Genomic DNA, 57,671 nt, shown 5'->3' on the forward strand with positions numbered 1-57,671 from the left:
TCTTCTTTATATTTGGGAACTAGCTCACAAAAACGATACCTACTAATTGTAGCACTATTTTATGAAATTGGTATAAGAGAAGAAAGTAAGAATAAGATAGGTAATCTTAACTTGATATCAATTAAAAGCAGAAGGGATATTTTGGGATTATGACCGAAAAAATGACTTTTTTGGATGATTAATTCGATTTTTTTCGGTCTTCTACCTTTTACCTTCTGCTTTCACTTATTAAGAATTGAGTTCTCCGGGCCAGCCGCCGTCTAGAGGCAACTCTGGCAGATTTAAAGGCAAAATGCTGCTGCCATCAGTTGCTGCTGATTCGGAATTTTGGCCGCCCAAGGGGTTAACTTGATTCGTTTGGCTGTTTCCTGAGTCAGTCAACAGCGGTTTTATCTCCGAGGATGCGGGCCCTGCTGCTGCTTCCCCAGCCATCGGGCCGAGCCAGGACATCCTGCCGGGTACGGGTTTGCGAGTGGGCTGGAAGCTTTGCAGCATTTCTGATAGCTGGAGTCCTTCGAGAGAGACCAACTTGGACTCGCGCAATTTGTGCCACACCGATCTAGACATTAGCAAACTGTGTTCCACGCGCACTGCTCCAAATTGCTCTAAATAAGCTTCCCGTTCCGGCTGATAGTCAGCGGAAGCCAGTCGCAGGCTTTGAACCGGGAAATCTTGAACGAGCCGCGCCATCTGGGACAGCAGTTCTGGGTACAGCCAAGTGTAGGCGGGGTGTACAGTCAACTGGGCGACGTGCGGTTGCTGGCCGTTGCGCGATAGCTGCACCTGAAAATAGCCGATCGCGGCTTTGCGCTGCGGTTCAAACACGTAACCGCTGACTACCTCGGTTTTGCCCAGCCACTGTCTGACACCTTCGACTAAAGCGCCAAAAAAACTGGTTTTGAAATCTTGAATGTGGCGATCGAATACTTGGCGCACCAGGGGCGGCATAGACGCGGTATCCAGTTGGTAGAGCAACTGAGCGTCTGCGTTGCTAACAGGCAGCAGGTTGGGCAAATCTGGGGTCGAGTTTGCCATTTCTTGCAGGCGTTCTGGGGCGATCGTCCAGTAAGTCATCTGGGCCAAAGGCTGAAACCCGTTTTGCCGATACAAAGCCAAGGAAGTTTTGTCGCCGACATTCACTTCCAGCAGCCACGTCCGCGCCTCCCAGACTGCCTCAAAGCAGTACCGCAGCAGCATGGAACCAATTCCTTTGCTGCGGGCTTCCGGGTCTACTCCTATGCGATCTATCCGCCAAGTGCTGCGGGTGCGGTTGAAAGGAGAAATCTGAATTATGCCCTTAACAGTCCCCTCTTCTTCGGCAACATGGGCACGGAACAGGGACTGACAAGGGTTGGGAAACAAGCTAAAAATCTTTAGCAGTCCGTACCAGCGACGAATCTGCTGCAACTTTCTACCTAGTACCACGTCGCCACTTCCGCCCTTGCGGTTTTCTGGCTCTTCGGCTGTTTCCGCGCACAGTTGTTCCATCACCTCGATGTCGCGATACTGAAACGGGCGAATCACAACCTGGTTTTGGTTTTGGGAGGGAAATGAAGTCATAGCATAAAAGTGGAGAATGGAAATTTAAAAATAAAAATTCAGAAAGGGGAAGAGTTAGATAAGTTTTGAGTTTTGAATGGGTAAATTTTGAGTTCAAAACTTATAACTTTTGATTCTTCTCCCTTTCTTGCTCGATCGAAAATTAAAAATTGCAAATCATCTTTTTGAATTTTTAATTTTCTGTTTTCAACTCAAGATTTTTGTGGCAGAGGTCGAATTACAACGACCGGTGTTCGCTCGTCAGCATTCCCGGCGGGGTTGCTGCGCAAGGCTTCCTCTAAAAATGTTACCGATAAATCGGAGGTCGCTGCTAATATCTTAACTGCTTTCAAGTCATTAGCGTCTACGATCGCCGCCGCAAGTCCGGTTTCTCGTTGAATTTCTTCTACAACTTGCTGGGGATTGTCTGGGCCGAGGACAATAAATTGGTCGAAGGGAGGCAAAGTCCCGGTAACGTCGTCAATCAGCCTGGCTTGTTCCCCTGCTAGTTGGTAAAAGACTCCCGGTTTACCAAATATTTTCGCCACAGCGCCGATCGCAAAAGCTGCTACTACGCGCCAAGGGCCAACTACATCAACCAACGTCTGCATTCCGCAAGCCGTGGCCAAACTCGACGTGGGCAAGAAAAACAAGCACACTCGCTTTGCCGCCCATCCGGGTTTGACTTCGCTGGGATGGCGGTAGCGTCCCTGCATCAAAGCTAGGGGAGTTTCTGCCAAGGCGACAATATCGCCTTTCTGGGCGCGCGGCAGCACGTACCGCTTGACTATTTCGACTGGATTGTCCAATTCGGCCAGTATGTGAGTGCGAATCGGCAAGACTTCTGCAACTCCGACATTTCTGGCGATGGGTACGGTGTCCGAGTTGGGAAATTGCAGCGGGACTACTACGTTACGGATTTTGGGGATGCGCCCGCCCGGGCCGTAGGTGACGAAGTGTACTTGCACCCAAGCCGACTGCAATTTGGTTAAATCTTGCCCTTGAATGTCTACAGAAACTTTAATTTTCGTGGTTTTTTGGGCTTTAACAATATAGCCAAACCAGTAATCGTCTGCTCTGGCTGCTGCCTCTTTGTGGCAAGGAATCACCTTTGTCTGGGAAGTAACGCCATCCAAACTTCCGTCAGACAGCAGTTTCACCTGCGCCCGCACTTCCGGCAACATAATCTCAAAGCGCTGTGTCAGGTTGCGGAACTCCATTTCCCCGACTAAAAGATAACGGTTGGGTTCCGAGATGGCTAAGTGCCATTCTCCGGCTGTTAGTTCTAGTTTATTTGGACTTCCAGTCCGGCGATAGTTCAACTCTAGGCCTAACCCGCCCAATGCTAGCAGCGAACCTGCTGCTGCGACTCCTGTTGCTAAAGTCTCGATCACTCTAATTACCGCCAATAATAATTTCTGTTTACTTTAGTCGATCTCTGTCACTTCGATCGACGATCCGGTAGTAATTGAAGTTTTGGGGGTTGTTGGGGGCGATCGAACTTATGCCCAATTACACGTAAGTGCGATCGCCTCTGGTGGCTACAGCGGTTAAGTTGCTGTTCAAAAAGCTCTCATCGGGAGTTAGATCACTCTAAAATCTGACCTTGCTTAATCAGGGTATGAAAAAAATTAGTTGAAAATCCCGAATCTTTGTGGATACTGGTTTCTCTGACTTGCATATTTAGCCTTTCCTATCCTAAATCAGCAACGTCTACAAAACAAATTACTTAACTCAATAGTAGGAATTTTCTAAAAAAATATATTGTATATTTTTTTAGACGTTAATTTATAAGCAGGTACTCCACATTTTTTTAGAAGATTTATTAATCATTTAATCTGTAAAAAAACTGTATACATGAGTTATTTTTGGCTCGCTAAGCTAAGACTTTTCCAGATGTGCGATCCTCTTCGAGGGCTTCGCTAACGTGCGCCTCCAGCTTCTTCAAGGTCGAATGAACAGCGAGCCGCTAGCGCCGTAGTGGTCAGTACCTTTAAGAATCTACTTCTTAAGTAACAGTCAAAATCTAGTTCTTAGGCAGTACATTTTCGGAGAAGTATATAGTTAGCCTAGTCAATGTAGCAGTAATACCCAAGGATATCTATGACTGATAATAACCAGCCTTTTAACCAGCCTGAAGCCAATCCTGACTTCCAGGAAAAGAATGTTGACAATAGCGAGAACCAGCAGCTTCAGGTTCAGACTAACGAAAATGCAGAATCACAGGAAGATCAATTATCAGGCTCAGGCATTGGTGCGAGGATAGCTGGAGCAGCAGTCGGTGGTATACTAGGTGCTCGCTCTGGAGGCATTATTGGTGCTGTAGCAGGCTCAGTTGCTGGCGCTATTATTGGTAAAGGTACTGCTGATACTGTTAACCGTGCTGTAGATAATTTAGGGGATGCAGCACACACTGTAGCAGACGGTATTAAACACACTGTAGAAGAGCTAGGGACAGTAGCAAGGGAAACTGCTGAGGAAGTTAAACCATCTATCAAAGCTACAGCAGAAGCAGTCAAGGAGACTGTTGAGGAAACTAAGCCTTCGATTAAAGGTATAGCCGAATCTGTCAATGAGACAGTCAGGGAAGCCAAGCCTTCTGTAGTAGATGCAGTCAAGAGCGCATCCGAGGAAGTCAAACCTACGATTAGAGAAGTAAAAGATTCAGTCAAGCAGACAGTCGAAGGTGTCAAGCCATCTATACAAAGTGCAGCGGACTCTATTAAGAGTACGGCTGATGAAGTTAAGCCTTCTGCCAAAGCTGTAGCTCAAGAAATTGAGGGCGCAACTAAGGAGTTTAGATCGACTGTAAAAGATACAGCGAAGGCAGTTGAGCCATCTATAAAAAGTGCAGCCGAATCGCTTCAGTCATCTGGCAAGAGTGCAGCCGAATCAATCAAGTCATCTGCTCAAAGCGCAGCCGAATCTGCTAAAGGTGCAGCGCATAATGTTAAGTCATCTGCCCAAAATGCAGCCGAATCTGCTAAAGATGCAGCGCAGGATGCTAAGCAGGATGTTAAGTCATCTGCCCAAAATGCAGCCCAATCTGCTAAAGGTGCAGCGCATGATTTTAAGCAGGATGTTAAGTCATCTGCCCAAAATGCAACCCCATCTCCTCAAGGTGCAGCGCATGATTTTAAATCATCTGCCCAAAATGCAGCCGAATCTGCTAAACGTGCAGCCCACGATGTTAAGTCATCTGCCCAATATCTAGCCGAATCCGCCGAGGAAAATAAGGATAGTGATCTTCACATCTCCGGCAGTCCTGAACTCAAACACAAAGTGGTCATTAATGACAAGAGAATCATTAAGGACTAGGTAAAGTAAGGGCTTAACTCCAGCTTGTTAAAGCTAGCCCTAAGAGAGTTTAACAGAGAGTGGATCTTAGAAAAGAGTCCACTCTTTTCTGTTTAGGAGGAATGCGATCGCCTAGGGTTTAACGGAGAGTCTATTTATTGAGGAACTCTCCCCCTGAAAAAGGAGAGATTTCGTTCATAGTTCAGAATAGGTTGTAGCCATTTGGCGTAACTGCTCACCGCAACAAAGTTGCGGTGAGCAGTTATACTTTAACTCAGAGTGCGCCGCTTAAGATTTCCTTACATAGTGATAAATTTTTCTACAGACTTACTTAGAGTGAAACTTTATTTGGCGCTAAAACTGTTAAGGCTTTGATTGTTGTGCCTCTTGGGAGCGAAGATACGGAAATATTTGTGTGGGAGGCGAACAATTGCTCGACTACGGGCAGAAGTGGTTAAAACTGCTAAAGTTTTTTGTAGAAAAAGCTGCTTGATAATCGAGAAATAGTTAGGGTCAAGCTGATGTGGCCAGTTCAACCCCTAACTATTTAATATCCAAATTGCAAAGTCACAGAAGCTTCTACCTGCTGTTCCCCTCCCACCACAGGCGTTGTAGCGTCAGCAGCAGCCATGCGAGCACCAGCCACTTGCCGATACATTGGAGGCGGCGCGATCGCACCGTTGACTTGAATGCCCAAAATCTCTCCGCGCTTGAGGTTGAGGGCGCTAAAGACTGCATCCGCTTGCGCTTGAGCGTCTTGAGTTGCTTTGCGGAGTGCTTGTTTTCGAGCAGATTCGATCGCACTATCGGCAGCGACAAAACTCACGCCGTCGATGCGTGTGGCTCCGGCATTCACCGCATCGTCAAGCAAAGTGCCGGCAGATGCAGTATTAATCCGAAAACTGACGGTATTCGTCGCCGTATAGCCCGTCAAGCGCTGTTGGTTGTTGTCGTAGTTATAAATGGGATTGAGGGTAATGCCGGCAGTTTCGAGTTTTTCGACTTGGCGCGATCGCAGCAACTCTACCACAGCGGACGATCGTCTCGCCGCTTCCTGCTGCACCTCGGCCGCCGTTTTCCCCTGCACCTCAACCCCCAGCCTCACTTGTGTTTGGGTGGTAGGAATCGCTTCCACACCCCGCCCAGTAACACTCAGCGTTCTGATCCGCTGTTCTTGAGCGACAGCCGGATCTAATCTCACAAAACTCACGAGAGTTAAGGTTAAACACAACGCTGTTACCAGACTGCGGAAATTAATGCGATCGCGCGATCGTAAAGTTGAATTCATAAATTTGATTCTCCTCACATACAACAGATGCTATACTTTACCTTCCCACTGAAATTGCTAAATATCCGGGTTGTTACATTTTTAGCAACTAAAAAAATAGTCCGTACTTCTGAAGAAATTGTGAGTTATTATAATGTCCGCAGGACGCTCCCCTAAAAAATCGGTGTTCTAGGCAAAATCAGAGGTTTGGCAATTATAAATACAGAAACCCACCCAGTTTATGACACTCCGACGCAACTCTTATTTCATTTTAAATAAAATTTAACAATGATAAAATTATTAAAAGATGCAATCCTTAAAACAAGTTGCCCGCCGACTAAAAAAAGAAACTTACGCTGTTTATTTAGCAAGTACAGATCAGAGAGTACCAAGGTACGCCAGAATTTTAGCAGGCCTTACGGTTGCCTACGCTTTTAGCCCGATCGACTTAATTCCTGACTTCATACCGATTCTCGGCTACTTGGACGATTTGATAATTGTACCTTTGGGAATTTGGCTGGTACTGAAGATGATTCCGCCACAGGTTTTAGCCGAGTGTCGGGAAAAAGCAGCCGCAGAAATAGAACGAGGAAAACCGATAAATCGGGTTGCCGCTGTTGTGATTGTTGCCCTTTGGATTAGCTTGGGAATATTAGCAGCAATGTGGCTGACACGGATATTTAAACGTTAAAAAAAATCACCTATCTAGTTATAGTGTAGGGTGCGCGCCGAGCACCTTACCTTAAACAACTCGCTTGGAAAAAAAATATTTAAAGTTCAAAAAATCACCGTTCTAGTTATAATATAGGGTGCGCTAGGCGCACCTTACCTTAAAAAAAACTCGCGGTATCGCATACCAAGTATTATTTACTCCTTAAAAAATTAAACTAACTTTCTAGCTATGACTCAAACTACTGATTTCCTCAGCCACCTCAACCCATCTCAGCGCCAAGCAGTCGCCCATTATAACGGGCCGCTGTTAGTAGTAGCGGGCGCTGGTTCCGGCAAAACCAGAGCTCTAACTTACCGAGTTGCTAACTTAGTTCGCACGCATCGAGTCGATCCTGAAAATATTCTCGCGGTGACATTTACAAATAAAGCCGCCAGGGAGATGAAAGAAAGAATTGAGAAATTGCTGGCAACTCAGCAAGCTGAAGCGGAATATGGCAAACCTTTGGTAGACTTAGCCCCGGATGTACAAACCAAATTGCGATCGCAAATTTACCAGAGAATTACCAAGCACATTTGGATGGGAACTTTCCACTCTTTGTGCGGCCGTATTCTCCGCTACGATATTGAAAAATACCAAGACGAAAAAGGCCGCAAGTGGCAGAAAAATTTTTCAATTTTTGATGAATCAGATGCTCAAAGTATCGTCAAACAAATCGTCACCAAAACACTGAACCTCGACGACAAGAAATTTGACCCGCGAAAAGTCCGCTATGTCATCAGCAACGCTAAAAATAAAGGCTTGTCACCTCAAGAATACCAAGCAGCAGAACCGGATTACAGAGGTCGCGTGATTGCCGATGTTTACAGTCGCTACCAAGACGCTTTAGCAGCCAACAATGCGCTAGATTTTGACGATTTAATCCTCGTTCCCGTTAAACTGTTGAGCCAAAACGAGCAAGTATTAAATTACTGGCATAAAAAGTTTTGCCATATTTTAGTTGACGAATACCAAGATACTAACCGCACTCAATACGATTTGATTCGGATGCTGGTAACAAATAACGTCGACCCTAAAAAATTCGATAAATGGCAAAACCGCTCGATTTTTGTCGTGGGGGATGTCGATCAATCAATTTACAGTTTTCGCATGGCAGATTATACCATCTTGCTGGAATTTCAACAGGATTTTGGAGATGGTTTATCTGACGAAAAAACTCGAACAATGGTAAAATTAGAGGAAAATTATCGATCGCGCGAAAACATCCTGCAAGTGGCGAATCACTTGATCGAACACAATACCGAACGGATCGAGAAAATTCTGCGCCCGACTCGCGAACCGGGAGCTCCGATTGTTGTCTGGCGCGCCGACAACGAATTAGATGAAGCGGAATTTGTAGCGGGTCAAATTCATTCGTTGAAGCGCCAAAATTCCGAATACGAAAACGGCAGTAACTTTGCGATTCTCTACCGCACAAACGCTCAATCTCGATCCTTTGAAGAAGCGTTAATGCGTTTAGACATTCCTTACAATATTGTCGGCGGTCTGAAGTTTTACGATCGCAAAGAAATCAAAGATATCCTAGCATACCTGCGGGCGCTTGCCAATCCCGACGATAGCGTCAGCCTCAAACGCATTATCAATACTCCCCGTCGCGGCATTGGGGATACCACATTTTCCAAAATCGAAGACGCTGCAACTCAGTTAGGCATACCGTTGTGGGAAATCCTCAGCGATGAGTCTTCTGTCAATACTCTAGCAGGGCGATCGGCAAAAGCTATTATTAAGTTTGCCGAAATGATTGGTCGTTGGCAATCCCAAGTTGAAACTCTGCCGGCTTCGCAAATTGTCCAAGGAATTATCGAAGATTCAGGCTACATTCAAGATTTAAAAAATCAAGGAACCGAGGAAGCAGAAAATCGGATAGAAAACGTCAGAGAATTGTACAATGCTGTCCTGCAATTTGAAGAACAAAACGAAGAACCGACGCTGACATCATTTTTAGCAAAAGCATCTTTAGCATCCGATTTAGATGACTTGCAGGAAGAAGATTCCCGCGTGTCGCTGATGACGCTGCACTCAGCTAAAGGGTTAGAATTTCCCGTAGTATTTCTAGTCGGGATGGAACAGGGTTTATTTCCCAATTTCCGCAGTTTGGACGACCCGAAAGCGATCGAAGAAGAACGCCGTTTGTGCTACGTCGGCATCACTCGCGCCCAGGAATTGCTATTTCTTACCCACACTCGCGAACGCCGCCTCTGGGGAGGTTTCCGGGAACACTGCACCCCTTCGCTATTCTTAGGGGAATTGCCCACACATTTGCTGGCGGGAAGTGCGAAGAAAACTCAAGCGGGGAAAACGGCTGCATCTAAGGGAAAAACTAATAATTCAGCAGCTAATTCCGGGAGTTCTCAAGCGGGAACCAATGGACAATCGACGGATTGGCAAACGGGCGATCGGGTTTTTCATCATGCTTTTGGAGTTGGAGAAATTACCCACGTCTTGGGAGAAGGCGATAAAACTAATCTGGCAATTAAGTTTTCGGGTTTGGGCAGAAAAATCATCGATCCAAGGACGGCTAAGTTGCAGCGAGTGTAATAGACATCGCAAGAATTGCCAGTCTTGAACAGGCAGGATGCCTGTTCCACAAGAGTTATTGGAGATGTTTAATATACATCGCAAGAATTGCCAGTCTTGAACAGGCAGGATGCCTGTTCCACAATAATTGTGCCAGAGGTCTAATATAAAACTAGAAATAAAAACATCAGCTTTTATGCCTTACAGTCAATTTACGACAATCGGCAAGGTTAAAGAAGCCTTCAATCTTAAAGTAGTGGAAGGAATCAGATTTCTGCCGGAAATCGAACCGATCGCACCCGGAACAGCCTTGCAGACCATGCTGGAGACAAATTTGCCTTGGGCGATCGCCACTAGCACCTAAAAAGCCCGTTCTGAAGCTATTATTAACCCTGTATTGCTGGAAGTTCGCAGGATTCTGAACCAACAAATCAGCGTGTTTTCGGGTGAGGAATTTAATGTTGATGTAGCTGTTGGACTTACAGGAGTTTGCGATTTTATCATCAGCCGTTCCCCCGAACAATTAGACATTGAGGCCCCGGTAATTGTGATGGTAGAAGCTAAAAAAGGAGATTTGAAAGTAGGTTTGGGTCAATGTATTGCTGAAATGGTGGCGGCCCAGAGATTTAATGAAGCTAAAGGGCGATCGATTTCCGTCATCTACGGCAGCATTTCCAGCGGCACAGCTTGGCGGTTTCTCAAGCTGGAAGGGCAAATAGTGACGATCGATCTTACCGATTATCCGCTACCTCCAGTAGATAAAATATTGGGATTTTTAGTGTGGATGGTGCGCGAAAATTAGCATTATATCCCCATCGCACCCCGCATTGCCAACAGCGCCACCCCGTAAGCAGCCGCAGTATGAACCGGCGTTTCAACAGGAACTTTTAAATAACGCTTTCTAATCGCACTCCAAACCGAATTTTTTGCCCCGCCGCCAGCAGTATAAACTTTTATCAAAGGAGTTGCACCCAATTCTTGCAATAATTGATATCCCCGCGCTTCAATCCGCGCTATGCTTTCTAGCAAACCGTGCAGAAATTCCACTGAATCAGTGGGACGCGGTTCGAGTCTGGGCGGCAAATTCGGGTCATTAATCGGAAAGCGATCGCCCTTTTTCAACAATGGGTAATAATCCAGTAAACTCTCTTGTTTTGGATCAATTTGTGTGCTATAATTATTCAACTCCACATCAGTAAAAAAGTGTCGCAGCACGGCACCTCCGGTATTAGAAGCACCTCCAACTAACCACAAATCGCCTAATTTGTGACTGTAAATTCCGTATCTAAAATCATCTACGCGGGTATGACTTAACAGTTTGACTGCTAGTGTAGAACCGAGAGAAGTTACTGCTTCCCCTGGTAAAGTGACACCGCTTGCTAAAAATGCGGCAATGCTATCGGTTGTACCAGCACAAATCATACAATCGCGGGGGAAACCGAAGCGATCGCCCACTTGAGATCTCACTTCCCCCACAGGCGTACCCGGTGCGACAACTCGCGGCAATTCAGGCGTTGCAGCGCCCGCAATTCCCTGTGTCAGCCAATTCGGATAGCACAAAGTATCAACATCAAAACCGAGTTTCAAAGCATTGTGATAGTCGCTAATTCCCAATTTCCCGTGCAGCAGAAATGCCAGCCAGTCAGCTTGATGCAGGAAATAAAGCTTCTCAACAACAGGCAAGATGCCTGTTCCACAAAGACTGAATTGTGTTGTGGGGTGGGCTTCTAGCCCGCCCTCCTGCCACCACAGGAGTTTGGCCAGACTGGATGTAGCGCTTAATACTGTGTGGTTATCCGGCGCGATCGCCCGCAACCTCTCTGTCACGGCTGCACCGCGCGCATCATTGTATAAAATCGGCTCGCATACTGGTATACCGTCGGTATTGCACAGCATGACAGTGGAAGATGTGCCGTCAAGGGCGATCGCCCTTACCTGATTGCGGATTGCTGGGGGAATTTGCTCGATCGAATCCCATAGCGCATTTTGCCACACCGAGGGCAATTCAAGCTGTTGTTGCCCGTTGTTGGCAAAAGTATATTCTGTCTCACAATGTATTGTACCCTGGGAGTCGATGATTGTCGATCGAGCGCCAGTCGTGCCGAAATCTATTCCCAAATAAAGATTCATTTGTTACTCCGGCGAATTTTTCTATAGAGAAGTCTCCTTGTGTCTACGAGCAGCTAAGGCTAATTCAAAACCTGCCTTGAGTTGGTCAGCTTGGTCCGAGGCATGGGACGCTTCTCCTCCTTGCCTTGCTTTGAGTTGTAACGGTGCGGTGATCGCAATCCGTTCCTCTTCATAGTGCGTAAGAGCTTTAGCAACACAAGCAGTATCCTGCAAGTTCAGCCCCTTGAGTGCTTTTCTTAAAGCAACAGCATCCTCAAATGCCATAGTAGACCCTAATCCTAAGGACGGTCGCATCGGGTGAGCGGCATCCCCTAATAAGGTGATTCTCTCTCTATCCCCCCATTGGGATACTGGTTCCCGATCGAACACGCCAGTTTCCACAATGGTGGTAGGGTCAGTTGCTCGAATAACCCTTTCAACAAAGGGAGTCCATTGGTCAAAAACTTGGAGAACCATAGCTAAAACATCGCTACTCTTCTCTGAAGTCGGATGGAGTGCAGTCCCTGTCCAAGCCAGTGCCTCGCCTCCTGCATCCATAATCCAAAAATTTTTCTGGTCTCCTACCACCAGTTGAAAACCAGCCCCTTCTGCAAAGGGTTCAGCGAGGGGGGCTAGGATTTGACGGGGCAAGATTCCTCGCCAAGTCATGGTTCCAGTGTACAGAGGCGCACCATCTCCCACGGTAAGAGCGCGAACCGCGGAGTGATAACCATCGGCACCAATTAACAGTTGTGCGCCAACATCGGCCTGATTCTCAAAGTGCAAACGTAAGGGAGGCTTGGACGGATCAGCGACCTTAGTGAAGTTGAGAAACTTATGGTTAAGGTGAAGGGATACGGTAGGTGGCAGTGTTTTGTGCAATGAGGTTTGTAGGTTATACCACGCTAGCCAAGTGAAGGGAGTACCCGCCAAGGGCGATTCATCAGAAAACAGAACCTCGCCATTGGGTCTCATCAGCAGTTGTCGCTGTGGGTTAGCAGAAGCGGCACGAACTTCGGTAGCGAGATCGGCATTGATGAGAGACAATGCGTTATACCCCGCTTCTGCCAACCCTAGAGCAGCGCCGATGGGACGTAAAGCTCTAGCTCGTTCAAACACAGCTACCGAAAAACCTAAATTGGCTAGCCCATGGGCTGCACATAGTGCGCCTGGTCCTGCACCAATAATGGCGATATCGAAAGTTGGGGTTTCAGTCATGAATGGTGTTGATAGATTTCGGACTTGTGTGTACGGGGTAGCCTTAAAAAGGGGGGGGACAGGAGTCCGATCGCGCGTCCCTCTTCTTAAGGATGCGAAGGGGATTGGGACTCGGCGATCGACCAGAGATACAATTGTTTTCAGGAAATTCTTGACACCTATGGGCTGACCCCCGTGTCCCTACTTTCATCCCTTAAACTTTTGCCCCGCACTCAGGACAAAAGTTATTGGTCGAAACATTCTTAGCGCCGCAACTGGGACAATAAACCAACTCCGCAGATTGCAACTTGCTACGTTCGGGCAAACCCACCAAGGGCTGAAATCGCTATAGATTACAGCTTACAGCTCTCGATGCGAGAGAAGAACCATAACGCCACTTCACACCCAAACCCCGGAACCCACCCCACCACCCACACAGTTGCCTAGGGAGGTGGCCCACAGGTGCTTGCAGATTAAAGGTTAAATCATTGTAGCTCAACCAATCTTCCCTCCCCTTTCTCCTCTTTCGCCAACCGACGCGATCGCCGAGCTTCTTTTCAGTATCCCAATCAACTTTGCCGCCCACTTCCAACCAAATGTTTTTCTGGACGCTAAAACCAAAGCGACCCTGACTATATTTTACCCACAACTGGTCGATGGTGCGTAAATCATCGCAAGGAAAATTATCAATTGAGTCCGTATCAAAATAATCTTCCTTCTCCCGTCTCGCAGCTTTCAGCATTACCTTTATTGTTTCCTGATCCGCCTCTTTCCATTCCCCTGTGGCCAATAAATCCCGGAGACGAGTATAGTCAACACCCCACGCTGATTTAAGCGAGTCTGGTGGCGGTGCCGGTGAAGGTGTTTGAGCTGATAATTGAGGTGATTGATTGCCAAGAGCCTGCAAAACTTCAGTAGCAGATTGATAACGTTTCTTAATAGCAGGTTGTATCATTTTATCTAAAATCTGACCCAGTTCCGAAGTGACAGATGTTTTTAAGTGTTCTCGCCACACCCACTCAAACTCGCTATCATCGAATAAATCAATCGGTTCAACCTCAGTTAACAGACACAGACAAGTGACACCCAGACTATAAATATCACTCGCATGAATAGCTTTGCCGTTGGCTTGTTCTGGTGCCGTATATCCAGCCGTCCCGATCCTCGTTCCCGTTACCGCTAGAGCCGTTTGTGTTGCATATTTCGCGGCACCAAAATCAACTAAAACCAGTTGTCCATCTTGCCTAAGAATAATATTTTCTGGCTTGATATCTCGGTGAATAACTTGGCGAGAGTGAATGAACTCGAATACTTGCAATAAATTATTAAGCAAGTCGCGAATCTGCCTTTCGCTAAAATATCCCTTAGATTCTAGTGCTTCGGCTAAATTTTCACCGTCGATGAATTCTTGGACTAAATAATGCCGTCCATCTTGACTAAAATATGCTAATAAGTCGGGAATTTGAGAATGTTTACCCAACTGTTCTAGGCGTACTGCTTCCAGCTCAAATAACTCAGCAGCTTTCTGGATACTAGAAGCGCCTTGAAGTTGGGGGTAGAATTGTTTAATAACACAGGGAGGTTTTGATGGTTTATACTCGTCAACAGCTAGAAAAGTCCGCCCAAATCCCCCTTGTCCAATAATTTTTTGGGCTCCGTAGCGATCGCCCAATAGCAGTTTATTACCGCATTTTTGACAAAATTTTGTAGAGCCAGACGGGTTTTGGAATAGGCAGTCCGGGTTTAGACACTGGCTCATAAAATATGCTTACAGATTACAGATTAAAGCTCTTGATGCGATGCCAGCGGAGATGGTTTTAAATGTGAAACAGCAGATCCGGGTAAGGACATCGCATTGCCTTTCATCGTGTCAACATAACCCGAAAAACCGCTTAACCCGAAAGAGCGGCAGGGGTTTAAACCCCTGCCAAACAAGGCATTTCCCTGTCCCTAATTAAACTTTTGTCCCGCACTCAGGACAAAAGTTATTGGTCGAAACATTCTTAGCGCCGCAACTCGGACAATAAACCAACTCCGCAGATTGCAACTTGCTGCGTTCGGGCAAACCCACCATTTGAGCGTTGCTCTTACCTGGAACAACCATCGGATAGCAGTTTTCGTCCCTCGTCACCTTCACGTTCATCAGCACCGGGCCGTCATGAGCGAGCATTTGAGCGATCGCATCTTTGAGTTCCTCCGGCCGCGAAACCAGCATCCCTCTCACCCCGTAAGCTTCAGCCAGCATCACAAAATCCGGCATTCCTACAGTCATATTCGACGACGAATAACGCTCCCCGTAGAACGCCTGCTGCCACTGCCGCACCATGCCTTGCCAGCCGTTATTTACAATAACAATCTTGACATTAATGCCGTATTGTGCTAGTGTTCCCAACTCTTGAATATTCATTTGCACGCTAGCATCGCCAGCAATACAAATCACTTGCTCATTGGGTAACGCCATTTTCGCGCCCATCGCCGCCGGCACCCCGTAACCCATCGTGCCCAAACCAGCACTAGAAATCCAGCGGCGCGGCCCGTTGTTCAAGAATTGAGCCGACCACATTTGATGTTGACCGACATCCGTTGTGTAGTAAGCATCCGGCGCTTGGGTAGCCAACTCGGAAATCACCTCTTGCGGAGACAAAATGTCTGGGTAATGAGGCACAACTAACGGATAGTCCTGTTTCCACTGATCGATCCTGTGCAGCCATTCCGCAGTCTGTCCGGCCTTCCCCGAAACTCCAGTTTCCCGACAGCGGCGCAGCAAATCGATCAAAACTTGGCGGACATCTCCGACAATCGGCACGTCAGGGCCGCGATTTTTGCCTACTTCCGCCGGGTCGATATCGATGTGAATCACCTTTGCGCGCGCGGCAAACTCGTCTAATTTGCCCGTCACGCGATCGTCAAACCTCGCCCCCACAGCCATCAGCAAATCGCACTCGGTAACGGCAAAATTAGCGTAAGCAGTACCGTGCATCCCCAGCATTTTCACCGACAAAGGATGGTTTTCGTCAAAGGCACCTTTGCCCATCAGCGTTGTCGTGACCGGCAATTGGAAAAGTTCGGCCAGTTCCTTAATTTCTTCGTGGGCCCCCGCCGCGATCGCCCCGCCGCCGACATAAAGCAAAGGACGCTTCGCTTCCTTCAGCAAATGAATTGCTTGATTAATTTGCCGGGGATTTCCCTTCACCGTCGGCCGGTAGCCCGGAATTCTCACCGCCCCAGGTTCCACGGGCAGATAGTCAAATTCTTCTAAACCCACATCCTTGGGCACGTCAACCAAAACAGGCCCCGGCCGCCCTGTACTCGCGATGTGGAAAGCTTCTGCTACAATTCGCGCCATATCTCTCGGGTCGCGCACTACATAGGAATGCTTGACAATTGGCAGGGTAATCCCGTAAATATCAGTTTCCTGAAACGCATCAGTGCCGATCGCCGGACGGGGAACCTGACCGGTAATAATTACCATCGGGATCGAATCCATGTGGGCCGTCGCAATCCCCGTCACTAAATTAGTTGCGCCCGGGCCCGAAGTAGCAAAACAAACCCCAACTTGTCCGGTAGCGCGGGCGTACCCGTCGGCGGCGTGAGCAGCACCTTGCTCGTGGCGCACCAGAATATGTTTGATAGCGCCGGTTTCTTCAGCGCGGTAGAGTTCGTCGTAAAGCGGTAGAATTGCGCCGCCGGGATAACCAAAAATATGCTTGACGCCGTGGCGGATCAAGCTGTCAATCAGAGCAAATCCACCAGTTGCACGCTTGATGGTCACTTTAGTTTTTAGTTGCACAGAATTTCCTTCCTTAAACTAATTATGATTTTTAATGAAAGCTTTTATACTACTTTAATCTCAATTAATGAAACTATGAAAATTTAAGTGGTGAGATTTTACAAAAGATTTCTCGATCGCAGAGGGTTGGCCCGATCGAGACATTGTGAAACAGCAGAGGAAGAAAAGAAAAAGAGGAAATAGCGGCCTGTCTGCCGGTTTACCGCGATATGACGCTTGTATAGCATTCGTCATGTGGCATTCGACCACAAAAATAATCGTTTCAGCAATTAAGAACGTCCTCACTATCAGGGGGATTGCTATGTTAGAGATCGATCGCGAAAATAAAGCCCTCTTCCCTCTTCCTTATCCCTTCTTCTTGACCTCCGTTACATCCGTTACCTCCGTTACATCCCGTACATTGCTCGTTGCCGAACTTCCTTCTTGCCAAAGTTCAGAGAACATCCTGCAAAACTTTGCGGGTATGTCGCCAAGCTGCCATGCCCATCACCGAGACCAAAAAGCCCAAACTCAGCAACACGATCCGCAAGCCGAGGTCATCCGATCGGACGGCTTTGCTGACAGCATCAGTCAGTGGGCCGGTAATCGCTAAAGGCAGGCTCAGAGCAATATTAATCGCATTGTTTTCCAATCCAAAGACTTTGCCCCGCATAGATTCTGGAGTTTTTTCTTGAATCAGAGCCTGCATCGGGCCGTTAATTAACGAAGCACCAAAACCGAACAGAGCACTCAATCCGAATCCCACCCACAACTGTCGAGTAAAGGCAAACATTGCTAATACAAAACCCATCATCAAGAAACCGATTAACGGTAGAGGTTTGTGGTGGAAGCGACCGCCCCAGTGTCCCAAAAAGGCTGCGCCGAAAACCATTCCGACTCCCGCAGCAGCCAGCAAAAAGCCAAATTGAGTTTCTTTGAGACCTATTTTGCCTGAAAGCGCGATCGCCAGCACCTGAAGCGCTGCAAACACTGAATACAAAATTGTCAACTGCACCATCGCGTTGCTGACAAGGTGATTGTGTTTCAAATAGCGCAAACCTTCTTTGAGATCTTGCCAAGGATGGACGTTTTTGCCACTGCTGCCGGCATGACTTTCTTTGATCCGCATGGCATAGATCAAACCTGCCGATATCAGGTACAAGCCGCCCAGCAAAAACTCTTGAGAAGCCGATCCGAAGCTGTGTTTGACCCAACTAAACAGCGGTTCGCCGATCGTCATCCCGACAATAATCCCGCCCATTGTGGACGAGGCGAACAGCGCATTTGCTGACATCAGTCCCTCTCGCCCCACAGCCAGAGGGATTGCCGCCTGCTCTGCCGGAGCAAAAAATTGCGTTACGGTAGAGATCAAAAACGTCATCGTCAGCAAAACCACAAAAGATTTGGGCAAAAACGGCAAAGCTACAATCAACCCGGCTCGAATCACGTTGCAGGCGATCAGCATTTGCTTTTTGGAAAAGCGGTCTACCACGATACCGGCTACGGAACCAAAGACGATTGCCGGCACGGTGTAGGCAATCATCACCGCTGACAGCATAGAATTTTCCGAATGTTGCCAAGAAACCGGCCAGGGTCGGTAGTCGCCGGTTTTCAGCAGAATAATCAGCAATACGTAAAAGATTTTATCCGCCACTTGGGCCAATAACTGGCCCGTCCACAAGGCTAGGAAGGGGCGATTTCTCAGTAGGGCATCAAGCCCGCTGCGGTCAGGGGGAGGGCTGGCTGGGTGCATAAGAATAGTTTAACTGACCGCCTCTGGCAATTATAGTTTTCAGCAATACGTGCAAATCTCACATAGCAAAGCGGAAACTCGGAAAACTCCTGTCTCCTTGGTTCTTTTTCTGTTTTAGCAGATCGGCGGGGGACGGCTGCTGCAGTCTTCTTAACTCTACCGCGATCGGCCGGAGCCGAGAACCCGCTCGCCCGGAAAATCCGAGAAGATTGTTAAAGGTTGGTGTGCATTTCATCGCGAGTACAAGATAGGGTAATATACTTGACAAAATACTTGCTGTTGGCAGTGATATTAAAAGATGTCACGCCGATTAAGTAATATAACGAAGGTACTAACTGTTAGGAGTGAAAAACTTGAAAAAGGTTGAAGCTATTATCCGCCCCTTTAAACTAGACGAAGTGAAAATCGCACTCGTCAATGCTGGTATTGTGGGGATGACTGTTTCTGAAGTTAGAGGTTTTGGCCGTCAGAAGGGCATGACAGAACGCTATCGCGGTTCTGAGTACACCGTGGAGTTCTTGCAAAAGCTCAAGGTCGAGATTGTTGTGGAAAACGATCAGGTTGACATGGTGGTTGATAAAATTATCGCGGCTTCCCGCACGGGCGAGATTGGCGACGGCAAGATTTTCATCTCTCCTGTAGAACAAATTATTCGGATTCGGACTGGGGAAAAGAACTTGGAGGCAATCTAAGATACTGGGGCATTGGGCATTGGGCATTAGGCATTGGTAATTGGTCATCGGTAACTAATCATTGCCAACGAAAAACCTCTTTCCTGTTTAATTTTGATACCTAAGTGTCAATCTCCAATGCCACAGTTACCCCGTGTTTTGGCTTTTTTCCTCATTGTGGGTTGACAATGTTAGTTAGTTGTGGTAAGAGAGCATGGAAGGCTCGGCCGCGGTGAGAGTGCGATCGCTTGATATCCGGTGTCATTTCGGCAAAAGTCTGTTGCTGTGCGGGTACGTAGAAAATGGGATCATATCCGAAACCTCCCGTACCGCGAGGAGTCTCCAGGATTTCGCCCGGACAAATTCCTTCTACTTGCAAGGCAATTGTACCGTCGGGACGGGCGATCGCGATCGCGCAAACAAATTGTGCTTCCCGGTTTTGTTCGCTGCCCAATTCTTTGAGAAGTCGAGATATCCTGTCAGCATCGGTTTTCCCGTAGCGTGCCGAGTAAATGCCCGGTTGGCCGTCGAGTGCATCTACCATTAAACCAGAATCATCGGCGATCGACCATTTGCCGGTTGCTTTTGCCACTTCAGACGCCTTCAAGCAAGCATTAGCAATAAAAGTTTCGCCTGTTTCCTCGATTTCCAACTCTTCCGGTTTTAGTTCCAATTCCCATCCCAAATCCTGAAGATAAACTTGCATTTCCTTAAGTTTACCCGGATTGCCCGTAGCTACAACTAGCAATTTGCGATCGGTCATTATTTCAATTAAAACTTACGGCTTGATATTAACAAAAAAAACGTCGCACGATCGCAAATAAGTTATATTGTTTCTGGTCGGTTGGGAGTCTGTTACTTGTAGGCTGGGAAATAATGGGATTTTTTGACCGCAGATATCGGCGGATGAACACTGATTAACGCTGATAGTATTTGAGCTATTTTTATCTGCGTTTATCTGCGGTTGAAAACTCTGATTAATTATGCGCCCACTTTTTCGCCCAGTTTAAGTTTTGCATAACTTCTTTCAATGTCGCTGCTTCTGAATACAGCCGCAACACTGGTTCGGTTCCGCTAAACCGAATTAACAGCCAGCTTCCGTCAGCCAAACGGAATTTATATCCGTCAACTTTGTTGCAATCTACAACTGCTTTGCCGGCGATTTCTGTTAAGGGTTGATTTTCCAACAGTCCCAGCAAGCGGGAACGTTCGTCCATGTTTGCTAAGTGCAAGTCGATTCTGTCGTAAGCTGAAGTAAAGCTTGTTTCTTGTTGCAGTCGGCTGTAAATTTCGCTTAAGTCTTCCCCGGATTTGACAACTGCTTCTAACAAGTACAGCGCTGATAGTAAAGCATCTCGTTCGGGGATGTGGGTACCGTAGCCAATTCCTCCCGATTCTTCGCCGCCGACTAATACTTGGGTGGTTAACATTCGATCGGCTATATACTTGTAACCGATCGGCGTTTCAAATAATGGCAAGTCGTACAGCTTGGCAATTTTGGGAATTATGTCTGAACCGCTGACTGTTTTGATGACTTCCCCGGTCAAGCCGCGCCGTTTTGCGAAATGTTCGATTAAGATGGGAACTAGGATTTGTGAACTGAGGAAGTTGCCGCTAGAGTCAACGGCTGCAATTCGATCGCTATCTCCGTCAAATACAAATCCGATCGACAAACCAGAGCTTTTTCGCTGGTGAGTACGCATCACCCGAAATAACTGCGACAGGTAGCGTGGCAAAGGTTCCGGTGCACCGCCACCAAAAAGCGGATCTCGATCGCCGTTGACTTCATGTACTGTTTCTTCTAAAATTTGAGCTAATCCTCCGGCGGCGGCACCGTGCATTACATCTACAAATACTGTAATTTTGCCGCTGGCGATCGCTTCTTTAATCGCTTCAATATCGACCATTTCACGCAAGGTTTTGCAGTAAGCCGGCCAAGGATTGAAATTCTCCAATTTCCCAGGAGTGGCTGAAAGTGCCGCCGGATTGTCGAGTTTTACTTCTATCTGTTGAGTAACTTCGGGCGAAACTGAACCGCCAAATCCGCCCTTGACTTTTAACCCTAAATATGCACCGGGATTGTGGCTGGCTGTCAGGACGATCGCACCCAAAGCATTTAATTGTTTGGCAGCTAAACTGAAAGCTGGAGTGGGGGCGTAGGATTCGCTAAGCAGCACGTCAAATCCTGCGTTTTGGATGGCAACAGCCGCTGTTTTGGCAAATTCTTCAGCCAGAAATCGGCGGTCGTGACCGACAATTACGGTACCGCTGTTGCCATCGCTGCCGCCGGTTTGTGCGAGAACTTGTGCCGCTAGGGGAGCGACTAACGCTACGCGATCGAATGTAAAATCGTCAGCAATGATGCCGCGCCAGCCATCTGTACCGAATTTAATGGGATTCATTTAGTCACAAGTCATGAGTCACCCGTCTATTTTATGGGTTTATTAGTCGATCGTCATCTGATTTTAGATTTTAGATTTTAGATTATGGAATTGCGACTGCGGATGAATCAGGGGGCTAGTGACCAAATTACTTGATTGCTAGCCACCAGCCAAAAAGTGATTGGCTGATGACTAATGACTAATGACTAATGATTAATGACTAATGATTAAAAGAATGCTGGTTGGTGGCGGATCAAATTCAGGAATTCTTCGCGAGTTTTCTGTTCTTCTTGGAACACGCCCAACATTGCACTCGTAACCGTCCAAGCACCAGGTTTTTGCACACCCCGCATCGTCATGCACATATGGCTGGCTTCCATTACTACGGCCACTCCCTTCGGTTCCAATATTGTCTGAACTGCTTCGGCAATTTGGCGCGTCAAACGTTCTTGCACCTGCAATCGGCGGCTGTACATCTCGGAAATTCGGGCTAATTTGCTCAATCCCACTACTTTTTGGTTGGGAATGTAAGCAATGTGAACTCGGCCCATAAACGGCAGCATATGGTGTTCGCACATACTGAATACGCTGATGTCTCGCACCAGTACCATTTCGTTGTGGCCTTCGTCAAAGATAGCGCCGTTGAGGAGTTCTTCGAGGGATTGACTGTAACCACTGGTGAGAAACCGCATTGCTTCTGCTACCCGTTTTGGGGTTTTGAGCAATCCTTCACGTTCGGGGTCTTCTCCTACTCCCAGCAGCATTGTACGAACGGCCTCCATCATTTCTTCCATGCCTACTTCTGAAGGTTTGGGCACGCTGGATTCTTGACCGTTCGAGGAATTGCGATCTGGTCGAGTTGGGATGCGCGGGGTGTTGTTATCTGCGGTTTGTAACAGTTTCATGCTGTCAGTCGAAATTGAGTTCGAGCCATTGGAATCGGGGGAAGATGCAATTGTCATAACAATTTGGTGTGAGGGTGAATCGATTTGCGATTTTGGATTGGGGGATATAGCTATAGATTCAAAGATTGTTGAATTCGAGAAAAATCCAGCAGTCTAAAATCTCAAGTTCACAAAACTCCTGCGTTGGACATGAGCGTGATTTCTTCAATTACTGCACTTGCTGGCAACTGAACTGCGTGCAGAATTGATTGGGCGACGATTTCTGGGGTTAACATGGCACTGCGATCGAAGTCGGCTTCCACGGTGTCTGTGTCCCACAGGGGAGTATTGACAGAACCCGGACAGATTGCTGTTACGCGAATTCCGTGAGTCCGTTCTTCGGCGGCTAAGGTTTTAGACAAAGCCATGAGACCGAATTTGCTGACGCAGTAGGCTCCCCAGTTGGGGAAGGCTTGGGTGCCGGCGATCGAGGAAACGTTGATGATGATTCCCGATCTGCGCTCGCGCATGGAGGGCAAAACTCCTAAAATGCACTGCCAAACGCTAGTCAAATTGAGGTCTAGAACGCTCTGCCACTCGGCTAGGGGCGTTTCGGTCAAAGAGCCGGTGTAGCCCATGCCAGCGCTGTTGACCAGGATATCTACGGAACCCAATTGAGATGCGATCGCGCTGATGCTGCTTTGCACTTGCTCAATTTTTGCCAAGTCTAAGGGATAAGCTTCTGCTTTCACTCCGACTTCTCGGGCTGCTGCGGCAACGGCTTCTAACTTTTCCGACTCTCGGCTAACTAATGCCAGATTTATGCCCTCGGCTGCGAACGCTAGAGCCGTCGCTTTGCCAATACCGCTGCTGGCTCCGGTTATCAGAGCCTGCTTTGTTGTTGGATGGTTCATTCAGTGTCCTAATACTTTCGCTCGGCAACTCCCTACAGCGTTGCAGCCTTCTTCGGCAAATTAGACAACTGTCTGCTGCGGGTGATAACAGTTAATTATGAGATGAACATTAAGAACTGTTAAGCCGGTGTCACCTGAGAAATTATAACACTGCTGACTGATCGGCAGAATAATGAGCTGTGAGTTATGAGTTTAAAGTTAAGAATTTTTAACTCATAACTGATAACTCTGAATCGATCGGCTCAAGCAGAAATTTCAGTGAACACACCGATATGGCGAAACTTTTGATATCGAAGCTCGCGTCGCTGCTGAGCCGTAAGCTGTGTGAGTTCTGCTAAGTTTTCCAACAAAGCTTGTTTGAGTATGGAAGCAGCTTTGAGGGGATTCGAGTGAGCGCCGCCGATCGGCTCTGGTACTATTTGATCGAGAATGCCGAGGTTTTTCAAGTCCCAGGAAGTAATTTTCAGGGCTTCTGCGGCCAAGTTAGCTTTGCCAGAGTCTTTCCAGAGAATGGCCGCGCAAGCTTCGGGAGTGGCGACGGTGTAGACGGAATGTTCCAGCATCAACAGCCGCTCGCCGACACCGATACCCAAAGCGCCGCCGGAACCGCCTTCGCCGATGACGGTGCAAATAATGGGAACGTCGAGGCGAAACATTTCTCGGAGGTTGCAGGCGATCGCCTCTCCCTGTCCGAGCTGTTCTGCTTCTAAGCCCGCCCAAGCCCCCGGAGTGTCGATAAAGGTAAAAATTGGCATTCCGAAGCGATCGGCGTGTTCCATCAACCGCAGGGCTTTGCGGTAGCCGCCGGGAGCAGCCATACCGAAGTTGCGGGCGATATTGTCTTTAGTGTCGCGCCCTTTTTGATGGCCGATAATGACTGTGGGACGCCCATCTATGCGGGCAATTCCACCGACGAGGGCCGGGTCGTCTCCGCCGCGCCGATCGCCGTGAAGCTCGATCCACTCGTCGCTAATTGCCTGAATGTAATCGAGCGTGCTGGGGCGGCGCGGGTGACGGGCGAGTTGCAGCCGCTGCATGGGGGACAAGCTGCTGAAGATTTCTTGTCGCAGTTGGGCCGAGCGAGCTTCGAGTTTGCGAATTTCGTCCGTGACATCGACGCTGTTTTCTTCGGCGAGTTCGCGAATCTGGTGAATTCGGGTTTCGAGTTCGGCCAGAGGCTTTTCAAAATCTAAGAGTAAGGGTTTACGGTCTGGGTTTGGCACGCGGATAATTTCTATAAGGTTTTGTCAGGTTTTGTCGATCGACTATTTCCAGATCCTACCCTGTCAGGGGATGCTGAAAAAGAGGGGAAATTTGGAAGTTTTGAATTTTGAATTATGCTTGGCATACTAAGCTTGTTGAAAACCAGAGACTTGAGCCTCGTTTTTTGCTACACTATTTTTGCTTGCTTCTGATTTTTACGCCTCTATTTCCCAGCGTCCCTGGGTTCCCCACCGCCACAAAAGACCTAACCCTGCTGAACAGTTCCCAAGTCCAAAAGCGACACCAGCGCGATCTAACTCACCACTTCGGAAGCTTTAACAGCCCTGTTTATATTACATTTTGTCGCCAACTATCAAATATCCGAAGAATTAAAGACAAACTCTTGCGACCAATCACATCCGCTTGTTCCGAACTACAAACTACTTTTATTATGCTCGTGCGCTGGGAAATAATCTTAATAGTTGACTGTTAACGCTTAACCTTATCAAAAAAGTTACTGGTTATTATCAGAAAAACTTTCCTCAATAACCAATAACTACAACAAATCACATCAAAATGACATTAAAGGCCTGAAACCGTGCTTGACAGAAATATGACCGATTTGCTCCATCTTTTCCACAGTAATTTGATTTCGTCCCCAAGAAAAGTTGGTATACATTTTTTCAAATTCCAGCAGCATTGATTCAGCAAAACAGGCAAACAACTGTCTGCCCGGTACATCCATATTGACAATCTTCATAATTTTCCACTCAATATCGAGGGAATGCTCTACAATGCCACCATTGAGTACGTAAATTTCTGGATGCTGAACCTGAGTTGCCAGATTTTTTGGATAGCCACCGTCAATCAATAAACAGGGTTGCTTCAATGTCTTAGGGTCAATTTCTACTCCCTTGGGCATACTGGCTACCCAGACTACAATATCGGCTTGGGGCAGGGCTTCTTCCAAGTCCATGATTTTGCCTCGCCCCAATTCTGATTGCAAATCTTGCAATCGTTCTTTGTCGCGGGCAATCAGCAACAATTCTGCTACATTTGTTTTAACATTGAGCCAGCGACACACCGCACTGCCAATATCCCCCGTAGCACCGCAAACGGCTACAGTGGCTTTTGAAAGTTCAATTCCCAATTTTGGGGCTGCTTCTTCTACTTGGCGGCAGAGAATGTAAGCCGTGTGAGTGTTACCAGTGGTGAAGCGTTCAAACTCCAACTTGAGATTGCGAATTTGCTTAATTTGCTGCAAGTTGAAAGTCTCAAAAATGATCGAAGAAAAGCCGCCTAAAGCAGTGATGTTAATCCCGTTTTTTTGAGCGTGTGCCATCGCATTAAGGATTTTGCGAGTGGCTGCTTTAATCCGGCGAGTGGCTAGCATTTCTGGCAGAAAACAGGACTCCACATAGCGGCCTTCTATTTTTTGTCCAGTGATGCTTGTTACCGTGATCTGATCAACTATTTGGGGCGGTGCGCTGCACCAAAAATCGAGACCTTGATCGGCATATTCTGGATAGCCCAGCTCGTTAGCTACTGATTGGGCGTGTTCTAAGCTGGTTAAGTGACCGATTAGACCAAACATTAAGTTGTCAAATGAAGGAAGATTGAAAATGGAAGATGGAAGATGAAATATGGAAGATGGGAAGATTAAAAATTTATATTTTAAAATGAGTTATCCCCTTTTTAATTTTTAATTTTTAATTTTTTTCCCATTCCTTATTTCCCAATTAACTAGGCTGCGAGGCCTTGTGCTGACATCCGCATAATATCGCGGTTGTTAAAGCCTATGTTGCCTAGGGCTTCGCCGTAGGCAATCATAAAGTCTTCGATTAAAGCGTCTTTTTCCATTCCCAACACGCGGGCATCGTCTGCGACAGAGTTTAGCAGTCTCCAGATGATGGGCAGGTTTTGGCGGTTGGCGGCTTCTAGTTCGGCTTTGGATTCCTCAAAGTGAGCTTGCAGCCAGACTTCCCCAAAGTTGAGGTGGCTATATTCTTCTTTGACGACGCCTTCGGTGATTTTGCGAGCAAAGTCATCGGCGACGGGGATGTAGATGTTGTAAGCTGCGATCGCAAAACACTCGATAATTAGCGATTGAATCAACAAGCAAGTTACAATCTGACCTTGGGCTGCAGCCGTCTGGAAGTTTTTGTGCAGTTCCGAAAAAAACTGCTTGGCAAATGCCATGTCGGGCGTGACTTTAAGATTCCGGCCACAAGCTTGGAAGCCTTTCATGTGGCGGTTCTCCATCTTGGACAAGCCAACTAACTCTGCTTTTTTGTCAGCCAACAGTTCGGCCAGTGTCAGGTAATTGTCGTGAGCTTCTTGTTCGCCTTCAATCACAATGGCGTTGATGCGACTGTAAGCATCTTTGTAAGTTTCGGTTTGAAAGTCAATTGTTGGGCTGGCCTCAAGCTGGGGCATAGATATGTAGTCTCCTCATATAAGCTTGTGGGATGTCTGCAAACCACTTTAAAATTGGGGGTCAGTGACAGTGCACTTTACCTTTTTTGAACGCACCCCATCTAAATCAGAGATTATAGCTGAGGATTCTTTCGACAAAGAACTTTTCTTTGACGTTCCGGGAAAAACTGGCGTCCTCAGCGTGTTTGCCGGACTTTTGCCGTCGAACACTCCAGAAAGACTATCGCTAGAATGCTATCTATTTACTAATTACTTGAATTAGTCGTTAGTCGATCTTTTGCCCGGAAATAGATGATAGAAATACGGTCTATGTCTCCACCTTGAAGGGTTTTACAGTACCAACTCTACCTCTAACATTATATCCTAATCACCACTTCCTCCCTAGGTACTCCTTCTTTCCCTCTAGGACATATTATGTTGTTGTATGGGAAGCCTCTGGGAGGCGATCGGGTGGGATAACGTCACAGGCTTATTATTTTAGGTTAATTCACAATTTTATGGGTAAATCCTTTGACAGATCTCAAGCGCTGGAACTGCTGAGTTTTATTTTGTTGCTGGCGGGGGCTGCGCTGGTGCTGCTGCCGCTGGCTGCTGTATTTTTGGTCTCTGTATCACCATCTGGTGTCGGTGTCAAGGCCACAGGCCTGACTTTTGCGAACTATCAGGAAGCTTGGCGACGTGGCAATTTTTTGTTGGCATTTGTTAATTCTACTCTAGTGGCGATCACAGTGACGGGTTTTCAGGTTGTAACTTCTGCTTTGGCCGGTTACGCCTTGGCCCGGCTGAAGTTTCGCGGGCGACAGGCGATTGTGTTGGGGGTTTTGGCAACGCTGGTAATTCCGTTTCAGCTTTTGGTGATTCCCATTTTCATGGTTTTGAAGTGGGGTCATCTGCTGAATACCTACGGGGCGCTGATTTTGCCGACGGCGGCTAACGGTTTTGGGATTTTTCTGCTGCGCCAGTATTTTATGACTGTTCCGGTTGAGTTGGAGGAGGCTGCAATGCTGGATGGGGCTAACCGCTGGCAGGTTTTGTGGCAGGTGATGTTACCTTTGGCCCGCCCTGCTTTGGTGACGCTGTTTTTGTTTACCTTTATCGGGGAGTGGAACGATTTGTTTAAGCCGCTGGTGTTTACGACGCGGCCGGAGTTGCGGACTGTGCAGTTGGTTTTGGCTGAGTTTCAGGAACAGTTTACTAGCAGTTGGCAGTTGTTGATGGCGGCGGTGGTAATTGGAACTGTACCAGTGGTGTTGCTGTTTTTGGCCGGTCAACGGCAGTTTATACGGGGGATTGCGGCGACGGGGATTAAGAATTGAGGTGGAGATGCTTGGCAATTAAGTTTGTAGTCAGATTTTGAAGCATTCTCAAGAACAGGCAAGATGCCTGTTCCACAAATACTAAATGTTCTTGTAGAACAGGCATCTTGCCTGTTGCTGACATTGGTTTCAGATGTGAGTTTGTAGTAACTCGGCGATGGAAATCGCTACGATACAAACCACGTCCACTTTCAGCAGACTAACAGATAAAGGGAATATCAAAGCTGTATTATTTGAATCTATGCAAAAGCTCGGTTTATTTTTATTTGTCATATCTTTTCTGCCCTGGTTGGCAATCTTGTTTGTTGTGCCATTCCTGCCACTGGACATTCCCCAAAAAACTACTTTATCTGTCGTTCTAGCTGTTGGGGCAGAAATCTGTTTTTGGATTAGCGTGGTGCTGTTAGGGAAAGAAGTAGTTACCAAATATCGGCGTTATTTGCATCCTCGCTATCTTTGGAAAAAAATCAGAAATTTTAACCGCAGATGAACCCTGTTCGACGCAGATATTCACCCTGGATGTGGGCGTTTATCTGCGGTCAAGATTGAGCTATTCGCTGAAAATTTGCAAGCGAATAGAGCGTTCTCCGTCTCCGAAATCCACTTCAATCTTTTCTCCCGAAAGACTGTCCAAACATCCCAAAAGCAATCGCAAATTGGGTGTGCTTGCTCCTGTATCCACGTACAATCTATCTGCCAAACTGCCTAAACGCTTCCAAATCGTGTAGAGTTTGACTACTGTTTGTTCTAGCTGTGCGGCTTGTTTTACAACGTCGGCGGTGGTTCCCAAACAGCCTACTCGCAAAGATTCTTCTAAGGCCATTTCCATGTCTAAGTGAGACTGATTGAGAGCTTGCACTTGAGCGGCGGCGTCGAGATATTTGGATAAGTTCTTGGCGTCGGATGTTAGCTGTTTGACAGTATCTACGTCGGGATTTTCTGCTACTTCTTTTTGAATTTCGCTTTGGTGAGATGGGGAGAGTTTCTCCATTTCTTTGACTAAAGGAGCGAGGTAGCGGGAAGGTAGAGAACCGGTAGATGCTTTTTCTTTGACTTCTTCGGGCAATAAATCTGAGTTCATTGCCATCCATTCGTCGGATAGTTGTTTGACTTCGCGGCGGGTGATGCGATCGCCACTTGCTGCGGCATCTGTTACCATTTGCTGCACTTCGGGTGATGCTTTGGCGGTTTCTACAAAGGCTCTTTTGCTGAAGTTTCTAATGGAATTTGGGTCTAAATCTCCTTGCTGGATCAGAGTGTCGGCACTATTAGCTAATTCTATCAAAGAATAGGCTTGACTTTTGCCAATTTCTCTTTCTTTGAGCCAGTTCAAAAAGCCTGTACCGCGTCCTTCGCCGCCTTTTTTTTCTCTGTCTCGAACTGTTCGGAGAATGCGTCCCCGCCAAATGTCGGTTTGCAAGTCGAAGCGATCGCACACTTTCCAGGCATTGTCAACCTGATTGTCAAAATCAAAGTCTGGTATTTGTTCGTCTTCGGGGTCTGGCAATTGGAAATTGATATCGGTAAAGCCGTTGAGGGCTTCTGCAAGTTCTGCGGGATTTAGGGGGACTTCAGCCATTAGGAAAAATTTGTGTAGTGCAACAGCCGGTTTAATTGGGAACTTGCACGGGTTGACAGTTGAGACGCTATATGTAGCGGTAAGGTAGGCAAGATTTACCTACTAATAGAGCTTTCATGCAAGTCATATTATTATTGCACGATGGAGGGCGATCGGCGAAAAGATACCCAAAATCACTCCGGGCACGCCCCTGATGGGACTTGAGGGGAGTGCTGGCTGTGGGGGGAGTGAGTTAAAGTTAATTATAAAATTAAAGGAACTAATAAAATGCTGGAAACAACCAAAAGTTACGAGCGCTCTATCCCTTTGTTAGCCTAGAATTGAGAAAATAAGCTAAAGGGAAAGTGCCATGTCAGAACAAGACATCGCTAATATCATTACGATCGAACCGGTAAGCGAGGTGGGAAACCTTGTATTCGAGGTATGAGAATTACGGTTTATGATGTATTGGAATATCTCGCTTCTGGGATGAGTGATGAAGAAATCTCAGAGGATTTTCCCTATCTTACCCAAGAGGATACTTGGGCTTGTTTGAGTTTTTATTAAAGAGTTATCATAGCAGGTTCGGTAATCGCTAATAATGATTGTATACTAAGAGCGTAAGGCTCGCGAGCTAGAAGCTCGAACTGTAGTCGTCATTAATTGACCGGACATAATATTACCTCCCTGCGTGAAATCATGCCCAAAGACTTCTCCGGTAAAAATCTCCGAGGCCGCAATTTCAAAGGTCAAAACCTCACAGGTGCAAAATTCATCGGTGCAGACATCCGAGGCGCAAACTTCACCAATGCCATCCTCAGAGAAGCTGACTTCACCCGTGCCCAAGCTGGACTGCAACGTCGCTGGACAATTTTTCTAGTAACTATCTCGCTATTTCTATCGGTAATATCAGGATTTATGTCAGCTCGTGCTACTTTGTGGATAGCAGTTTTTTTCACTCCAGATAACATCAAACAGTACACCATTCGTCCCGGTGTAGTTGTGTTGATAGTTTTGGCCATCTTCTTTATAGCTACTATCCGCCAAGGTCTAGGGGCAGCGACAGAGGCAGGGGCAGGGGCAGTGGCAGTGGCAGTGGCAGGGGCAGGGGCAGTGGCAGTGGTAGTGACAGTGGCAGGTGCAGGGGCATTGGCAGCGCAAGGTGCAGTGGCAGTGGCAGGGACAGTGCAAGCGGCAGCGGCAGCGGCAGTGGCAGTGGCAGCGGTAGGGGCGGTGACAGGGGTAGGCGCAGGGGCAGCGGCCGTGGCACTGCTAGTGGCATCGGCAGTGGCAGCGGCAGTGGGAGTGGGAGTGCCAGGGGCAGCGGCAGCGACAGTGGCAATGGCAGGACTAGGTATTTACGTTGCTTGGCGTGCCCTGGCTGGGGATGAGAAACACGCCTTGATTCGGACTGTTGCCATTGCCTTTGCCGCTACAGGTGGCACTAGCTTTCGGAATGCGGATCTAACTGATGCCAATTTCACTGAGGCAACTCTCAAAAGTACAGATTTTAGAACAGCCAATCTCACTCGCACTTGCTTCCGAAATACAGAAAAACTCGATCGCGCGCGAGTCGGTAATTCGATACTAGCTGATACCCGCGTCCGAGAATTACTCATCACTGGCAATGGCTACAAAAAATCCTATGTTAGTGCGAATCTTCAAGGAGCCAACTTGACAGGCGTTAATCTTAACGAGGCTAATCTCAAGCAGGCTAATCTCAACGAAGCAAGTTTGCATCAAGCTAATTTGGAATGGGCATACCTCACTGAAACTCAAGCCTTGGCAACAGATTTTACAGCAGCTAGTTTTACAGGTGCTTGTTTGGAAGCTTGGAATATTGACGGTAATACAAAGCTCGATCGCGTTGACTGTCGGTTTGTTTATCTTCTAGAATATCCCAAACCGGGAACTGACGATCGCGAACGCCGCCCTCACCACATCAGTAAATGTTTTGAACCGGGGGATTTCGAGAAACTGTATAAAAAGATTATGGAAACCGTGCAAATCCTGCTCAAAAATGGGATTAACCCAGAAGCTTTTACCGTCGGTTTTCAGAATTTAATGCGGGAATTTCCAGATATTACACGGGATTCAATTCAAGTATTTGAGAAAAAAGGAGATGATGTTTTGCTGACCTTCAATGTTCCAAAAGGAACTGATAAAGGAAAATTTGAGCAAACTTGGGATGAAGGTTATCAAGCAGGGCTGCAAGCTCAAAATCAAGCCGAGAAATTAAAATATAAAGATGAAATTATTGCAATTCACAAAGATAATTATGAAGAATTAATGAAAAGAGTATTTAGTAAAGATTTCGTAAATCCTTCAACCGTGTCTCAGCCATCTAGCCTGATAATTAACAATCACAATCAATCTACAGCAGACAGTAAAGCCGCAAGCGACAACATCGACCAAAGTCGCAAAGCTGAAATTTCAGGCGGAACGGTTCACGCTACAGGTGCCGGATCATTAAGTTTAGGAGATAATGACGGTACAACAGCGAACACGATCGAGGAGTTGCCCGATCCTGCCGTTAGCGCAGCCCTCGAAGAGGATCGCCCTTCCTGACAAAGTGAGTAATGCTATAATTTTAGTCAAACTCTGGTAACAGCGGAAATCCAAGCTATGAGCGTATCAATATGAGTAATAGCAACTTAAATTTCACTGAGGAAAGTTTCGATGATTCTGCATTATTGCAGTTAGATGAAATCAGCAGCAAACTTACCACTAATATTAATCAGTTGCCTCACTCACCTGGACTGTTTCAATTAGTTATAGATCAATTGTTAAAATACTACCAACTTTCAATAAAAGCAGTCGAAGAAAGATATCAAGCCGAACTTAAAGCAAAAGATGCTCAAATAGAGACGTATCGTGAGGAAATAGCTTTTTTGAGAGAACTGACTGTCAAGTTAGCTAAAAATCCGATCGTGATTAATTCCAGCCAAGACAACAAGCCAGAATAAATTTCTTTTTAGTTTATGTCAAATGAGGAAGAACTGGCTCGGCTGAAACAAAAGTGTGAAGCAAAAATTAGAGAATTAAAGCAAAGACACAAATTAGAAATTGCTGTTAAAGACAAAGAAATTCAAGACTGTCGCCAAGCAATCGCTGTTAAAGACAAGGAAATTCAAGACTGTCGCCAAGCAATCGCTGTTAAAGACAGTAAAATCCAAGACTATCGCGAACAAATCGAATATTTAAGAAAACTTAATATGTCTTTCGCAGAAAGAGTAATTTATAATAATATAGAAGTGAACACCACATCAGAGAGTAAAGCTATGAGTGACCAAATCGACCAAAGTCGCAAAATAGAAATTACAGGCGGAACCGTTAACGCTAGCGGTGCTGGAGCGTTAAGTTTAGGTGATATCAGCGGTAGTGTTGCCAATACAATTAATCAATTATCTGATTCTGCTAAACCAGATGAACCGGGAATAAAAGAATTATTGACTGAGTTACAAACAGCGATCGAGGCTGAAACTGATTTATCTGATGATGATAAAGCTGAAGCATTGGAGCAGGTAAAAACTTTGGCAGAAGTAGGGAAAAATCCCCAAGAAAGTACAATGCAAAAGGCGGGGAAAACGGCAATGAAGATTTTGAAAGGGACTATTGCTGGTTTACCTAGTGCGGCGACGTTGGTAGAAGCTTGCAGTAAATTGTTGCCTGCGATCGCAAGTCTCTTACTTCTACCCTGAAATCCAATATCAACGCCCAGTAAGTAATTGTATTTTTAGGGCGGGCGAGACGCCCACCCCACGAAGATTCTTCGCTTCAATCAAAATGACAGCGCAGCTTACCGTCCAGATTTTCTCGGCGGTGTATCATCAGTCGATCGCTTCCGACGGATCAGTACGCTCATCACCTGCTTCGGATTGGCTGCACGTTGTACGGGGCTCCAATCGCCGACTTCGGCAAATCCTAGTCGGTACAAAGTCAGTATGGTTTCCCTGACTCCTTTCGGCGAACCGACAACCGTTAACAGCACAACTTCCTGTTCCGATACTGCTGCTGAGTCGTCATTTGGCCGATCGGAAAAGTTGTCGTCAGGCACGAATTCCTGTGACATATTATGTTCTCCTGGTTTTGGGTTTTCTAGAAAAACCCAAAAACCCAGCCGCCCCGCATTTCAACACATAGCAGGGCGGCTACAGAGGATGTTAAGATACTCCGTTAGCCTCCAGACTGCTAGTCCCAGTTTGGCGGTTATGCTGTCCATTGCTGTTACCAGCAGCTTTGGGCAGTGCAACTAGATTTTTGGGCGACGCGGGCTGCCTCCTCTACAAGCAAGCAACCTCTCACTTCAAAGCGTAGCCGCAGATGGGGGCCGCCGTCAATCGATTTTGGATTTTGGATTTTGGATTTTGGATTGAAGAATTGATCCCCGGACTAATCTGGGGACTTTGGGGGTTTTGATGCGGGATTGGCGGGTTTTGGGCGATCGCACCAATGAGACTCACAAAACGATCGCCTTTTCAACTTACCAACTACAACGGCGATACTTTATCGCGTTCAATCTCCTCGTGGGGAGTCGTTTTCCCATTCAAAATTGTGCCATCATCGGGAAGATTGTCTAGTCGATCGCGCTTCTTAAAGCGATCTCGAGCCGAGACAACCACCACATACAGAACCGGCACTATAAACAAACTCAAGACAGTAGAAACAACCATTCCGCCCGCGATCGCATTCCCTAGCGATCGGCGGCTCGCTGCACCTGCACCTTCGGGGTTAACCAGAGGAGCAATACCTAAAACGAAAGCCAGAGAAGTCATCAAAATCGGTCGTAAACGCTCTTGAGAAGCCTCAACTGCGGCCTTAGCAATTGAATATCCCTGCTCCCGTAACTGGTTAGCAAACTCCACGATTAAAATCGCATTTTTACTAGCCAACCCAATCAACATCACCAAACCAATCTGGCAATAAACATCATTCGCCAAACCCCGCAACGACTGAGCTAAAAGAGCACCCAAAATCGCCAGAGGCACCGATAGCAAAATAATGAAAGGATCGACATAATTTTCGTACTGAGCCGCCAACACCAAAAACACAAAAATCAGCCCCAAACCGAAAATAATCGGTGCTTGACCTCCCGATTCAATTTCTTCTAAAGAACTCCCCGACCATTCATAGCCAAAACCCGATGGCAAAACTTCAGCCGACACCTTTTCCATCGATTTTAGCGCCTGCCCAGAACTCGCTCCCGGAGCCGGAGAGCCAGTAATTTCAATTGACCTATACAAATTGTAGTGGTTAACAGTTTGAGCTCCCACCACCGGAGTGATCTTCACCAAATTGCTCAAAGAAATCATTTCATTCTTTCCAGAACGCACATACAATTTCCCAATATCTTCAGGGTTATCACGAAACTGTTTATCCGCCTGAACATACACCCGATAATTGCGCTGCTGGAGGTTAAAATCATTCACATACTGAGCACCCAGAGCCGTTTGTAACGTACTGAAAACATCATTAATCGGAATATCTAGAGCCTTAGCTCGATTGCGGTCAACCTCCACAATTAACTGAGGCGTATTCGCAGCAAACGTACTAAATACCGCTTGCAATCCCGGTGTCTGATTTGCCTGCTTCAAAATCCCGCCCATAGTCTGGACTAAGCCATCTAAACCGCTGTTACCTTTGCGGTCTTGCAATTGAAATTGGAAACCCCCAAATTGACCTAAACCTTGAATAGCCGGCGGATTCACTGGGAAAATTCTAGCTTCGGGAATCGAGAAAAACTTACCCCGCAACTTACCAATAATCGCTTGTACAGTTTGATCTTCTCCGTGACGTTCTTCCCAGGGTTTCAGTGTAGTAAATATAATGCCTTGATTAGAAGTGCTACCGCTAAAACCAAATCCACCCACTGAAAAAGTCCCGACAACTTCAGGAAGTTTGAGGATTTCTTGTTCTACTTGATCCATTACTTTCTGAGTGTATTGCAGCGAAACACCTTGGGGCCCTTGAATAATTGTCATAAAATAGCCCTGGTCTTCTTCCGGGATAAATGCTGTGGGCACTGATAAATAAAGCCAAGCTGTTACTCCCAGAGAAGCGATGAACACGAGGGTGACAATAGTCTTAATTCCTGTGAGAAATATTAAGGATTTTCGATATTGTCGCTGTACCCAATCCAGAACTCGATTAAAACGGTCAAAAACCCAACCTAGCGGGCCCCCAAACTTCGGCCCTCGACGCAGTAATATAGCTGAAAGTGAAGGCGTCAGAGTAATAGCAATAAAGGTAGAAAGCAGGACGGAAAAAGCAATTGTCAGCGCAAATTGTTTATAAAGCGCTCCCGTAGTTCCGGGAAAAAATGCCACGGGCACGAACACTGCCATCAACACTAAAGAAGTCGCAATTACAGCGCTAAAAAGCTCCCGCATTGACTCAAAAGCCGCTTGGCGGGCATTCATCCCTTGGCGGATCATGCGGTCAATATTTTCTACTACAATGATAGCGTCATCAACCACTAATCCCGTCGCTAATGTCAGACCAAACAGAGATAAACTGTTAATCGTAAACCCGAAAACTTTGATAAAAGCAAACGTCCCAATCAAAGAAATTGGAATTGTGATGATAGGAATAATAGTTGTGCGCCAGTCTTGCAAGAAAACAAAAATCACTATCACCACTAGCAAGACTGATTCAAATAATGTCTTGACTACTTCTGCCATCGACTCTTCTACAAACAAAGTCGTGTCCAGCGCTACTCTATGTATCAACCCCGGAGGGAAAGCAACAGCTAGTTTTTCCATTTCTTTTTTGACGGCATGGGCAACATTCAAAGCATTACTTCCAGGCAGTTGGTAAATCCCTAAACCTACTGCATCATTGCCTCGAAATCGCAGAAATGAGCTGTAATTCTCTGCCCCTAGTTCTGCTCTCCCCACATCTTTTAATTTAACTAGCGTTCCATTTGTCTCTGTTTTGAGGACGATTTCTTCAAATTCTGCTGGTTCTTTGAGGCGACTTTCAGCACGCAAGTCAATTTGATACATTTGTCCCTGCGGAGCAGGTTCTTGACCAACTCTCCCAGCACCAACTTGCAAGTTTTGTTCGTTAAGAGCGCTCGTTACATCTTGCATTGTAAGACTGCGAGCTGCTAATTTATTGGGGTCTATCCATAAACGCATTGCATAGCGGCGTTCCCCAAAAATTCGTACCTCGCCCACACCTTTTACCCGTTTTAAGGCATCTGCCAAATATAGGTCAGCGTAGTTGCTTAAAAATATAGTGTCGTATTCTTTATTTTCTGTAAATAAACCGATCGCTAATAGGAGACTTGTAGATTGTTTTGTAACTGTAACTCCTGTGCGTTGTACGGCATCTGGTAGCTGGGGTTGAGCAACTGCAACTCGATTTTGAACATCGACGCCGGCAATGTCTTTGTTGCGCGAGGAATCAAAGGTCGCTGTAATAGTGCTAGTGCCATCGTTACTACTACTGGAAGTTAGATATTTTAGTCCTTCAACGCCGTTTATTTGCCTTTCTAAGATGTTGGTAACTGCATTTTCGACAATTTCAGCACTCGCCCCGCTATAGTTAGCTGTGACGTTAATTTGGGTAGGGCTGATGTCGGGGAAGCGCTCGATCGGCAATGTGGGAATGCTGATTGCGCCTACCAAAATAATAATTAAGGCGCAGACGCTAGCAAAGACAGGTCGTTTAATAAAGAAATCTGCAAACATTATTTGGGTAATGGGTAGTTGTTAGTTGATAATGGCTAATTCCTAATTGCATGAACTTCAGTCAAAAATTAAAATAGCCCCCTTTTTTAGAGCGGAGCAATCAAGTAGTTTCACGTAAGGTACGTTGTTGCGCTTTAGCACTCTTAATTCCCATATTAAGAGCGCTGAAGCGCAACAACATACCTTATTTTTTGCTTTCTACTGGTAATTTTTGCCCTGCTCTTTCCCCTTCCTCTTGAGCCATAATCGGAACACCGTCTGTCAGGTTAAGGATGCCTGCGGTAACAATTTTTTCCCCGGCTTGCAAACCTTCGATAACTTGATAATTATTACCTTCAATGGTTCCCAATTTCACGGGTTTTTGCCGTGCTATTAAAGGTGGTGTTTCAGGTTTGGGCTGTTCCGGTTTTTGAGCTGTGAAGACAAAAGTTTGCCCACCTAAGCGAGTGACTGCTGTGACTGGAACTAAAATTCCCGGGTTCTGTTTCCAGATGACTTTAGCTTTTACAAACTGGAGATTAAGCAGTTCGCCGCTGGGGTTGGGAAAGGTGGCTTTAGCTAAAATTGTTTGAGAATTGGCGCTGACGTTTGGGGAGATAAAACTGATCTGACCTTGGGCGATCGCCTTACCTTGAGCGTCGAGCATTTGTACTGGCAGCCCTAAGCGTAATTGAGGCATCCGTTCCAAAGGAATTGATAACCGCAAGTCTAGCAATTGGTTCTCTGTCAGGGTGGCGATCGCATCACCTTTTTGCAAGTAATCACCTACTTTCACTGGTATGTCGCCGATGACTCCCGCGAAGGGCGCGATGACAGCAGTTTCTTGTAGTTGTACTTCAAAGCCGCGCACTTGAGCGGCGGCCTCGGCAACTTGCGCTTCAGCTTGATCGATCTGTTCTTGGCGCGTACCGTTGGCTAACTCCGCTAATCTGCTCTTGGCTTGTGCGACTTCTGCTTCGGCTTTGGCTATTTCCTCTGGGCGCGAACCGTTTTGCAATTGCCGCAAAGCTTGCCGCTGCTGTTGCAAGGCCGCTGTCCGGCGCTCGATCTCGGCTTGTCTGTTTTTTTGCCGCTGCTCGAACCGCCTTTGAGCTTCTCGGAGGTTGGCTTGGGCGGTGCCTGCTTTTTGGGTGTATTCCTCGAGGGTGTTGGCGGATTCTGCACCTTCTTTTGCCAATGCCTGATATCTGGCAAGCTGCTGGCTGGCTAATTTTGCTTCGGCTGTGCTTGCCTCTATTTGGGCTCTTGCTTGGGCAATGTCTTCTAAGAGGCTACCTGTTTGGGCGTCGGCGAGGTCGGCTTCAGCTTGGGAAACGCGGGCTTGGGCTTGACCAATTTCTTCTGGTCGAGAGCCCGATCGCAGTTGGGCGAGGTTGGCTTGGGCTTGGGCGACTTGGGCTTGAGCTTGGGCTATTTCTTCAGGCCTGGCTCCTGCTTGCAATTCGGCTAAATGGGATTGAGCGCGAATCAGGTTGGCTTGGGATTCCCTCAAGTCAGCTTGGGCGCTCTCGCTTTTCATGCGGGCGATGGCTTGTCCTTTGTTTATGAAGTCCCCGGATTTGACAAAAATCTCCGTGACTAGCCCTTCTACTTCGGGTTTGATTTCTACCGAACGCTTGGCTTCTAAGCTGCTGACAAATTCCGAGGCATCTTGGACTGAGCTGGTTTGTACGGCTGCGAGCTTGACTGGTATGCCTGGGGGTTGGGCTGCTGCTGCGGGTTGCTGTGCGCGATTATGACCCGATTGCCACGAGTACCAGCCGATACCTGCTGCGCCTGTGGCGATCGCGATCGCGGCAATTAGGGGCCAGCGCGATCGCGGTTTAGCAACAGGTTCGGAGCGATCGGCAACGGCCGCAGAATCCTGCAGTTGCTCGCTGTCTGCATCGGTTGGGTGCAGTTCCGGTGTGAGAGATTTTTGCTCTTGGGCTTCAACGACGGATTCTGGGGATTTAGAATAACTCATGGGCAGCACCACTTAGATTTTTTTAACTTCTGACTTACTGAGACTTTGGCGGAATCTTTGATTCCTCCGGTGCCCCCCTCAAACAGAGGAGGAATAAGGACAAGCGCTTTTAAACAGGATGGAATCTGGAAAGTCCCTTTTTAATGGGGTTGGGGTATGTGCAGGGCTTTAGTCCGATCGCAGTTAGTCAAGCCAGGGGGTGATTATTTTTAGGAAAGCTTTTTGTTATCTCTCAAAAGTTACGATCTCCAGGGAAGATTAGACCTCCTTCTTATGGATTACCTGAGTGGGTGAATTGCAAGGATTTTTCCTTGGATTCAGCGGATTCAGCGGAGGTTGGGGAGTCACGCACTCCTGCGATCGCACTTTTTTCCTTGGCTAGTTGCTCGGTTAACCACTCTATCTCTGATGCCAGCACTGACTTGCAGCGATCGCGAGAGGCGAATTGATAGTCATCGGTTAGTGGATATTCGCTCTTGAGGCTTTCGATGTAGTCTTGTCGGGTGTAACAGGCTCGCAAGCGGTGTTCCAACAATTTCAGCCGTTCTGCGGGTTCTAAGTCGCCAAAAAAGAAAAACTTGATTTGGAACCGGGAACCACTGTTAACCCAGCTTTCTTGAGGGTGTTCGAGCATTTTTTGCCGCCAGAGTTCGCGCCCTTTGGCGGTAATTCCGTAGATTTTGCGCGGACAGCCCGCATCTCCGGCTTCTTCGGCAATTACCGAAATCTCCCCTCGCTCTTCCAAGCGCTTCAGCAGGGGGTAAATCGCTCCGTAGTTGACGCTGATGCAACTGCTCATAAACAGCTCCAGTTGTTGCTTTAGCCGATAGCCGTGCAGGGGTTGCAACTGTAGCAGCCCAAGGGCTGATAATTCAAGCATTTATATCAATTTGATATTATAGTCTGGATTATATCACTATATCGGACTCAACGGCGATCTGGTAAATAGCTAGTTTCACCGACCAAAGACCTTATGCACATTTAATAGTATTTGTCAATACCCTTAATATATATTATTTTAGGGTCAAGAGAGGGCGATCGCTTTGTATTATAAAACACATTTGAGATATAAAAAGAGTGCTGATTTACCTCGATTTCTGCCAGAGAAACGGCAGCATCTAACTTTTGAAACAAGTAAGATGCTGTCTGGTCTTTGATGTCTCCGAAGTGCTTCAATAGACTCTGCTCCATAAGTCTGATTTCTGCCACATATCTCTATATTGGTAAGAAAATCATAACTTTTATTCGTAGGGCTTGTTTGAATTTTTAAACCATGACACATTATAGCATTTATTTATTGAATATTGAGCGCACCCGCTGTTTTTTGGTAGGTGATACTGATATTATTTTTCTCAAGTATTGCTGCGAAAAAAGTGTTAGGTTTGTTGCCAGTCGCCCTGTTTGTAATGTACAGATATGTTAGATTATCGCTCTTTTTTGAGGGACAAAAAAAAGCAACGCAGCCCACGGGTAGTTAAACCCAGATGTTTGTGCCGACCATTAATCATCCTCACAGATGATTTTTAAGGAATCTTTTCCCCGATTATATGCTATTAATATGACACAAAGAGAGGGATTTATCCTGAGCATCACACCAAAGATTAACGCCCTGTAATTACTTGAAATAGCCAGCCAAAAAGCATCACGCTCAAGAAAATCACGCCTCCGACAATTAACATCAAACCCAAAAGCAGCCCCGCCACAAATAGCCAATCGGCTTTTTTCCCAGGTTCAGGGGAACCTAAATGAGCGTCCAGCAATTCTATATTTTTGACATTAGCTTTCCAAGTAACATCCAACAAGTCTCCAGCAACGGGTACAGTACCGGCAAATGTATCAAACACGATGTTAGCAGCCATTTGTACTAAAGTCTCTCGCGGCACTCCCATTTGAGCGGATTTGAAGACAACATAGCCTGCAAAAATTGAACTGATTAAATCGCCGCCTCCCGGTATCAGTCCTAATATTGGATCGAGTCCAATGCGGTATTTTGTGCCGGGAATCGGAATTGCATTGTCTAGTAAATGGCTGATCCGGCGGATTCGGCGCAAGGATGCAATATGAGATGGGCTGGGAGTATTTGGGGAGGAATTTTGTATAGGAGAACGTGACATTTAATTGCTCTCGATTGCGATATTACTGCTAGTTTATGATATTTGTTGAAGCATATTATAGTTTTGTCTCTATGCCTCAAGCAAGATTTTTAGTAATTTTAGTCGATCGGCTTTGGTTTGTTTTTGAACGCACAGAAACCCGGTTTCTGTTCAAAACCGGGTTTCTTGCTTCTAGCTGGGGGCTTTTAATTTAGCCTTTTATTTGTTGCCTTCTGTGAAGTCGGCGTCAATCACGTCGTCGCCGCCGCCAGTGGGACCGCCGTCTCCATAGCCACCAGGGCCGCCAGGGCCATCAGTTGGGCCACCTGCTTGCTGGTACAGGTTGCTGCTGACAGCGTAGAATGCTTGCTGCAACTCTGTTGTTAGGGTTTTGATGCGATCGTCATCTTCACTCTCGATCGCGGCTCGCAAGTCTTTAAGCAACCCTTCAATCTTAGTTTTGTCATCAGCGGGAACTTTATCGCCCAATTCTGCCAACTGCTTCTCGATTTGATAGGCTTGAGAATCAGCTTGGTTTTTGCGATCGATCCTTTCGCGACGTTCCTTGTCAGCAGCCGCATTGGCCTCGGCTTCCTTGACCATTTTCTCGACTTCATTGCTGGGCAAAGTAGAAGCACCAGTAATGCTAATCGATTGCTCCTTGCCAGTACCTTTATCCTTAGCAGCTACATTCAAAATACCGTTAGCATCGATATCGAAAGTAACTTCAATTTGAGGTACGCCACGGGGGGCTGGTGGAACTCCATCTAAGCGGAAGGTTCCCAAATCCTTGTTATCATTCGCCATTTCCCGTTCGCCTTGCAAAACGTGAATTTCCACGTTTGTTTGGCCGTCTACAGCAGTCGAGAAAGTTTCCGACTTTTTGGTAGGAATAGTGGTGTTGCGGGGAATGATTTTGGTCATCACGCCGCCCAAGGTTTCGACGCCCAGAGACAGCGGAGTAACGTCAAGCAACAAGATGTCTTTGACTTCGCCGGAGAGTACGCCTGCTTGAATGGCTGCACCGACTGCAACCACTTCGTCCGGGTTTACCGTTTGGTTGGGGTCTTTGCCGAGGAGCTTTTTGACCAGTTCTTGAACCGCAGGAATCCGCGTAGAACCACCAACTAAGACGACTTCATTAATTGCAGATTTGTCTAATTTGGCGTCGCGGATCGCATTTTCTACGGGAATGCGAGAGCGATCGATCAAATCTGAACAGAGTTCTTCAAACTTGCCCCGCGTCAAAGTCGTGTCCAAGTGTTTTGGCCCGTCTTGAGTCGCGGTAATAAACGGCAGGTTGATTTCTGCTTGGGTAACGCTAGAAAGCTCAATCTTGGCTTTTTCTGCTGCTTCCGTCAGGCGTTGCAGTGCTTGTTTGTCTTTGCGGAGGTCAATGCCTTCGGCTCTTTGGAATTCGTTAGCGATGTAATCGACGATTTTTTTGTCGAAGTCGTCACCGCCGAGGTGAGTGTCTCCAGAAGTTGCTAGCACTTCAAATACGCCGTCGCCTACTTCGAGAATAGATACGTCGAAAGTACCGCCACCTAAGTCAAATACGAGGATGGTTTCGTTGCTCTTTTTATCTAACCCGTAAGCTAAAGCGGCTGCTGTAGGTTCGTTAATAATCCGCAGCACTTCTATACCGGCAATTTTTCCCGCGTCTTTGGTAGCTTGGCGCTGAGAGTCGTTGAAGTAAGCAGGAACAGTAATTACCGCTTGGGTGACAGTTTCGCCGAGGTATTTGCTGGCGTCTTCTACGAGTTTGCGGAGAACTTGTGCAGAAATTTCTTCTGGGGCAAATTGCTTGCCGCGGGCGGGACAGTCTAGTTTGAGGCTGTTGCCGACTTTGAGGACTTTGTAGGAAACTTCAGTGGTTTCATGGGCTACTTCATCAACCCGACGCCCGATAAACCGTTTTACTGAGTAAAAGGTGTTTTCGGCGTTCATCACGGCTTGACGCTTGGCGATTTGTCCGACAAGTTGATCGCCATTTTTAGCATATGCTACTACAGAAGGTGTGGTGCGACCCCCTTCGGCGTTGGCTATGACGGTGGGTTTGCCGCCTTCCATAACTGCGACGCAGGAGTTTGTCGTACCTAAGTCAATTCCAACTACTTTTCCCATAGGGGTGTTCCGGCTCCAATCTCTACAAAATTTTGGTGTTTTATCTGTGCGATAGTCTGGTTATTCAGGACTGCGATTTTACCTCGCGGTTTACGGGTAGTGAGTCCTGCTTTAATACAGTCTTCGATAGGGTGCTGATCTCTATACTGCGGGCGGTAGACCTTGCGATGAAGGGGTATTTACCGAACCTGTTGGGGGACGGTTGCATCCGTGAGGCTTGCACCGCTACAGTTGTTGACTGCTTTTCTTTACTCTTCCCAATGTACGGTGTGCAATCGATTCGGGTATTGTGGCAAACCGTATACGTTGTGTTGTATTTGCCGTCTTTGTTGTATAAATTTTGTTTGGTTGGTATGGGCGATCGGTTTTTTGACTTCAAATCAGGTTTAATATCAATTATGAAAAGGGACACGGCAATGCCCTGTCCCTACCAGTTTACTTCCAAGCTGTGCCTGGGAAAGAATATCTTATTGAGGAAGAGCCTCAAGTCCCCCTCCTGGGAATCTCGGAAAACTCAAGAATTTTCCAGCTTTTAATTGCTATTTTTTACCGATCAGCAGAGCCGCCGGAAAGTAACTCAGAGCTTCACCAATTGCCAACGTACCGTTACTTTCTACCGCCTGATTTGTAATTGCATCTTTCCAAACTGACGGCATTTGCTCGGATAATTTCAAATTAGTATCTTTCCAGACTTGTTTGCCGATCGGCAATTCTTCCGGTTTGACAATTCCCGTGAAAAACCGGGGAGCAATGACAATAACTGTAGTATCTTCAAAGCTTCTGGCAAAGGCAACAACATTATCTTTAAATGTGCCAACTGCTTGCAGGGGCAGATAGTCGCCTGATTGAAAAACTTGCAAGTATTTTTTTCTCGCCGATAGGGCTCTTGCTGTCAAAAACAACTTAATTCTAGCGTCTTCCCGCGTCGCCATCAAATCTTCAACCAGTTGCAAAATATCAGTCTGAGCTCGCTCTTTAATTTCCCGCAAAACCTCGATTCTGCGGTCAAAATCAACGGGACGGCGGTTATCCGGATCGACGTGGCTTAAATCCCAGAATTCCGTCCCTTGATAAATGTCCGGAACGCCCGGAGCCGCGATTTTCAGCAGCGTTTGAGATAAAGAATTGAAAATTCCGTAATTAGCTACTTTTTTGCAGAAAGGTACAAATTTGTTGAGGAACTGATTTTGTTCCGAAGGTTCGAGAACGCTATCGATAAAGGTCATAAAACCAGCTTCATAGTCGTTATCCGGTCTCAGCCAAGCCGTATAAACTTTGGCTTCGCGGACGGCTTTAATGGCATAATCTTTCAGGCGATCGACATAATCAGTGTTTTCAATTCCCTCAAAGGGAAAAGTGCCGAGCATAGTTTGGTACAAGAAGTATTCGTCATTAATATCAGGAACCATTCGATTCACAAAGTTGACTTTCTTAGAAGAGTTTAGCTCTCTCCAAGACTTGACTTGCTGTTCCCATTCATCGGGAATTTCGGACAAAACGTTAATTCGAGCTCGCACATCTTCGCCGCGTTTGGTATCGTGGGTAGCTGTAGCATTCATTTTGTGCGGCCAAGCGACTTGCTGCTGTTTGTTGAACTCGTGAAAATCTACCAACGACACGCCGAACTGGCTGGGGTTTCCTCCCACTTCGTTGAGGGATAAAAGTCGATAGTAGACGTATAAAAGCGTGTCTTCAACGCCTTTGGCCATCAAAGGCCCTGTCAACTGCTGGAGTTTCATTACAAAGTGCCGACGCTGCTCTTTTTGTTCGGTTGTTAGGGTTTCTTCTTCTTCCAGCAACAGCACCGTTTCGATAAATTTAAGTTCCTTGAGGAGTCGCGGTACTTGTTCTTTCGCGTGAGCGATCGCATATTTTACGTAAGTGCGATCGGACTCTCTCAAACCATCTTGATTGATGTAAGTCCGGTAGACTGGAAAAATCGTCAAAACAGCCGCCAATGCTTTTTCCAAACCGGGACGAGTAAAGTCATTTCCCTGTCTCGATTGACCGGAGATATTCTTCAAAAGTTGAGCTAGATTGTCTACATCTCCCGCCAAGTTTTTCTCAACAATCAGCCCTTTTTTATCTAAAAACAACTGTTCGTAGGGAACGGTCAAGCGAGTAAATCTATGATATATTTCGCTAAATTGCTGCTCGCGATCGCACCGACAAAAAACGCCGTTTACGTAATTCAAAAAGTCGTAGCCGCTAGTTCCCTCAATCGGCCAATATGACGGCAAATCTTCTTCGTGTTCCAGAATCTTTTCAACAGTAATGTAAGTGTCTCCGGTTTTCTCCCGGAGCCTTTTCAAATATTCTGTGGGGTCGTACAGTCCGTCGATGTGGTCGATTCTCAATCCGGTAAACTTTCCCTCATCAACCATGTCGAATATCAGAGCATGGTTTTTGTGAAAAACTTTAATCTCTTCAACTTTTACCGAAATAAGTTCGTTGACTGTAAAAAACCTTCGGTAGTTAATTTCTTCTGCCCCGACTTTCCAGAAAGACAGACGGTAAAACTGCTCAGAAAGCAAATCGTCTAGCAGATTAAAGCTTTCGGCATTTCCCTTTTCTCCGTTAAAAACTTTGATATTTTCATCAATGAATTCCTGTACAAGGGGATTTTGATTGTAGAGTTCCCAGAGCAATCCTTTGACAAAAGCTATCTGATCGTATCGGGTTTTACCTTTAGTTTCTGAAGGTGTATTTTTAATCAAATAAAGAATTCCCAAAAACTTGATAAAATCTGGATGGCGTCTGCCTAATTCCCTGGCTAAATGCCCCAAATTATGACTGATAAATTTAGCATAAGATTCAATTCTTACTGGCAATTGTAAGCTATAATAATTTATGGTCAGCCCAATTTCGCTGTATTTGAGTTGAATCTCGCCATTTTCCAGACACTCTCCATAAAAATTGCCCAGCAGCGGAGCCAAAACTCGACCTCTGAGATGTTCGTAAGCATGATTCCATTCAATATCAAAGTAATCAAAATAGTCGGAATCCGGCCCGTGTTCCAATACGTCTAACAGTAGCAAGTTTTGAGTGTCGTAAGCCATGTGGTTTGGGACAATATCTTGCAGCCATCCCATGTTCCGTTTCTTGATTTCGTAGGTGAGGGCTTCAAAATTTTCTGAGGTTCCCAATTCGGGATTGATCTGATTTGAGTCAACGACATCGTATCCGTGAGAGCTGCCTTTTCTTGCTTTAAATATCGGTGAAGCGTAAACGTCGGTAATTCCTAAATCTTCCAGATAGCTAAGGATTTGTTTGGCGGATTCAAAGTTAAAACCTGCATGAAATTGAAGCCGATAAGTGGTTGTGGGAATTCTCACCTTAATTTTACTCCTAATTAATTAGTTGGTTGGGTTTGTTGTTTAAAATTAGAAATAGTTAGGTTGAGTGGAGAACGAACCCTCCGTTTCACTCCGCCCAAGCCCTTCACTTTGAGATTTAAGTGAGATTTGAGATTTTTGCTCCCATCTAAAATCTCAAATCGCCAATCTAAAATCAGTTGTTGGGTTGAGCGAGAGCGAACCCTACGCTTCGCTCCGCTCAACCTACTATTTCTGTATTATTTCGTAAAGTGCGAAACTCTGGGGTTTAACAGTCAATTTTTGCTGTGAAGTTATCTTTTCAGGCAAGCTAGAACCTGAACCCATCCATTTTTCATCAGCAGAGTCTAAAATTTTGTTCCAGTTGCCTTGGGGAAGTGAAGCCGTAAAAGCTACCTCTTGCCTGTTGAAGTTTAGAATGCAGAATATCTGGCTGTCATCTGTCCAGCGACGTAGAAATAAGATTTTTTCCGCTTCAATGCTGGACACTTCTAGACTGTTTTTGTCGAGTTTTTTAAGGGCCGGTATTGTCCGCCGCATTTGAATCAGATGTTGATGCCATTCCCAAAGGATTTTGTGTTTCCCTTCGGTTTGTTTTTCCCAGTTTAACTTACACTTATCGAAAGTCTCAGGACTCTGGGGGTCGTTAAACTCGCCTCGGCCTTCAAAGATTTTAAATTCTTGTTGTTTGTCTTTGCGGACAGCTTCAATTAAGTTTTCGTCCGAGTGGGAAATGAAGTAAAAAAACGGTGCTTCTTCTCCATATTCTTCTCCCATAAAAAAGAAGGGAATGTACGGAGAAATTAAGACGGTGCCGGCTGCAAGTTTCAATCCTTCAAAGTCAACTATTTTGGATAGTCGGTCTCCCAAAATGCGGTTGCCAATTTGGTCGTGGGTTTGGGCAAACACCAGAAATTTATGACCCGGTTCATCCTTAACAGAATTGCCGTGTTTCCGCTTTCTGTGGGGGGCGTACTGGCCGGAGTAAACAAAGCTTTCTTTGAAGGCTTTTTCTAAGTGTTCGCACTTGCCGAAATCTTGGTAGTATCGGTCGTTTTCTCCGGTGAGCAAGGCGTGCAGTGCGTGGTGGAAATCATCGCACCATTGGGCGTCTAATCCGAAGCCACCCAGTTCTTTAGGACGTATAGTGCGAACATCATTTAAGTCACTTTCGGCTATTAAGTAAAGTTGCCGTCCAAGTTCTTGGGAAATCTCGGCTGTGGCATCGGATAGTTCTTGTAAAAAAGGTCTTGCACCAACTTCAAATATTGCTTGAATTGCATCTAATCTTAGGGCATCGATGTGATAGTCTCGAAACCAGTAGAGGGCGTTTTCAATAAAGTAGTTACGCACGCCGTCGCTGTAGGCATCGTCGAAGTTGAGGGGATCTCCCCAAATCGAGCCGTATTTTGATGTAAAGTAGGGGCCGAAATCCCTGAGATAATTTCCTTCGGGGCCGAGGTGGTTGTAAACTACATCGAGAATTACTGAAATGTCGTGTTGGTGGCAGGCGTTGACGAGTGTTTTGAAGCCTTCGGGGCCGCCGTAGGAGTTTTGAACGGCGTAGGGATATACGCCGTCATATCCCCAGTTTCGCTCGCCAGGGAATTGAGCTACTGGCATTATTTCGATAGCGTTGATTCCCAATTCTTTAAGTTGTTTTAGGTGGGGAATTACTGCTTCAAAGGTTCCGGCTTGGGTGAACGTGCCGACGTGCAGTTCGTAAATAATCATTTCGGCTAGCGGCACGCCTTGCCATTTTGTGTCAGTCCAAGTAAAAATATTTTCATCTATTACTTGTGACGGGGCGTGTACGCCTTGGGGTTGATATTTTGAGGCTGGGTCTGGTCGGTCGGTTTTTCCTTCGATTTGGTAGGTGTAAAGGGTTCCTGGTTCGATGTCTGTAGCTGTGGTTTGCCAATAACCGTCTGCTGATTGTTGCAGGGGTATCAGGCGTTTTTTTGAGGAAACAATTTGGACTGCGATTTGTTTGACGGTGGGCGCCCAAACGGTAAATTCACATTGGTTATTGCCGAGGTAATTTGCTCCTATCTTCACTTTGAGCTGTTCTCCTTATAAAATAGGTTGGTAGTTCGATCGCCCGACGCGCCATCAAATGCTTTGCCCTTAACGTTCAGCGCCTGTTTAGACGGTAATATTACTTAATATAACAAACAACTAACTTTAGACAGAGGCATCAAAAGCAAAAGTTGTGTAAAGGGCAAAATTAGCGGTTGGTTGTGTCTAAATTAGAGCAGGAATCGGCACGGGGGCGATCGCCAAATTAACGGTCTGGAAGCGTTAATATTTCTGGTTGATATCATGTCGAAAATCTACCTAAAGGTAGGTCAAAAATCAGCGCGAGTGTGGACTTTATGGTTATGGCTTTTGGACGGGAAATCTGCTGCAATCTCGACTCGGCGGAGTCTCGGGAGTGGTTGGTCACAAACGGGATCGGCGGTTACGCTAGCGGGACGATCGCAAATCTCCTCACCCGCCGCTATCACGGCTTGCTGGTAGCCGCCCTCAAACCTCCGCTGGGACGCACTTTGATGCTCGCCAAGCTGGACGAGACGGCTGTGTATCACGATCGCGCCTATCCGCTTTATACAAACCGCTGGGCCGACGCGACGATGGAACCCCACGGCTACAACTACATCGAAAGCTTTCACCTAGAAGGCACGACGCCTGTTTGGAGGTTTGCTCTCGCCGACGCTATCCTGGAAAAGCGGATTTGGATGCAGCAAGGTGCTAACACAACATATATTCAATACCGCTTGCACCGCGCCTCACAACCGATCGCCCTCGCTGTCAAAGCCCTAGTCAACTACCGCGACTACCACCACACAACTCGCGCCGACGACTGGCAGATGAGCCTAGAAACCTTGGAACGCGGGGTTTGCGTGACTGCATTTCCCAAGGCTGCACCCCTGTACCTGCTGACGGATGCCGAAGCCGAGGCAAAATTTCGAGTTTCTGCGGCTTTATACAATTGGCATTACGGATTGGACTTAGCAGCCGAAAAGCGCCGCGGATTGGATTGCTGCGAGGATCACTTGCACGCGGCGACTTTTCACATGACGATCGCACCGGGAAGTTCTCTCACATTGATAGCCAGCACCGAGAAAAATCCCGAACTCAACGGCGGTAAAGCTTTAGAAGTGCGCCGCACTTATGAGGGAGAACTGCAGCAAAACTGGTCAAAAGTGAGCGAATCTCCCGACTGGATCAATACCTTAGTGCTTGCCGCCGACCAATTTATCGTCAGCCGCCCGCTACCGGAGGAACCCGAAGGCAAAACGATTATCGCCGGATATCCCTGGTTCAGCGACTGGGGGCGCGATACGACGATCGCCCTGCCAGGTCTCACAATCTGTACCGGGCGATGGGAAATTGCGCGATCGATTTTGCGGACATTCGCGCGGTATGTCGATCGGGGAATGCTGCCGAACCGCTTCCCGGATGCGGGCGGCGAACCGGAATACAACACCGCAGACGCCACGCTGTGGTACTTTGAGGCAATCCGCGCTTATATCGAGGCCACGGGCGACGACGAACTTTTGACCGAACTCTGGCCTGTGTTATGTGAGATTGTTGACTGGCACTTGCAGGGTACTCGGTATAACATCCGCGTCGATCCCGATGACGGTTTAGTCTACGCGGGCGAAACCGGCGTGCAACTGACTTGGATGGATGCGAAAATCGGCGATTGGGTGGTGACGCCTCGGATTGGTAAGCCGATCGAACTCAGCGCGCTTTGGTACAATGCTATACAAGCTATGGCAAGTTTTGCTCGAAAACTGGGCAAGCCTCACAATGAATACCAGCAATTGGGCGATCGAACGGCGGCCGGATTCCCTCGCTTCTGGAACGCCTCAATCGGTTACTGTTACGACGTTCTGGACGGCCCCGACGGAGACGATAGTTCGCTGCGGCCCAACCAAATATTCGCCGTTTCCTTGCCCCTAAACTCGATTCCTCCTCACTCCGCCAACTCCTTGTCAGCGGGGATGCGCCAGGAAACCCGCTATACACCGTTACTGACGCCCATCCAGCGTCGCGGCGTGGTGGACGGCTGCGCTCAACAGCTTCTAACTTCTCACGGCCTCCGCAGCCTCTCGCCGCAGCACCCGCAGTATCGCGGCGCATACGGAGGCGACCAATTGCAGCGCGACAGTGCCTACCACCAGGGTACAGCTTGGGGCTGGCTGATTGGCCCGTTTGTCTTGGCGCACTTGCACGTATACAAAGATCCAGCACAAGCGAGCGAATTCCTCGAACCGATGGCACATCATATAAGGGGCGGCGGAGTTGGCAGTCTGGGCGAAATTTTTGAGGGCGACGCCCCCCACTCGCCGCGAGGCTGCACGGCTCAAGCTTGGACTGTGGCTGAGGTGCTGCGGGCTTGGTTGGCAATTAATACTGTGGGTGTTTAAATGGGGAATGTTATGTTGGGTTGAATAGGAGGTTTATGACATTATTATTAGCTGGCGATATTGGCGGAACAAAGACGATTTTGCGCTTGGTGGAAAGGACTGTTAACGGTGAAATGAACGCTCTTTATGAGTTCCGCTATCCGAGCGGAGAGTTCCCTGATTTAGTACCGATGGTGCGGCAGTTTTTGACGGAAGCTGCTATTAAGTTAAATTTTGTACCACAACCTGAAAAAGCTTGTTTTGCGATCGCAGGGCCGGTAGTCAACAACACTGCAAAACTGACTAATTTGCCTTGGATGCTGGAAGCAAAGCGTCTGGAACAAGAATTAGGAATATCCCGCGTCAGTTTAATTAATGATTTTGTTGCGGTTGGCTACGGCGTTTGGGGTTTGGACGATCGAGATTTGCACATTTTGCAAGTAGGAAAACCCCGCGAACACGATCCAATTGCTGTGATTGGTGCGGGTACTGGTTTGGGAAATTGTTTTGGAATTCCCGAAGCAAATGGCATCAGGGTTTTTTCTTCAGAAGGGGGACACGGTGACTTTGCTCCTCGTTCGGAGTTGGAGTTTCAATTGCTGAAATATTTGTTAGCAAAACACGACATTCAAAGAATATCGATCGAGCGTGTAGTTTCGGGACAAGGGATTGTTTCAATTTACCAGTTTTTGCGGGACAGAAAGTTTGCTCCTGAATCGCCGGAGGTAGGGGACATTATCAAAAAATGGGAGTCAGAAATCGGTAAAAGCGAGAAGAGTGTCGATCCGGGGGCGACAATTGCACAGGCGGCACTCAAAAAGTGCGATCGGCTTTCCGAACAAACAATGCAAATGTTTGTAGAAGCTTACGGTGCTGTAGCGGGCAATATGGCTGTGTCACTTTTACCTTACGGCGGTTTGTACATAGCTGGCGGCATCGCTGCTAAGATTTTGCCGCTGATTCTAGAAGGGGGTTTTATGCGAGCTTTTACACACAAAGGCCGAATGGATTCGCTGTTAGAAATGATGCCGGTGAGATTGGTTTTGAATGATAATGTAGGGTTAATTGGAGCGGCAGTTTGTGCGGCCGGTCTTTAGTTAATAATTGTATGGTGCGTCAGCTTTAAACTTATAAATTTTTGAAAAATAATGCTCTGCTGACGCACCCTACTTAGCTATAGTTATGTCATCTTCAAAATCTTCTCAGCAGCACCTTCAGATACAGGCATTACCGATAACCGATTACCTTTCCTTACCACCCAAATCTCATCCGCACTAAACTTTTGTTTAAGTTCATCCAAAGATATTAATTTAGCAAACTCCTCAACAAACTCCACTTTCACAGTTTGCCAGCGAGGAGCATTAAGCTGCGATTTAGCATCATAATATTCGCTATTTATATCGAACTGACTCGGGTCAGCAATCCCAGTCTCAACGACGCGCACCACCCCGACAATTCCCGGTATTTTAGTATTAGAATGGTAAAAAAATACTAAATCTCCCCGACTCATTTCTCGCAGAAAATTGCGAGCTTGATAGTTGCGAACGCCGTCCCAAGTACAAGTGCGATCGCCCTTCAAGTCCGCAATACTGTAAACATCCGGTTCCGACTTCATCAGCCAATAATTCATAGAATATCTTTCCGCTTCTGCAACCACAGAGTCAACATCAAATAAACAAAAATATGCACGCACAAAATACCCCAGTTCAAACCCAAATTTTGCCATGTTGGATCGTAAACCGGAGTAGGCTCAAACGGCTGAGGAAGCGTACTCCCGTCCGGTAATGTAGTAGGCGCGGGAACCATCCCATTCACATTAACTAAAGAGCCGTAAGCACCCACAGACCAGCGGCTTAACATCAGCCAAGAAAACTTGCTCGCCGCACCTTCCATCTTAAACAAAACTCCAGAAAAAATAATCTGAGGTAGCAATAATAGAGGCAAAGCGCTATTAGCTTGAGAGCTATTTTTAACAATCGCGGAAACGACTAATCCGAGACTTATGCAGCTCATTAAAGTTAAAAAGGTGGTAATAGTTGCCCCCATCGCCCAGGAAATCAAACTCGGTTCGGGGGATTTAAAAGCAATCAGAATAACTCCTACCATTAACAGTGTTTGCAATACTGCCAAAGCAGAAAGTATAAAAATTTTTGAACCTAAATAAGCAAACAATCCTAAATTGACCAAACGTTCTCGCAGATAAATAGCAGATTCTTTGACAATTTCTTGCAGAGAAGTTGCCAGTCCTACCCAAATAGCCGCGCAGGTAAATACAAATAAAACTCTGAGCGCTAAAGGTGCTAAAGTTGCCTCCGGTGCGCCAATTAATGGGTCTTTATCTCTGACGGCTAGCCGCAGCAAACTAATGCCGATCGGTGCTGTCAAAAGAGCTAAGCTTAAGTTAACTAAGTCACGGGAAACGAGTTGAAAATAGCGCTGGGCAAGCAAAACGAGTTGTTTTACAAAAGATTTAGATTTTGGTACAGAAGGTGCAGAAGGTATTTTTGCATTAGCGTTGCCTCTGCTGAAGTGGTTGACAATATAGCGCTGATAGTAGGGAGATTTATTAAACTTTTCTGCCCAGCTTAGAACGTTGGTTTCTCCTGTTTCTAATTCGTTGTAAATGTCAGCAAAGTCGCCCGTTTTGACATCAAAAAAATCGAGCGCTTCCCTAGGCGGGCCGAAGTAACAAAGGCGTCCGCCGCGACCCATAAAAACAATACGATCGCACATCGTGATATTTGCCGTCGCGTGAGTCACCAGAATCACCGTCCGGCCTTGATTTGCCAACTTTCGCAGCAGTTGCATCATCTTCTTATCCAAACCCGGATCGAGTCCTGAAGTCGGTTCGTCTAAAAAGAAAAGTTTCGGATCTGCTAACAGTTCAACTCCGATACTGACCCGTTTCCGCTGTCCGCCGCTAAGCTGTTTTACTAAAGCCTTGTGGCGGTGAGTCATTTCAATATCTTCTAAAGTTTTTGCGACTACCTGCTTGACATCTGTATCAGGAGGTAAGCGCAATTTAGCTGCATAACTCAAAACTTCTTCTACTGTCAAATCTGCGTGTACAATGTCATCTTGAGGCACGTAACCAATTTGATTGCGGTAAATATTGAAGTTTTGGCGCAGGTTGTCGCCATTGAGAAACACAGCGCCGTTAGTAGTTTTTTCAATGCCTAAAAGCGTCCGCATTAAAGTAGATTTACCAGCGCCACTACCGCCGACTAAAGCCACAAACTGCCCCGGTTCGATCGCCAAAGTGATGTTATCCAAACGCTTGGGAATCACCAGACTGTCAGCATCCAAACGAATTTGATGGCCCGAGTCTTGCATCTGCAACTCACCGCTGCGGTAAGTTAGAGTAAACGGGCCGATCCGAATTGCATCTCCCTCGGACAACTGTACAGAATTTGTCACTCGCTGACCGTTAACAAAAACCCCGTTAACGCTGTGGTCTCGCAAAATATAATTACCGCGGCTGTCTTGGTCGATTGTGGCGTGGCGTCTAGAAACAAGCGGCGCATCTAATTGCAGCGAAGCGTTTGGATCGCGGCCCAACAAAACCGACCGATTCTTAAGAAGAATTGACTGCTTGCTAGGAACAGCAACCTGATTCGCCAGCGGATTAAAATAACTCAGCAAAACTTGATTTTGAGGATCGAGACCGATTTTAATTTCTGTGCCGTTTTTCAGACAATAACCGTCATTGGGAGTGATGCGAGTGCGATCGACAAATAAGCCATTAGTGCTCGGCCGCTGCCCGTCACCGTCGTAAATCCAGTAATTATCCCCAATTTGGCGCAAAACAGCGTGAACGCCGGAAACTGCCCGCCAAGCGTCGGGAATGACTAAATCAGCACGAGTGCGATCGCGCCCCAATACGTGCTGCTGCTGTTTTAACTCTAACTGTAAAACCTCCCCTTGATTGCTTAATACTATATAAGGTCGATCACTTAAAGCAGTCAGTTGTCCTATATTGCCTGTCATACTTCAATCGCAGTTTTTGCACTCACTTTGGTCAGCATATCAAAAGTAGGACAACAATACGCTTATATTAAGCAAGCCTATTTGGCAACAACCGACAAACTGCGAAGCCGATTAATTGCCGCCGCTAATTCAAACCGTCGAAACATGGCAAAATCCCCTTCAGGAAAAGGCGATAAAATATCCATCCCCTGCGCCTCAATATCCGCCATCACCAAATCTATGATTTCCGACAAAGTGCGTTTTCCGTCCATGTATTGCTGCTTAGCATAAACCATTGCCGCAGCGATCGCCCTTAACTGTCCGCTGTCCACAATTTGCTCAACAGCACCCAAATCAATATCCTCAGTTCCAAAAGCCAATTCATCAACATCTCGCACCTTCACCCGCACATCTCGCCGCCCCCGACTCGGATCTAAACTAGCAGGAACTGGCACTCTTTGAGTAATCTCACCAAAATTTTCTCCCCCTTCTGCAACACGGCTCATCGAGTATTTTTTAGCAATTTCTTTAGCTTTTTTCGTCACATTATATGCGTGAAAGTTATCCATTGAAATCACAGTATCCGCAACATCAAAATAATCGCCACTTCCACCCATGACTATAATAGTCGATACGCCGCAATCTGCATACAATTGTTTAACTTTATCAATAAACGGCGTAATCGGTTCCTTATCCTTAGCGATCAGTTCCTGCATTCGGCGATCGCGAATCATAAAATTCGTCGCCGCCGTATCCTCATCCACCAATAAAACAGGCATTCTCCCCACTTCCAAAGCCTCAATAATATTAGCAGCTTGCGACGTACTGCCACTCGCATTTTCCGTATAAAATTGTACAGTATCTCTACCTTGTGGCAAGTGGTTAATAAAAGGTGAAATATCAACTCCCGCCACACTTCTGCCATCTTCCGCTCTAATTTTAACCGCCGCAGGGTTAGCCACCATAAATTCCCGGCCATCTCCCGGAATTCGATTGTAAACTCCCAACTCGATCGCCCTAAGTAAAGTTGATTTGCCGTGATAGCCACCGCCAACAATCAAAGTAATCCCAGCGGGAATACCCATACCGGAAATCAAACCGCGATTCGGACAATTAAACTCAACTATTAACGACGGCGGCGACTGAAAAGCCACAGCATTATTTAACAAAGGGCGATCGTCAACACCCGTGCGGCGCGGCAAAATAGAACCGTTAGCCACAAACGCAACTAATCCTTTTTCAGCTAACTGCTGCCGCAGCCAGTCAGCATCTTCTACAGTTTCAACGTGACGGCGAGATTCAGCAGCATTTAAGTTAGCATATTTCAGGGATTGACTGACAATTTGCGGAATATCTTCGCACAGCATTTCAGCAGCTTGTCGCCCTAAGATACTGCGTCCGCCCGCTGGAAGTCCGACGGCAAATCGCAGTTCAACTCCTCCTAAATCTTCGATATCGGATGTATTTGAGGAAATGATAAATGCGGAAGTTCGCTCTAAAACTTCTTGTCCGAAGCCAGTCACTGCAATCATACCGCTTTTCCCAGTGCCGCGTTTGCTGCTGATGCTGTTTGCTGCTGTGTCAAACTGGCGAGTTAGGTAATCTCGCAAGGCTATTTCTCGACTGCGAGAGTTGAAAAGTTCGCGGGGAATTTGAGCAATGTTGGAGGGAACTCTGACTCTAAATTTACTGGGAGAAGCAAACGGATCTCCCTGCACGTAATCAATAATTAATGTGAATTCAGAAAAGTCGTAGTTACCTTGAATTTCTTTGTAGGCTTTGTAGCCTCGATTGTCTAGTTGCAGTAAATGCCATTGCAGGCTTTCTTTGTTAGTCATTTGTTATTAATTATTGGTTATTAGTTATTAGTTATTAGTTATTTTTACCTAGTTCCTAGGCAGAGCCTAGGAACCGATTTCTAGAGGCTCTGCCTCGCTTGCTTGGCGTGGGGAAATTGGAGGCTCTGCCTCCGGATATGCGTTACCAGGTCGAGCCTGGTAACGAGTAGATTACCGATTACCAATTACCAATTACTAATTACCGAATTTCCAATAATTTAGCCACGGCATTAACAACAATTTGAGCAGAACCGGCGAAAAAAGGTCGATCGATAGTTGCTAATGTATCGCTAGATTGATGATAGTGCGGCGATCGCAAATTTGCAGTATCCGTCACTAAGACAGCACCAATGCCTTTATACCAGAAAGGCGCGTGGTCGCTCCGCAAAACATCGGGAGTCAGCAACCCTTTTAGGGGAACCGGCAGTGCCACCACAGGCGGCAAATCGGCTTTTCCCGACTCCGCAAAACTTTTCAATAGCAGCGGATGTTCCGCATCCCCAATCACAGCGATAAACTCGCCTTTGTCAGGAGATTTTACCCCCGATGCTTCTAGAAAAGGTTGCGCTGTCAATCCTTCGGGATATTGCTGGCATCCAGGCGTGCGGCAGGCATAACCTACCATATCTAGGACGATCGCACCCTGCAAATTTTTTAACCGCGCGTCGCTACCAGTGAATGCTAAACTGCCTAAAA

At 46.7% G+C, this 57,671-nt stretch carries 43 protein-coding genes and 2 pseudogenes (1 of these 45 running past the window's edge); 14 read left to right on the plus strand and 31 right to left on the minus strand.

The features are described from left to right. Nucleotides 1-228: 228 nt before the first annotated feature. Nucleotides 229-1,560, minus strand: coding sequence for a GNAT family N-acetyltransferase (locus tag QUA23_RS19330; protein ID WP_333073740.1), 1,332 nt, complete (start codon nucleotides 1,558-1,560; stop codon nucleotides 229-231). Nucleotides 1,561-1,751: 191 nt separating this feature from the next. Continuing rightward, nucleotides 1,752-2,933 carry a F420-0:Gamma-glutamyl ligase gene (locus QUA23_RS19335; protein ID WP_333073741.1) on the minus strand — a complete coding sequence of 394 codons (1,182 nt, stop codon included), beginning with the start codon at nucleotides 2,931-2,933 and terminating at the stop codon, nucleotides 1,752-1,754. A 709-nt stretch (nucleotides 2,934-3,642) separates the two neighbouring features. On the opposite strand from QUA23_RS19335, the gene QUA23_RS19340 reads away from it, so the two are divergent. Further along, nucleotides 3,643-4,857 (plus strand): hypothetical protein, encoded by a 1,215-nt coding sequence (locus QUA23_RS19340; protein WP_333110469.1) that lies wholly within the window; start codon nucleotides 3,643-3,645, stop codon nucleotides 4,855-4,857. A 526-nt stretch (nucleotides 4,858-5,383) separates the two neighbouring features. On the opposite strand, the gene QUA23_RS19345 is transcribed toward QUA23_RS19340, so the two are convergent. After that, nucleotides 5,384-6,124 carry an SIMPL domain-containing protein gene (locus QUA23_RS19345; protein ID WP_333073745.1) on the minus strand — a complete coding sequence of 247 codons (741 nt, stop codon included), beginning with the start codon at nucleotides 6,122-6,124 and terminating at the stop codon, nucleotides 5,384-5,386. Between the two features lie 286 nt (nucleotides 6,125-6,410). On the opposite strand from QUA23_RS19345, the gene QUA23_RS19350 reads away from it, so the two are divergent. From QUA23_RS19350 to QUA23_RS19360, 3 genes and pseudogenes are all read left to right on the plus strand, one after another. Continuing rightward, on the plus strand, nucleotides 6,411-6,794 hold the full coding sequence (locus tag QUA23_RS19350; RefSeq protein ID WP_333073746.1) for a YkvA family protein: 384 nt from the start codon (nucleotides 6,411-6,413) through the stop codon (nucleotides 6,792-6,794). Between the two features lie 210 nt (nucleotides 6,795-7,004). Next, entirely contained in the window at nucleotides 7,005-9,371 is a 2,367-nt protein-coding gene (gene pcrA / locus QUA23_RS19355) for a DNA helicase PcrA (protein ID WP_333073749.1), read from the plus strand. Between the two features lie 175 nt (nucleotides 9,372-9,546). Next, nucleotides 9,547-10,152: pseudogene (locus QUA23_RS19360) on the plus strand (hypothetical protein). Between the two features lie 2 nt (nucleotides 10,153-10,154). On the opposite strand, the gene QUA23_RS19365 reads toward QUA23_RS19360, so the two are convergent. The 6 genes from QUA23_RS19365 to QUA23_RS19385 form a co-directional block, all read right to left on the minus strand. Then, nucleotides 10,155-11,480: an FGGY-family carbohydrate kinase gene (locus QUA23_RS19365; protein WP_333073752.1), complete on the minus strand. Its 1,326-nt coding sequence runs from the start codon at nucleotides 11,478-11,480 to the stop codon at nucleotides 10,155-10,157. 21 nt (nucleotides 11,481-11,501) lie between these two features. Continuing rightward, on the minus strand, nucleotides 11,502-12,677 hold the full coding sequence (locus tag QUA23_RS19370; RefSeq protein ID WP_333073754.1) for an NAD(P)/FAD-dependent oxidoreductase: 1,176 nt from the start codon (nucleotides 12,675-12,677) through the stop codon (nucleotides 11,502-11,504). Between the two features lie 193 nt (nucleotides 12,678-12,870). Then, entirely contained in the window at nucleotides 12,871-12,987 is a 117-nt protein-coding gene (locus tag QUA23_RS31115) for a zinc-ribbon domain-containing protein (protein WP_445243509.1), read from the minus strand. Between the two features lie 15 nt (nucleotides 12,988-13,002). After that, complete coding sequence (locus QUA23_RS19375) at nucleotides 13,003-14,415, minus strand: serine/threonine-protein kinase (protein ID WP_333073756.1); 1,413 nt, start codon at nucleotides 14,413-14,415, stop codon at nucleotides 13,003-13,005. Between the two features lie 195 nt (nucleotides 14,416-14,610). Next, nucleotides 14,611-16,446: a biosynthetic-type acetolactate synthase large subunit gene (gene ilvB / locus QUA23_RS19380; RefSeq protein ID WP_333073758.1), complete on the minus strand. Its 1,836-nt coding sequence runs from the start codon at nucleotides 16,444-16,446 to the stop codon at nucleotides 14,611-14,613. 433 nt (nucleotides 16,447-16,879) lie between these two features. Beyond that, complete coding sequence (locus tag QUA23_RS19385) at nucleotides 16,880-18,178, minus strand: MFS transporter (RefSeq protein ID WP_333073760.1); 1,299 nt, start codon at nucleotides 18,176-18,178, stop codon at nucleotides 16,880-16,882. Nucleotides 18,179-18,531: 353 nt separating this feature from the next. Here QUA23_RS19385 and QUA23_RS19390 point away from each other — a divergent pair, with 353 nt between their 5' ends. Next, entirely contained in the window at nucleotides 18,532-18,870 is a 339-nt protein-coding gene (locus tag QUA23_RS19390; protein ID WP_006633346.1) for a P-II family nitrogen regulator, read from the plus strand. A 151-nt stretch (nucleotides 18,871-19,021) separates the two neighbouring features. Here QUA23_RS19390 and rdgB read toward each other — a convergent pair whose 3' ends face one another. The 7 genes from rdgB to QUA23_RS19425 form a co-directional block, all read right to left on the minus strand. Continuing rightward, nucleotides 19,022-19,612, minus strand: coding sequence for an RdgB/HAM1 family non-canonical purine NTP pyrophosphatase (rdgB, locus tag QUA23_RS19395; RefSeq protein WP_333073762.1), 591 nt, complete (start codon nucleotides 19,610-19,612; stop codon nucleotides 19,022-19,024). 214 nt (nucleotides 19,613-19,826) lie between these two features. Further along, nucleotides 19,827-21,251: a phosphoglucomutase/phosphomannomutase family protein gene (locus QUA23_RS19400; protein WP_333073763.1), complete on the minus strand. Its 1,425-nt coding sequence runs from the start codon at nucleotides 21,249-21,251 to the stop codon at nucleotides 19,827-19,829. Nucleotides 21,252-21,457: 206 nt separating this feature from the next. Continuing rightward, nucleotides 21,458-22,192: a GTP cyclohydrolase I FolE gene (gene folE, locus QUA23_RS19405; protein ID WP_333035382.1), complete on the minus strand. Its 735-nt coding sequence runs from the start codon at nucleotides 22,190-22,192 to the stop codon at nucleotides 21,458-21,460. A gap of 110 nt (nucleotides 22,193-22,302) precedes the next feature. Next, nucleotides 22,303-23,028, minus strand: a complete 726-nt coding sequence (locus QUA23_RS19410) for an SDR family oxidoreductase (RefSeq protein ID WP_333073765.1) — start codon at nucleotides 23,026-23,028, stop codon at nucleotides 22,303-22,305. Between the two features lie 242 nt (nucleotides 23,029-23,270). Then, nucleotides 23,271-24,251: an acetyl-CoA carboxylase carboxyl transferase subunit alpha gene (gene accA, locus QUA23_RS19415; RefSeq protein ID WP_333073767.1), complete on the minus strand. Its 981-nt coding sequence runs from the start codon at nucleotides 24,249-24,251 to the stop codon at nucleotides 23,271-23,273. A gap of 551 nt (nucleotides 24,252-24,802) precedes the next feature. Beyond that, complete coding sequence (locus QUA23_RS19420; RefSeq protein ID WP_333035377.1) at nucleotides 24,803-25,825, minus strand: long-chain acyl-[acyl-carrier-protein] reductase; 1,023 nt, start codon at nucleotides 25,823-25,825, stop codon at nucleotides 24,803-24,805. Nucleotides 25,826-25,974: 149 nt separating this feature from the next. Beyond that, nucleotides 25,975-26,667, minus strand: coding sequence for an aldehyde oxygenase (deformylating) (locus QUA23_RS19425; RefSeq protein WP_333073769.1), 693 nt, complete (start codon nucleotides 26,665-26,667; stop codon nucleotides 25,975-25,977). Nucleotides 26,668-26,737: 70 nt separating this feature from the next. Between QUA23_RS19425 and QUA23_RS19430 the strand changes: the two genes are divergently transcribed. The 3 genes from QUA23_RS19430 (at nucleotide 26,738) to QUA23_RS19440 (ending at nucleotide 28,473) form a co-directional block, all read left to right on the plus strand. Beyond that, nucleotides 26,738-26,929: a hypothetical protein gene (locus QUA23_RS19430; RefSeq protein WP_190738254.1), complete on the plus strand. Its 192-nt coding sequence runs from the start codon at nucleotides 26,738-26,740 to the stop codon at nucleotides 26,927-26,929. 235 nt (nucleotides 26,930-27,164) lie between these two features. After that, nucleotides 27,165-27,983 carry a carbohydrate ABC transporter permease gene (locus QUA23_RS19435; protein WP_333073772.1) on the plus strand — a complete coding sequence of 273 codons (819 nt, stop codon included), beginning with the start codon at nucleotides 27,165-27,167 and terminating at the stop codon, nucleotides 27,981-27,983. Nucleotides 27,984-28,140: 157 nt separating this feature from the next. Then, on the plus strand, nucleotides 28,141-28,473 hold the full coding sequence (locus tag QUA23_RS19440; protein WP_333110471.1) for a transporter suffix domain-containing protein: 333 nt from the start codon (nucleotides 28,141-28,143) through the stop codon (nucleotides 28,471-28,473). 60 nt (nucleotides 28,474-28,533) lie between these two features. On the opposite strand, the gene QUA23_RS19445 is transcribed toward QUA23_RS19440, so the two are convergent. Continuing rightward, nucleotides 28,534-29,562, minus strand: a complete 1,029-nt coding sequence (locus QUA23_RS19445; protein WP_333073773.1) for a hypothetical protein — start codon at nucleotides 29,560-29,562, stop codon at nucleotides 28,534-28,536. A gap of 349 nt (nucleotides 29,563-29,911) precedes the next feature. Here QUA23_RS19445 and QUA23_RS19450 point away from each other — a divergent pair. The 4 genes and pseudogenes from QUA23_RS19450 (at nucleotide 29,912) to QUA23_RS19465 (ending at nucleotide 33,242) form a co-directional block, all read left to right on the plus strand. Continuing rightward, nucleotides 29,912-30,108, plus strand: a pseudogene (locus QUA23_RS19450) (DUF433 domain-containing protein). A gap of 132 nt (nucleotides 30,109-30,240) precedes the next feature. Continuing rightward, nucleotides 30,241-32,109, plus strand: coding sequence for a pentapeptide repeat-containing protein (locus QUA23_RS19455; RefSeq protein WP_333073775.1), 1,869 nt, complete (start codon nucleotides 30,241-30,243; stop codon nucleotides 32,107-32,109). Between the two features lie 71 nt (nucleotides 32,110-32,180). Continuing rightward, entirely contained in the window at nucleotides 32,181-32,507 is a 327-nt protein-coding gene (locus QUA23_RS19460) for a hypothetical protein (protein ID WP_333073777.1), read from the plus strand. A gap of 15 nt (nucleotides 32,508-32,522) precedes the next feature. Next, complete coding sequence (locus QUA23_RS19465; RefSeq protein WP_333110473.1) at nucleotides 32,523-33,242, plus strand: hypothetical protein; 720 nt, start codon at nucleotides 32,523-32,525, stop codon at nucleotides 33,240-33,242. A 98-nt stretch (nucleotides 33,243-33,340) separates the two neighbouring features. Here QUA23_RS19465 and QUA23_RS19470 read toward each other — a convergent pair whose 3' ends face one another. From QUA23_RS19470 to treZ, 10 genes are all read right to left on the minus strand, one after another. After that, complete coding sequence (locus tag QUA23_RS19470) at nucleotides 33,341-33,613, minus strand: hypothetical protein (protein WP_333073780.1); 273 nt, start codon at nucleotides 33,611-33,613, stop codon at nucleotides 33,341-33,343. A 229-nt stretch (nucleotides 33,614-33,842) separates the two neighbouring features. After that, complete coding sequence (locus tag QUA23_RS19475) at nucleotides 33,843-34,004, minus strand: hypothetical protein (RefSeq protein ID WP_333110474.1); 162 nt, start codon at nucleotides 34,002-34,004, stop codon at nucleotides 33,843-33,845. A gap of 27 nt (nucleotides 34,005-34,031) precedes the next feature. Further along, nucleotides 34,032-37,235, minus strand: a complete 3,204-nt coding sequence (locus tag QUA23_RS19480; protein WP_333073785.1) for an efflux RND transporter permease subunit — start codon at nucleotides 37,233-37,235, stop codon at nucleotides 34,032-34,034. A gap of 184 nt (nucleotides 37,236-37,419) precedes the next feature. Next, nucleotides 37,420-39,201 (minus strand): efflux RND transporter periplasmic adaptor subunit, encoded by a 1,782-nt coding sequence (locus QUA23_RS19485; RefSeq protein WP_333073788.1) that lies wholly within the window; start codon nucleotides 39,199-39,201, stop codon nucleotides 37,420-37,422. A 271-nt stretch (nucleotides 39,202-39,472) separates the two neighbouring features. Beyond that, nucleotides 39,473-40,081, minus strand: coding sequence for a PadR family transcriptional regulator (locus tag QUA23_RS19490; RefSeq protein WP_333073790.1), 609 nt, complete (start codon nucleotides 40,079-40,081; stop codon nucleotides 39,473-39,475). A 101-nt stretch (nucleotides 40,082-40,182) separates the two neighbouring features. Beyond that, on the minus strand, nucleotides 40,183-40,392 hold the full coding sequence (locus QUA23_RS19495) for a hypothetical protein (RefSeq protein ID WP_333073791.1): 210 nt from the start codon (nucleotides 40,390-40,392) through the stop codon (nucleotides 40,183-40,185). A gap of 410 nt (nucleotides 40,393-40,802) precedes the next feature. Next, on the minus strand, nucleotides 40,803-41,315 hold the full coding sequence (locus QUA23_RS19500) for a DUF4112 domain-containing protein (protein ID WP_333073794.1): 513 nt from the start codon (nucleotides 41,313-41,315) through the stop codon (nucleotides 40,803-40,805). Nucleotides 41,316-41,513: 198 nt separating this feature from the next. Next, the gene (gene dnaK / locus QUA23_RS19505) at nucleotides 41,514-43,421 is read right to left on the minus strand and encodes a molecular chaperone DnaK (RefSeq protein ID WP_333073796.1); all 1,908 of its coding nucleotides are present in this window, start codon (nucleotides 43,419-43,421) and stop codon (nucleotides 41,514-41,516) included. A gap of 539 nt (nucleotides 43,422-43,960) precedes the next feature. Further along, a complete protein-coding gene (treY, locus tag QUA23_RS19510) occupies nucleotides 43,961-46,756 on the minus strand; it encodes a malto-oligosyltrehalose synthase (protein WP_333073797.1) in 2,796 nt (931 codons plus the stop codon). A gap of 228 nt (nucleotides 46,757-46,984) precedes the next feature. Then, nucleotides 46,985-48,814: a malto-oligosyltrehalose trehalohydrolase gene (gene treZ, locus QUA23_RS19515; protein WP_333073798.1), complete on the minus strand. Its 1,830-nt coding sequence runs from the start codon at nucleotides 48,812-48,814 to the stop codon at nucleotides 46,985-46,987. Nucleotides 48,815-49,131: 317 nt separating this feature from the next. Here treZ and QUA23_RS19520 point away from each other — a divergent pair, with 317 nt between their 5' ends. Both QUA23_RS19520 and QUA23_RS19525 read left to right on the plus strand, forming a co-directional pair. Then, entirely contained in the window at nucleotides 49,132-51,192 is a 2,061-nt protein-coding gene (locus QUA23_RS19520) for an amylo-alpha-1,6-glucosidase (protein ID WP_333073800.1), read from the plus strand. Nucleotides 51,193-51,227: 35 nt separating this feature from the next. Then, nucleotides 51,228-52,268, plus strand: a complete 1,041-nt coding sequence (locus tag QUA23_RS19525; RefSeq protein ID WP_333073802.1) for a glucokinase — start codon at nucleotides 51,228-51,230, stop codon at nucleotides 52,266-52,268. Between the two features lie 83 nt (nucleotides 52,269-52,351). Here the strand turns inward: QUA23_RS19525 and QUA23_RS19530 are convergent, their stop codons facing one another. The 4 genes from QUA23_RS19530 to QUA23_RS19545 form a co-directional block, all read right to left on the minus strand. Continuing rightward, the gene (locus QUA23_RS19530; protein WP_333073803.1) at nucleotides 52,352-52,801 is read right to left on the minus strand and encodes an EVE domain-containing protein; all 450 of its coding nucleotides are present in this window, start codon (nucleotides 52,799-52,801) and stop codon (nucleotides 52,352-52,354) included. Continuing rightward, complete coding sequence (locus tag QUA23_RS19535; protein WP_333073804.1) at nucleotides 52,798-55,158, minus strand: FHA domain-containing protein; 2,361 nt, start codon at nucleotides 55,156-55,158, stop codon at nucleotides 52,798-52,800. Before QUA23_RS19535 ends, QUA23_RS19530 begins: the two co-directional genes overlap by 4 nt. A gap of 77 nt (nucleotides 55,159-55,235) precedes the next feature. Further along, nucleotides 55,236-56,975, minus strand: a complete 1,740-nt coding sequence (locus QUA23_RS19540) for an ABC-ATPase domain-containing protein (protein ID WP_333073805.1) — start codon at nucleotides 56,973-56,975, stop codon at nucleotides 55,236-55,238. 199 nt (nucleotides 56,976-57,174) lie between these two features. Then, nucleotides 57,175-57,671, minus strand: partial view of a M28 family peptidase gene (locus tag QUA23_RS19545; RefSeq protein WP_333073807.1) — the final stretch only. 541 nt of this gene lie beyond the right edge of the window; the window shows 497 of its 1,038 coding nt (coding positions 542-1,038); its start codon lies off the right edge, out of view; it ends in the stop codon at nucleotides 57,175-57,177.

Source organism: Microcoleus sp. Pol1C5 (genome assembly GCF_036701115.1).
In the GTDB taxonomy this organism is placed as follows: Bacteria; Cyanobacteriota; Cyanobacteriia; order Cyanobacteriales; family Microcoleaceae; genus Microcoleus.

Excerpts from the sequence above, each read along its gene's own strand:
- QUA23_RS19330 (WP_333073740.1), bottom strand. The coding sequence starts at position 1,560 with ATGACTTCATTTCCCTCCCAAAACCAAAACCAGGTTGTGATTCGCCCG.
- QUA23_RS19340 (WP_333110469.1), top strand. The coding sequence starts at position 3,643 with ATGACTGATAATAACCAGCCTTTTAACCAGCCTGAAGCCAATCCTGAC.
- QUA23_RS19345 (WP_333073745.1), bottom strand. The coding sequence starts at position 6,124 with ATGAATTCAACTTTACGATCGCGCGATCGCATTAATTTCCGCAGTCTG.
- QUA23_RS19350 (WP_333073746.1), top strand. The coding sequence starts at position 6,411 with ATGCAATCCTTAAAACAAGTTGCCCGCCGACTAAAAAAAGAAACTTAC.
- pcrA (WP_333073749.1), top strand. The coding sequence starts at position 7,005 with ATGACTCAAACTACTGATTTCCTCAGCCACCTCAACCCATCTCAGCGC.
- QUA23_RS19365 (WP_333073752.1), bottom strand. The coding sequence starts at position 11,480 with ATGAATCTTTATTTGGGAATAGATTTCGGCACGACTGGCGCTCGATCG.
- QUA23_RS19370 (WP_333073754.1), bottom strand. The coding sequence starts at position 12,677 with ATGACTGAAACCCCAACTTTCGATATCGCCATTATTGGTGCAGGACCA.
- QUA23_RS19375 (WP_333073756.1), bottom strand. The coding sequence starts at position 14,415 with ATGAGCCAGTGTCTAAACCCGGACTGCCTATTCCAAAACCCGTCTGGC.
- QUA23_RS19385 (WP_333073760.1), bottom strand. The coding sequence starts at position 18,178 with ATGCACCCAGCCAGCCCTCCCCCTGACCGCAGCGGGCTTGATGCCCTA.
- rdgB (WP_333073762.1), bottom strand. The coding sequence starts at position 19,612 with ATGACCGATCGCAAATTGCTAGTTGTAGCTACGGGCAATCCGGGTAAA.
- QUA23_RS19400 (WP_333073763.1), bottom strand. The coding sequence starts at position 21,251 with ATGAATCCCATTAAATTCGGTACAGATGGCTGGCGCGGCATCATTGCT.
- folE (WP_333035382.1), bottom strand. The coding sequence starts at position 22,192 with ATGACAATTGCATCTTCCCCCGATTCCAATGGCTCGAACTCAATTTCG.
- QUA23_RS19410 (WP_333073765.1), bottom strand. The coding sequence starts at position 23,028 with ATGAACCATCCAACAACAAAGCAGGCTCTGATAACCGGAGCCAGCAGC.
- QUA23_RS19420 (WP_333035377.1), bottom strand. The coding sequence starts at position 25,825 with ATGTTTGGTCTAATCGGTCACTTAACCAGCTTAGAACACGCCCAATCA.
- QUA23_RS19425 (WP_333073769.1), bottom strand. The coding sequence starts at position 26,667 with ATGCCCCAGCTTGAGGCCAGCCCAACAATTGACTTTCAAACCGAAACT.
- QUA23_RS19435 (WP_333073772.1), top strand. The coding sequence starts at position 27,165 with ATGGGTAAATCCTTTGACAGATCTCAAGCGCTGGAACTGCTGAGTTTT.
- QUA23_RS19440 (WP_333110471.1), top strand. The coding sequence starts at position 28,141 with ATGGAAATCGCTACGATACAAACCACGTCCACTTTCAGCAGACTAACA.
- QUA23_RS19445 (WP_333073773.1), bottom strand. The coding sequence starts at position 29,562 with ATGGCTGAAGTCCCCCTAAATCCCGCAGAACTTGCAGAAGCCCTCAAC.
- QUA23_RS19455 (WP_333073775.1), top strand. The coding sequence starts at position 30,241 with ATGCCCAAAGACTTCTCCGGTAAAAATCTCCGAGGCCGCAATTTCAAA.
- QUA23_RS19460 (WP_333073777.1), top strand. The coding sequence starts at position 32,181 with ATGAGTAATAGCAACTTAAATTTCACTGAGGAAAGTTTCGATGATTCT.
- QUA23_RS19465 (WP_333110473.1), top strand. The coding sequence starts at position 32,523 with ATGTCAAATGAGGAAGAACTGGCTCGGCTGAAACAAAAGTGTGAAGCA.
- QUA23_RS19470 (WP_333073780.1), bottom strand. The coding sequence starts at position 33,613 with ATGTCACAGGAATTCGTGCCTGACGACAACTTTTCCGATCGGCCAAAT.
- QUA23_RS19480 (WP_333073785.1), bottom strand. The coding sequence starts at position 37,235 with ATGTTTGCAGATTTCTTTATTAAACGACCTGTCTTTGCTAGCGTCTGC.
- QUA23_RS19485 (WP_333073788.1), bottom strand. The coding sequence starts at position 39,201 with ATGAGTTATTCTAAATCCCCAGAATCCGTCGTTGAAGCCCAAGAGCAA.
- QUA23_RS19490 (WP_333073790.1), bottom strand. The coding sequence starts at position 40,081 with ATGCTTGAATTATCAGCCCTTGGGCTGCTACAGTTGCAACCCCTGCAC.
- QUA23_RS19495 (WP_333073791.1), bottom strand. The coding sequence starts at position 40,392 with ATGGAGCAGAGTCTATTGAAGCACTTCGGAGACATCAAAGACCAGACA.
- QUA23_RS19500 (WP_333073794.1), bottom strand. The coding sequence starts at position 41,315 with ATGTCACGTTCTCCTATACAAAATTCCTCCCCAAATACTCCCAGCCCA.
- dnaK (WP_333073796.1), bottom strand. The coding sequence starts at position 43,421 with ATGGGAAAAGTAGTTGGAATTGACTTAGGTACGACAAACTCCTGCGTC.
- QUA23_RS19520 (WP_333073800.1), top strand. The coding sequence starts at position 49,132 with ATGGTTATGGCTTTTGGACGGGAAATCTGCTGCAATCTCGACTCGGCG.
- QUA23_RS19525 (WP_333073802.1), top strand. The coding sequence starts at position 51,228 with ATGACATTATTATTAGCTGGCGATATTGGCGGAACAAAGACGATTTTG.
- QUA23_RS19530 (WP_333073803.1), bottom strand. The coding sequence starts at position 52,801 with ATGAATTATTGGCTGATGAAGTCGGAACCGGATGTTTACAGTATTGCG.
- QUA23_RS19535 (WP_333073804.1), bottom strand. The coding sequence starts at position 55,158 with ATGACAGGCAATATAGGACAACTGACTGCTTTAAGTGATCGACCTTAT.
- QUA23_RS19540 (WP_333073805.1), bottom strand. The coding sequence starts at position 56,975 with ATGACTAACAAAGAAAGCCTGCAATGGCATTTACTGCAACTAGACAAT.